The following is a 41,007-nucleotide window of genomic DNA, read 5'->3' as shown; positions in this document are numbered from 1 at the left end:
CGGGAGTTCGAGGACAGGCCCTTCGGGCCTTTCGGGCCCCTTTCGGCATCTGCGCAAGGAGACCCTGATGATCGATGTCGCCACGCTGGTCGAGCAGGCCCGGGAGGGCCGGCCGCGGGCGGTCGCCCGGCTGATCACGCTGGTCGAGAACGCCGCTCCGCAGCTGCGGGAGGCGATGGCCGCGCTCGCGCCGTACACCGGTCAGGCCTACACGGTGGGCCTGACCGGCTCGCCCGGGGTCGGCAAGTCCACCTCCACGTCGGCGCTGGTCTCCGCCTACCGGCGGCTCGGCAAGCGGGTCGGGGTGCTCGCCGTCGACCCGTCCTCGCCGTTCTCCGGCGGGGCGCTGCTGGGCGACCGGGTCCGGATGCAGGACCACGCGACCGACCCCGAGGTGTTCATCCGCTCGATGGCCACCCGCGGGCACCTCGGCGGGCTGTCCTGGGCGGCGCCCCAGGCGCTGCGGGTGCTGGACGCGGCCGGGTGCGAGGTGATCCTGGTCGAGACCGTGGGCGTGGGCCAGTCCGAGGTGGAGGTCGCCGCCCAGGCCGACACCGCCGTGGTGCTGCTGGCCCCCGGGATGGGCGACGGCATCCAGGCCGCCAAGGCGGGCATCCTGGAGATCGGCGACGTCTTCGTGGTCAACAAGGCCGACCGGGACGGCGCCGACGCCACCGCCCGGGAGCTCAACCACATGCTGGGCCTCGGCGAGGCCCGCGAGGCGGGGGACTGGCGCCCGCCGATCGTCAAGACCGTCGCGGCGCGCGGCGAGGGCGTGGACGAGGTCGTGGAGGCGCTGGAGAAGCACCGCGCCTGGCTGGAGGAGCACGGCGAACTGGCCGCGCGCCGGCGCCGCCGGGCCGCCCAGGAGATCGAGGCCATCGCCCTGGCCGAACTGCGCGCCCGGATCGGCGACCTCTCCGGCGACCGCCTCCTGGCCGGCCTCGCCGAACGCGTGGCCACCGGCACGCTCGACCCCTACGGCGCCGCCGACGAACTGGTCGCCGGCCTGACCACCGGCTGAGCAGGGCGGCTCGCGCAGGAAGCCGGCCCGCAGGAGCCGGCCCCGCCGACTTCCTGCGCGGCAGGAGCCGTAGAAGGCTAGGAGCGGCCGCGCAGGCCGCGCAGGTGCTCGGCGACCGGAGCCAGGGCCTCGTAGATGGCGTCGAGCTGTTCCGGGGTGAAGCGGTCGATGAAGTGGGCCCGGACGCTGCGGACGTGGTCGGGCGCGACCCGCTGCATGGTTTCCCAGCCCTGTTCGGTGAGGTGGGCGTAGAGGCCGCGGCGGTCGCCCGGGCACTCCTGGCGCAGGACCAGGCCGGCGTTCTCCATGCGGGTGATCTGGTGGGAGAGCCTGCTCTTCGACTGGAGGGTGGCGGTCGCCAGGTCCGTCATCCGCATCCGGTGGTCGGGCGCCTCGGAGAGCACGACCAGGATCTCGTAGTCGTTGATCGCCAGGTTGTGGGGCTGGAGTTCGCGGCTGAGCTGGTATTCGAGCAGCTTGGCGACTTCCAGATGGGCGCGCCACATCCGCTGCTCCCTGGCGGTCAGCCAGGGAGTCTCCTCCTCGGGCCGCGGCTCAGGGTCGTCCGCAGTGTCGATCGTATGCGTATCCATGGGCCCAGCATAGCGATTTAGTTCAATATTGTACAAATTTACAGGCCGAAACGCCGCCCGAGGTCGCCCAGGTTACCGAGGCCCGGCGTGTTGGGGTGGTTGCCGCCGTGGTCCGACTGGGGCGGCACCCCGCCCGCCGGGACCCCCGCCTCGGCGTCCACCCGGCCCACCGACCGCTCGGCCATCAGCTGCTCGCTCGACTGCACCAGCACCTGGCCGGCGCCGATGAACTCGAACTGGTGCTCCTCGCCGGAGGCCCCGCCGATGCCGGTCAGCCGCCGCAGGCCGCCGACCACCCCGTGCAGGTAGTCGTGGTCGTAGTGGTGGCACGGCGCCGGGCAGTCCGCCCAGCCGACCAGGGCCTGCGGGTCCACCCGGATCGGCGGCTCCACGAAGTGCACCGGCCCGTTGGAGGCGGCGACGAAGCGGCCGGTGCCGATCAGGGTGAGGAAGCCGGGGATGATCGACTGCTTGAGCCGCAGCGTCGGGTCGAAGGCGAGCAGGTTGCCGGAGCGGACGGTCAGGTTGCCGTCGTCCAGGTCGTAGGAGTTGAGGTCGTAGGCGCGGTCGGCCAGCAGCAGCTTGCCGTCGCCCTGGGCGACCACCCAGTCCGCCGCGTGCAGCGGGGAGTTGAAGTGCTGCCCGAGCATCCGGTCGACCATCCCGGCGCCGACGCCGCGGAAGGTGATGTCGCCGTAGTAGGCGACCATCTTGCCCTTCTGCAGGAAGTAGGAGCCGTTCAGGTCGACGGCGAAGGCGTACGGGTTGACGTTGTCGTTGGCCGGCAGGGTGTACGCGTCGTGCACCACCGGGCCCGCGCCGCCGTGGGTGGCCGGCAGTGGGGCCTGCGGGCCGCCGAACTGCTCCTGAGCGTAGGCCTGTTGGGGCTGCGGCCGGTGCTGGGGGCCGGGCGGCGGGGGAGGCGGCGGCGGGTAGTCGGAGGAGCGGCCGTACCCCGGCGAGGCGGGTGGCACCGGCGGCACCGTGAAGCCCGGCTGGGTGGGCTGGTCGTGCGGCGACTGGCCGTACGGGGACTGCCCGTACGGCGGCTGCGGCGGGTAGGACATCAGAGCTTCTCCTCGCTCGCCTGGACGTATACCGTGCCCTGCCCGGACAGCTCCAGCTGGAACGCCTCGCCCGAGCCGCGGCCGATCATCTCCCGCCAGCCGATCGCCGTGGACAGCTTGTTGCGCACCTCGCCGCGGTGCGCCACGTACGCCTGCGGGTCGACGTGCACCGACTGGCCGGGGGTGATCGGCAGTTCGAAGACGCCGCCGTGGGCCATCACCGCGACCGAGCCGTGGCCCTCAAGCCGGGTGGTGAACAGGCCCTGACCGCTGACCTGGCCGCGGACCATGCCCATCACCCCGCCCTGCGAGCCGAGGAAGACGGTGGACTGCCGCAGCGTGCCCTCGAAGGCGAGCAGCCGGTCCGCCTCGACGAACAGGGTGTCGCCCGTCAGGTCGACCACGTGGACGTGGTGGCCGCCGTGCCCGAACATCACCCGCCCCTGGCCCTCGACGGTCATCAGCGGGGTGTCCTCGTTGGCGACCCTCCGGCCGATCATCGACATCACCCCGCCCTGGCCGCCGGTGATGTTCGGGGTGAACCGGACGTCGCCGGTGTACCCGAGCATCGCCCCGCGCTGGCTGAACAGCCGCTGGCCGGGCACGACCTGGGCCTCGACCATCTTTCCGTTGATCCGGGTGAAGCCCATCAGACGTCACCCCCGAGGGTGACCTTCTCCGAGGGCTGGACGTACACCAGGCCCTCGCCGGTGAACTCGACCTGGACGGCCTCGCCGCCGCCCTCGCCGATCACCGTGGTCCAGCCCGCACCCGACTTCAGGCTGCGGTGCAGGCTCCCGGTGTGCGCGACGTACGCGCCCGGGTCGACCCGCAGCGGCATGTCCTTGCCGACCCGCAGGATGACGGCCGGGCCGTTGGACGTGACGGCGGCCCAGCCGTGGCCCTCCACCTTGGTGGTGAACAGGCCGTTGCCCGAGGAGACACCGTTCAGCCCGGTGAAGCTGGTGCCGGTGTGCAGGCCCGCCTCGGTGCACAGCAGGTTGTCCGCCTCGACGTAGAGCGTCTCCCCGTCGAGGCGGACCAGGTTGATCTCGGTGGCCCTGTCGGCGAAGTAGCAGGTGCCCTGCCCCTTCACCTCCATGACGGCCATCCGTTCGCCGGTGAGTCTGCGGGCGACCATGCCCCGCAGGCCGTCCCCTCCGCCGGTGAGCTTCTTGAAGGTCATCTGGCCGGTGTAGGCGACCATCGAGCCGTGCCGGGCCTTGACGGCGTCGCCGCCCAACTCGACGGCGAGCACCCGTGATCCCTGGAGTCTGAACTGTGCCACGGCCGCAATCTAGCTTCCGCCGGGGTGGCCGGGCGAGGGGGCGGGGCCCAACCGGTACGGACCCGGGACAATCGTTCGGGTCAGGAGCGTGCGTGCGTCCCGTGGCCGTGGCCGGGGGCGGGGACGGTTCCGGCCGCCTCCTCGACCTCCAGCAACGAGGCCGAGTGGCGCTCCGCCTCGAAGGCCACCACGCCGCCGCGCAGGCCGAACAGCCGCTTGGAGAGCATGATCCAGAGCACTGCCGCGATGTTCAGCAGCAGGGTGCAGATCTTCACCGCGCTGACGTGCTCGTGCAGCTCGTAGCCCTCCAGCGGGAGGAAGGCGGCGGTGGCGACCACGGTCAGGTACTCGGCCCAGCGCCGGCCCAGCCAGAGGCCGACCGCCTCGACGATCTCGATCAGGGCGTAGGCGATCATCGCGCCCGCGACGATCAGCAGGGTCTTCTTCTGGTAGCCGAAGGTCTTGCGGATCGTCTCGACGATCGGGGCGTGGTCGAGGTCCCAGTGGAAGTGGTCGGCGACCGGCTTGAAGACCGTGAGGTCCTCGTCGAAGATCCGCTGCACGGCCTCCTGGCTGTTGGAGAACTTCCAGACGCCCCAGGCCATCAGGATGATGATCACGCCGCGCAGCACCCGCTCGACGGCCAGGAAGCGCAGGATGAACAGGTCCCGCAGCGCCTTGCCGCGCGGCACCAGCGGGGCGTTCGCCGCCGGGCCGGAGCCGTGCGGGGCGCCGAGCGAGAAGTCGCCGCAGCGCAGGCAGCGCCAGGCGTCGCCGACGGCGGTGGCGGCGTGCAGCCGGGAGGCCAGCTCGGGCTCGGTCGGCGCGTAGGTGATGTGGCCGCGCTTGGCGCAGGTCCTGCGGTCCCAGTCGCGCTTGAACATGTGGTGACTACCCCCGTGTGCGGTGCCGGTGGCGCCCGGTTCGGTGGGCGCGCGGGCAGCAGGATAGGGGGTGCGGGCGACGCTCTGCCGCACTCGTCGCGGTTCTGGCGCGGGGCTGTGACATCCGGCACGGTGGCCACCCCCGGCCCGGGACTCGGACATGTGCTCGGTGATAATGGCCGGAAGGCTTGTGAGTCGCTTCACAAGCGCGCCCGCGCCTCCGACCCCCGTATTGAGGTATCCAACGTGAACAGCAGCGCCGTCCACCGCCTGCGCCTCGTCTCCGCCCCCGAGGGGATCTCCTTCGTCCTGCTGCTGATCTGCTCGGTGCTGAAGCGGACCACGTCCTTCGACGCCGTGCCGGTGATGGGCATGGTCCACGGGATCCTGTTCATCCTGTACGTGATCTTCTGGATCCAGGCCTGGCAGGCGCAGAAGTGGGACGCCAAGCGCGGTGTCCTGCTGTTCGTGCTCTCGGTGCTGCCGTTCGGCGGTTTCGTCGCCGAGCGGATGCTCGGCCGCGAGGAGCGCGGGGAGCTGCGGGCCGCCACCGCCTGACCCGTTCGCGCGGACGGTCGACAGGCTGCCGCGGCCTCCTCTCCCAAAGGGCCGCGGCAGCCTGTCGCCGTTTCTTGCCGGGAGTGGATTCGAGGTTCGGTCAGAAGCATGACAACGGTCGGCGCGGAAGAACGGGGCGCCCGGGGGGATTGGCCAGGAGTCGTCGGCCCGGACGCGGGCGGACGCCCGGGGCCTGCCCTCCGACGAGGCCCCGGGCGTCCTGTTCACCGTGCGCCGCGCGTCACTTGACGTTGACGGCGGTCCAGGTCGCGGCGACCGCTGCGTACTCGGCGCTGGTGGCGCCGTACAGATCGGCCGCGGCCTTCAGCGTGCCGGTGCGGGCCGCCGCGTAGTTGGTCGTGGAGGTGAAGTAGGTGGTCAGCGCGCGGTACCAGATCGCGGCCGCCTTGTCCCGGCCTATCCCGGCGAGGGCCGAGCCGTTGTACGTCGGGCTGTTGTAGCTCACGCCGTTGATCGTCTTGGCGCCGCTGCCCTCGGCGAGCAGGTAGAAGAAGTGGTTGGCCACGCCCGAGGAGTAGTGGACGTCCAGGCCGCCGACCGAGGAGGACCAGTAGTCGGCCGAGCGGCCGTCCTTGGACGGCTGGTCCATGTACCGCAGCGGCTTGCCGTCACCGTTGATGTTGATCTGCTCGCCGATGAGGTAGTCCGGCTTGTCGGAGGCCAGGTTGGCGTACCACTCGACCATGGTGCCGAAGATGTCCGAGGTGGCCTCGTTGAGGCCGCCGGACTCGCCGGAGTAGTTGAGGCCCGCGGTGGCGGAGGTGACGCCGTGGCTCATCTCGTGGCCGGCCACGTCCAGCGCGGTGAGCGGGTGGGTGTTGCTGGTGCCGTCGCCGTACGTCATGCAGAAGCAGCTGTCGCTCCAGAACGCGTTGACGTAGTTGGAGCCGTAGTGGACCCGGCTGACGGCGCCGACGCCGTCGTTCTTGATGCCGTTGCGGCCGAAGGTGTTCTTGTAGAAGTCCCAGGTGGCGGCGGCGCCGTACTGGGCGTCCACGGCGGCGGACTCCGGGTTGGAGACCAGGCCGTTGCCGAAGCTGTTGGTGCTGTTGGCGAACAGGGTGCCGCTGCCGGAGGTCTTGTTCTTCAGGTTGTAGGTGGCCTGGCCGCCGCGGGTGGCGTCCTTCAGCTGGTACGAGGTGCCGCTCTGGGTGGTGGTCAGGGGGACGGTGCCGACGAAGACGCCCTTGCCGCTGCCGGAGGCGGTCTGCACCTGCTCGTGGGTGGAGAGCACCTGGCCGGTGGCCGCGTCGGTGACCAGCAGCTGGCTGCTCGGGGTGCCGTCGGCGCGCAGGCCCTCGACGGTGGTGCGGTACGCCAGGCGCGGGTTGCCGTCGGCCGCCCAGACCACCAGGGCGGCGGTGCCGGTCTGCCGGACCTCGGTCAGCGGCGCCTCGTCCTCGTCGGCGGCGACGCCGACGGTGGACTGCACGGCGCCGGTCGCCTGGGCGGCGGCCTGGTCCGCGGGGATCTTCGGGTTGAGGCTGGGCAGCGCGAGCTGGGCGCCGACGGCCTTGTCCACGGCGGTGGTCGTGCCGTCCGCCTTCTGGTGCACCACCAGGTCGCCGCCCAGGACCGGGAGTCCGGCGAAGGTGCGCTCGTAGCGGAGGTGGCGGGTGCCGTCGGCGTCCACCACGACGTCCTTGGCCACCAGTTGCTCCTGGCCGCCCAGGGACAGGGCGTGCGCCACCTTGGCGGCCTGGCCGTTCGCCTGGGCGATCAGGTCGGCGTGCTGCTGGGCGCCCCGGGCGTGCGGCGCGGGGTCGGCCTGGGCGGCGGCGCCCTGGACGACGCCGGTCAGCAGGGCGGTGGCGGAGAGTACGGCGACTGCGGCGAGCTTTCGCTTCACGGACGAGTCCTTCCGGGAAACCGCGTGTGGCGCGGTCGCGCCGCGTCCCGGGGGCCGGGGTCGGCACCTGAGGGGCGGGACGGGCGCTGACGTGCGAGGACCCCGAGCGGTCGTGCGGCTGCCACCGGTTGGGTGGGGGTGGTGGCTGTCGAACGGGGTTGGCGGAAAGCATGACAATCGAGCAAATGAAATGACAGGTCTTCCTCATGAATTGGCCAAGTCCCGCCAAGACGAAGCAATGTGAACGGAAGGACAAAAGGGGACCATTCGCCCCGACTTTCAGCGGGTTCCGGTCCGAACCGAGGCCTGATGGCGGGGCGTTCGGTCGTCGGGTGGCCAACCCCCGTGCGCCGGAAGTGTGTTGCCGCCCGTTCACACCGACGCAATGTCCAGGTATGGACCTGGCCGTCCGATTGGCGGGATCCCGCCACCGTGTCCCGCTTGTCCACGATCAGGACAGCTGGTAGCACACGTCCCGTCCGCCGGTACGGTAAGGACGTGGCCAAGCCCCTCGCACTCGACTTCGACCCGATCGCCCGCGCCGACGAGCTGTGGGCCCGCCGCTGGGGCGCCGTGCCCTCGATGGCGGCGATCACCTCGATCATGCGCGCGCACCAGATCCTGCTGTCCCGGGTCGACGCGGTGCTCAAGCCGTACGGTCTGACCTTCGCCCGGTACGAGGCGCTGGTGCTGCTGACCTTCAGCCGGACCGGCGAGCTCTCGCTCTCCAAGATCGGCGAGCGGCTGATGGTCCACCCCACCAGCGTCACCAACACCGTCGACCGCCTGGAGCGGGCCGGCCTGGTCGCCCGCCGCCCCAACCCGCTGGACGGCCGCGGGGTGCTCGCCGCGATCACCGGGCGCGGCCGCGAGGTGGTGGAGGAGGCCACCCGGGAGCTGATGGCGATGGAGTTCGGGCTGGAGGAGTACGGCCCCGACCAGTGCCGCCAGGTGTTCGAACTGCTCAGGCCGCTGCGGATCGCCGCCGGGGACTTCGCGGAGCCGGACGACGGGGCCGTCGGCGAGGCCGCCGGGGGGATGGTCGAGGGGACGGCCGAGGGGGCTGCTCGGGAGCGGTCGTGAGGACGGCTACCCTCGTGGGAGCGGTGCGCGGATCCGGGCGTACCGGCCGAAACTGCCGAGCGAGGCGAGGAAGAGTATGAAGGCGACCCCCCTGCTGGGCTGGTACCGCGGCCTGGCCATTGCGACCGGTTGCGCACTGCTGGTGTTCTGCGGCTTCATGATCGCGAAGTACGGCTTCGGTGCCGCCGAGGACCTGACCACCTACGTCGCGATGCTGCACGGCTACCTGTACATCGGGTACTTCGTGGTGACCTTCCTGCTCGGGCAGAAGCTGAAGTGGCCGCTCGGCCGGCTGGTGCTGACCCTGGCGGCGGGCTGCATCCCGTTCCTGTCCTTCGTCTTCGAGCGCAAGGTGGCCCGCGAGGCCGCCGAGCAGCTCCCGGCGAGCGGCTCCCGCCAGCCGGCCGGCGTCTGAGCCGACCGTCTCCCGCGCGGCGAGCGCCCCTCCCCGGACCGGGGCAGGGGCGCTCGCCGCGTTTCCGGGCCCTCCGCACTCCTCGGCTTTCCCGGCGAGCCGCCGTCGACAACTACTAGGACGTCCGAGTAAATTAGTAGGACGTCCTAATAGCTGTGCCGCCCGGTGCCGTGGCGGCCGTACGGAGCGGAGTTCGGCCCATGGACGCCGAGGAGATCGAGCGCGGACGGCAGCGCTGGCAGCAGCGCTACGACAAGGCCCGCAAGCGGGACGCGGACTTCACCACCCTGTCCGGCGACGAGGTCGAGCCGGTCTACGGCCCCGCCCCCGGGCAGCCCGTCGAGGGCTTCGAGCGGATCGGCTGGCCGGGCGAGTACCCGTTCACCCGCGGCCTGCACCCCACCGGCTACCGCGGCCGCACGTGGACCATCCGCCAGTTCGCCGGCTTCGGCAACGCGCAGCAGACCAACGAGCGCTACCGGATGATCCTGGACGCGGGCGGCGGCGGCCTCTCGGTCGCCTTCGACATGCCCACCCTGATGGGCTACGACTCGGACGACCCCAAGTCGCTCGGCGAGGTCGGCCACTGCGGCGTCGCCATCGACTCGGCCGCCGACATGGAGGTGCTGTTCGACGGCATCCCGCTCGGCGACGTCACCACCTCGATGACGATCAGCGGCCCGGCCGTCCCGATCTTCTGCATGTACATCGTGGCCGCCGAGCGCCAGGGCGTGGACCCGGCGGTGCTCAACGGCACCCTGCAGACGGACATCTTCAAGGAGTACATCGCCCAGAAGGAGTGGCTCTTCGCCCCCGAGCCGCACCTGCGCCTGATCGGCGACCTGATGGAGCACTGCGCCAAGGGCATCCCGGCGTACAAGCCGCTGTCCGTCTCCGGCTACCACATCCGCGAGGCCGGGGCGACGGCCGCGCAGGAGCTGGCGTACACCCTGGCCGACGGCTTCGCCTACGTCGAGCTGGGCCTGTCCCGCGGCCTGGACGTGGACGTCTTCGCGCCCGGCCTGTCCTTCTTCTTCGACGCCCACCTGGACTTCTTCGAGGAGATCGCCAAGTTCCGCGCCGCCCGCCGGATCTGGGCCCGCTGGATGCGCGACCGCTTCGGCGCGAAGACCGACAAGGCGCAGTGGCTGCGCTTCCACACCCAGACCGCGGGCGTCTCGCTCACCGCACAGCAGCCGTACAACAACGTGGTGCGCACCGCCGTCGAGGCGCTCTCCGCGGTGCTCGGCGGCACCAACTCGCTGCACACCAACGCGCTGGACGAGACCCTGGCGCTGCCCTCCGAGCAGGCCGCCGAGATCGCGCTGCGCACCCAGCAGGTGCTGATGGAGGAGACCGGCGTCACCAACGTGGCCGACCCGCTGGGCGGCTCCTGGTACGTCGAGGCGCTGACCGACCGGATCGAGGAGCAGGCCGAGGCGATCTTCCAGCGGATCCTGGACAAGGGCCGCGAGGACCACGAGATCGGCCCGATCACCTCCGGCATCCTGCGCGGGATCGAGGAGGGCTGGTTCACCGGTGAGATCGCCGAGGCCGCCTTCCAGTACCAGCAGGCGGTGGAGAAGGGCGAGAAGCGCGTGGTCGGCGTCAACTGCCACCCGCGCAGCGTCACCCCCGACCTGGAGATCCTGCGGGTCAGCCACGAGGTCGAGCGCGAGCAGGTGCGGGTGCTGGGCGAGCGCAAGGCGGCCCGGGACGACGCGGCGGTGCGGGCGGGACTGGACGCCATGCTGGCGGCGGCGCGCTCGGGCGAGTCGATGATCCCGCCGATGCTGGACGCGGTGCGCGCCGAGGCGACCCTGGGCGAGATCTGCAACGCGCTGCGGGAGGAGTGGGGGACGTACCGGGAGAACGCGGCGTTCTGACCGGCTGAGCTCTGCCGGGGTCTGCCGGGCTCTCCGACCGAGCCGCCCCGTACGGAAGTCCGTACGGGGCGGCTCCGGCGTGCCCGGACGCCGTCAGCAGGTGGTGAGCGGTCCGAGCAGCAGGTCGGTGAAGCGGCGGGTCCACTCCGGGGTGATCGGCTCGCCGCTGACCAGGACGCGGTGCTCGACCGTGCCGGCGATGGTGTCGAAGATGATGTCGACCTCCTCGCAGGCCGAGCCGGCGTCGGTGTCCGCTTCGAGTTCGCCGCGCGCCTGGGCGGCCGCCCGGCCCTGCCGGACCAGGTGCTTCTGCGGGTCCACGATCGCCTCCCGGATCCGGCGGCGCAGCTGGGGGTCGCGGGTGCCCTCGGCGAACAGGGCGAGCAGCGCGGTCTGGGTCTCCGGTCGGGCCAGCAGGCCGGCGAACTGGCCGACCACGGCCTCGATGTCGGCCCGCAGGCTGCCGAGGTCGGGCATCACGAGCTCGTCGAAGAGGCTGGCGACGGCGTCCACCACGAGCTCGTTCTTGGACGGCCAGCGGCGGTAGAGCGTGGTCTTGGCGACCCCGGCCCGGCTCGCGACGTGGCCCATGGTCAGTCCGCCCCAGCCGAGTTCGGCGAGGGCCTCGCGGGTGGCGTCGAGGATCGCGAGGTCGGCGGCGGCACTGCGCGGGCGGCCCTTGGCCCGGGACGCGGTCGTCCCCTCCTGGGCTGTGCTGCCCCGGACTGTGCTGCCCGGGACGGCGCTGTCCGGGGCGGCGCTGTCCGGGCTCGCGGAGGGCTGGGCGGCCGGCACCGGGTCTCCTTGCGCTTTACTGGTAAGTAACTTGGGTGGGGCTGGTAACGGTAGCGACTGTTCGCCGGTTCGGGCAGCCGGGCGGCCCGGGAAAGTGGGGCAGCTCACGTCCCCGGACCGCCGGTGGGGCTTGCGGCCGGGCCACCGGCTCCAGTTACGCTACGACCTGTAGCGAAAGCAGTGACAACCAGGCGCCGGATCCCGTGGGACGGGGACGGCGCGGGCGCGGGTGGGGATCCGCGCCGAACGGTTCAGGCTACCGGGGGAGGGGTGCCCGGCCCGGGAATCCGCACCGCGCAGCCCGCGCGGGGGGACTTTCCGGAGGTTGGTGCCCGCCAGCAGCGCGGACGGGGGAGGATGGTGCCATGCAGCCACGGAATTCGCGTCTCAACAGCGCCGCCCTGCGCGGTGCGGTCGACCTCGCCGCAGTGAAGGCGGCCGGTGAGGCCGCCCAGAAGGCCGAGCAGGCCCGGGCCGAGCGGGCCCGCCAGGCGGCCGCCGCCGAAGCGGACGGAGTCGCCCCCCAGCCCGCCTACCAGCTCGTCATCGACGTCACCGAGGACACCTTCGAGACCGAGGTCGTCCAGCGCTCCACCGAGGTGCCGGTCGTCATCGACTTCTGGGCCGAGTGGTGCGGGCCCTGCAAGCAGCTCAGCCCGATCCTTGAGGGCCTGGCCGAGGAGTACGCCGGCGCCTTCGTGCTCGCCAAGATCGACGTGGACGCCAACCAGCTGATCGCCCAGCAGTTCGGCATCCAGGGCATCCCGGCCGTGATGGCCGTGGTGGCCGGCCAGCTGGTGCCGCTGTTCCAGGGCGCGGAGAGCGCCGCGAACGTCCGCAAGGTGCTGGACCAGCTGATCGTGGTCGCCGAGCAGCGCTTCGGCATCTCCGGCGGCGCGGTCGCCCCGGGTGAGGCCGCGGCCGCCGCCGGTCCGCAGCGGCCGGAGGACCCGGCGCTGGCCGCCGCGCACGACGCGCTGGACGCCGGCGACCTGAGCGGCGCCATCCAGGCGTACCGGAACGTGCTGGTCGACCAGCCGGGCAACACCGAGGCCAAGCTGGGCCTGGCGCAGGCCGAGCTGCTCAAGCGGGTCGAGGGCCTGGACCTGCAGGCCGTCCGGGCCGCGGCCGCCGCCGACCCGAAGGACGTCGCGGTCCAGCTGCGGGCGGCGGACCTGGACCTGGTGGGCGGTCACGTCGAGGACGCCTTCGGTCGCCTGGTGGACACCGTCGGCCGGACCTTCGGCGAGGACCGGGACACCGCCCGGCTGCGCCTGCTGGAGCTGTTCGAGGTGATCGGCCCGGAGGACCCGCGGGTCGTCGCGGCCCGCGCGGCGCTGGCCCGCGTGCTGTTCTGAGCCCACCCCCGGAGGGCTCGGGCCCGGCCCTGGCACCGAGTGCCTGGCACGTCGGATGACCTGCGGTGTCGCCTGGGGATTTGGCGACAATCCGGGCAACCGGACAGACGTTTACCAAATCTTGATTTCACCCGTGGGTGGTCACGTTCAGTGACCACCCACGGGTGTTTCGCCGCTGTTTCCGGCAGATTACGTCGCCACGATTCCTTGAAGTCGTCACGCAGGGTGCAAATCGCGCCAATTCCATGATCAACGCCATCCGGTGTTGCATTACCCGTCAGTAAGGCACCCCTTGTGCTTCGCCCGGGATTCAAGCACGATCGGCCACGCCCGGTCCCAGACTCCACACCCTCCGACAGCCGGTCGGCCATGCGGAGCGCGGGATCCCCACCGGGTGATCCGTCGGCCCCGGTCGGCGGTAGGGAGGGCAGGGGGGTATCCGCGGTCCCACGGCGGTTCCTGTCCTCGACCGGCCGCGCGGCCCTGCGCGGTCGCTGGTTGTCGCTCGGGGGTGATCGCCGATGTCGTCGGTCCGACCCGTCGTCCCGCAAGGACGGCCGGTTTCGGGACGGGAGTGCCGCAGCACGCAGGCCGCTCCCGCGTCCGACGACGCCCAAGGCGCTCTCCGCTACCGAGGACGTAGCTCTCTCCCATCCCAGGCCCCCACCGGCGCGGGACGCGCCGCCGGGGAGCCGGAGATGTACGTCCTAGAAGGAGGACTCGCATGTCCAAGACCTACGGCAAGACCCGCTGGAAGCGCTTCGCCCTGGTGATGGTGCCGAGCGTCGCGGCCACCGCGATGGTCGGCGTCTCGATCGCCAACAGCGCGCTCGCCGCCTCGTTCAGCATTTCCGGCCAGCAGTTCAAGGTCAGCACCGACCAGCTGCACGGCACCAACTTCGCCCAGTTCGGCTCGGTGGACATCGAGGCGAGCGGCAAGCCGCACCCGGTCGCGGTCTCGGCCTTCGACCACGCCACCATCAACAACCTGTGCCAGTCGGTGGTGACGGACCTGTCCGCGTTCGGCCTGGGCAAGATCACCCTGCAGCTGCACGCCGGCACCGACTCCGCCAAGCCGGTCGAGGCCTCGAACCTGCTGATCGACCTGGAGCAGCTGAAGGCGGACGCGACCTTCACCGACATCAACATCGGCCAGGACGCCTCCACCCTCTCCGGCACGGCCACCCAGGGCTGGGCCCCGCACGCGGGCGTCACCAAGGCGGGCGGCGGCGCCGGTCTGCCGACCGGTCCGACCGGCTTCGCCCAGTCCGCCAAGGTCGCCGACCTGAGCGGCGTCCAGCAGACCGCGCGGGCCACCTCGGCCGGCACGTTCAAGCTGAACGGCCTGAGCCTCGCGCTGAAGAGCGGCGACGGTGCGGGCACCGAGTGCTTCTGAGCCTCGATTGATGTTCCGGACTCCGTCCGACGGCACGCCGTTCGGCGCGCCGGGATGACGGGTCCACCTGGGGCCGGGGGCGGCGGGCGACCGCCGTTCCCGGCCACCCCCCTTTCTGTTCCAACCTCGTAGCGACATCGAGGAGTTGTTCATGTCCAGCGCAACGGTCGAGACGCGGCCCGGCCACCAGAACCCCGTCGGGTGGCTCTGGCGGCACTGGCGTGACTTCCGCCGCACCAGGCCCTACTGGGGCGGCAAGCTGGCCATGATCGCCGGCGTTCCGATCCTCTACTTCCCGTACGCCCACCTCACGTTCGGCGGGCTGACCATCGCGATGTCCACCACGGCCGGGGCCGGGTCGCTGATCATCGGGGTGCTGATGATCATCCTCGGACTGACCGCCTGGTTCCAGCCCGCCGTGCGGGTGTTCGCGGGCATCGCGACCATCCTGCTGACGCTGGTCTCGATCCCGGTCTCCAACCTCGCGGGCTTCGGCCTGGCGCTGCTGCCGGGCCTGATCGGCGGCGGGCTGATGGTCTCCTGGGCCCCGCTGCCGGAGCCGGCCACCGAGCCCGTCACGGGGCGGCGCGCGCGCCGGGCCAAGCAGGCGGACAACCCCATAGCGCAGCGCGTCGCCGCCGAGCCGGCCGGCGCCGAGCCGGCCACGGCCGAGCCCGCCAAGGCCGAGGCCGTGGAGGCGCCCACCGCCAAGCTGCCCGCCCAGGGCGCGCCCAAGGAGCCGGCCGCCGAGCCCGCCGCCGAGGCCACCGTCCCGCAGCAGCCCACGGCCGGGGAGCAGGAGGAGGCGCGGTGACCGGGCCGGCCGAGCAAGCAGAGGGCACGGCCGTCCCCGCGCAGCGCTCCGGTCGGCACGCGGCGCCGCGCACGCCGGTGCGGGTCAGACTCAGAGGGCGCGCCCTGGCGATGGCCGCGGTGCCGACCGCGCTGCTGATGGCCGCGGCCTACACGCCCAACCCGGCGGTGGCGGAGTCCGCGGCCGGCAAGCCCTGCGGCAACGCGCCGGTCACCGTCCCGGACGTGGCGCCGATCGAGACGCCCGTCCCCAAGAGCGAGCTGCCCGAGCCGCCGCCCGCGCCGTCGGGCACGCCCGGTACGTCCGGCACCCCCGGCACCTCCGGTACGGCGACGGGGTCGCCCTCGACCGGCCCCACCTCGGTGCCGACCACCACTCCGACCCAGGCGCCGACCCCGGCCCCGACCACCGCGCCGGTGAAGCCGCCGGCCACCGGCACGGCCACCACCCCGCCCGCGGTCCGCTCCGCCGCCACCGGCGGCTCGGGCGCGGTGGGCGCGGTGTACCAGGGCACCGCCGACGGCACGGCCACCGCGAGCCGGGCCGGGCTGATCGACGACCTCGTCGGCGGCATCGACCACCTGCTGAACCCGGGCGGGTCGGCCGGTCCGACGCCGAGCACGACACCCAGTGCCACCCCCCAGACCCCGGCCGCCCCGGCCCCGCGGGTCGGCACCCCGGCGCAGCCCGCCCCGCCGCAGGCTCCGGCGGCCGGCGCCCAGCAGGCCGCGCCGCCCGCCGCCCAGCCCTCGGGCGGCCGGCCCTCGCCGGGTGCCACCGCGTCCGGCGGGAAGTCGAGCACCAAGGCGGCCCCGTCCGCGACCCCGTCGGCGGACGTCCCGGCGACCCCGGCGACCCCGGCGGCCACCCCGACTCCGTCCGCCTCGCCCACGGCGAACCCCAACTGCGACGTGGACACCCGCAACCTGACCGCCGGTGCGGCCTCCTCCGGACAGGTCGTGCCGGAGCAGAACTGGACACTGCAGAGCAGCCGGCTGGGCCTGCACGGCGCGGCCTTCCACGGCGTCTACGACGTGAAGACCCCGACCGGCACCAAGCGGGTGCTGAAGTTCGTGGTCGACAGCGTGGACATCGAGAACCTCGACATGTCGACCCTGGAGGGCAACGGCGTCACCTTCCACGTCCAGGGCGCCCCGGGCTCGACCTCGACCATGCGCAACGGCCAGGTCACCATGTACGTGGAGCGGCTGTCCGGCCACCTGTCCAAGGTGCTCGGCCTGCCGATCCCGATCGACCTGGGCGAGATCACCCTCACCCCGGACACCCTGCCGCGCTGGCTCTACGACCTGATCGGCTCCATCCCGATCCCGCTGGACCTGGAGCTGACCGGCGTCACCGCCAAGCAGGCCGGCCAGTTCGGCGGCACCCTGCACATCCCGGGGATGCACCTGTTCAACGACAACGCGCCCTACAGCGACAAGTAGCGACGACGGCGCCCGGCGGACGCCACGACGCCGGTGGGGCGGCCCTCCCGTGAAGGAGGGCCGCCCCACCGGCGTTCGTGCGGTCCTACCGGGGCGTCACTCGCCGTGGCTGCCCAGGCGGTGCACCTGCACCAGGTTGGTGGTGCCGGGGACGCCGACCGGGACACCGGCGGTGACGATCACGGTGTCGCCCTCGCTCAGCTCGCCCAGCCGCAGCAGCTCGCGGTCGACCTGCGCGACCATCGCGTCGGTGGTGGCCACCTGCTCGGTGACGTACGACTCGACGCCCCAGCTCAGCGAGAGCTGGTTGCGGGTGGCCGCGTCCGGGGTGAACGCGATCACCGGGATCGGCGAGCGGTAGCGGGACAGCCGGCGCGCGGTGTCACCGGACTTGGTGAACGCGATCAGCGCCTTGCCGTTCAGGAAGTCGCCCAGCTCGCAGGCGGCGCGGGCGACCGAGCCGCCCTGGGTGCGCGGCTTGCGGCCCGGGTTGAGCGGCTGCAGGCCCTGGGAGACGAGCTCCTCCTCGGCCTTCTCGCAGATCCGGCTCATGGTGCGGACGGTCTCGACCGGGTACTTGCCGACGCTGGACTCGGCGGAGAGCATCACCGCGTCGGTGCCGTCCAGGATGGCGTTGGCGACGTCGGAGACCTCGGCGCGGGTCGGCCGCGAGGCGTGGATCATCGACTCCATCATCTGGGTGGCGACGATGACCGGCTTGGCGTTGCGGCGGGCCAGGGTGATCAGCTGCTTCTGGACCAGCGGCACCCGCTCCAGCGGGTACTCAACGGCCAGGTCGCCGCGGGCGACCATGATGGCGTCGAAGGCGAGGACGATCTCCTCCATGGCCTCGACGGCCTGCGGCTTCTCGATCTTGGCGATGACCGGCACCCGGATGCCGACCTCGTCCATGACCTCGTGGACGTCCTTGATGTCGGCCGCGTTGCGGACGAAGGACAGGGCGACCATGTCGACGCCCAGACGCAGCGCGAAGCGCAGGTCCTCCTTGTCCTTCTCGGACAGGGCGGGCACGTTCACGGCCGCGCCGGGCAGGTTGATGCCCTTGTTGTTCGAGAGCACGCCGCCCTCGACCACCACGGTCTTCACCCGCGGGCCGTCGACGCTGACGACCTCCAGGGCGATGACGCCGTCGTTGATCAGGATCGGGTCGCCGGGCTTCACGTCGCCGGGCAGGCCCTTGTAGGTGGTACCGCAGATGTGCTGGTCACCGGGGACGTCCTCGGTGGTGATGGTGAACTCGTCGCCGTTGTCGACGGTCACCGGGCCGTTGGCGAAGGTCGCCAGACGGATCTTGGGACCCTGGAGGTCGGCCAGGACGCCGATGGCCTTGCCGGTGTCCTCCGAGACCTGGCGGACCTTTCGGTACCGCTCCTCGTGGTCCGCGTGGTTGCCGTGGCTCATGTTGAGTCGGGCGACGTTCATGCCCGCCTCGACGATGGCCTTCAGCTGTTCGTAGGAGTCCGTCGCCGGACCCAGGGTGCAGACAATTTTCGCTCGGCGCATATGGATCAGTCTATCCGTTCGTGTTATAGGTGCATTCGGCACGAATCGTGGGGAATCGCCGACGAAGTATCCCGAGGAGCGAGACGACGGTGTGTCAGTCCTCGGGATCATCAACCTCCCGGTGCACCAGGGCGAAGGCCTGTCGGGCGATCTCCAGCTCCTCGTCGGTGGGCACCACCGCGACCGCCACCCGGGAGTACGCGGGCGAGATGATCCGGGCCTCGCCGGAGCGCACCGAGTTCAGCTCCGGGTCCACGGCGATGCCCAGCTCCTCCAGTCCCGCGGTGGCCGCCGCGCGCACCGGCGCCGCGTTCTCCCCGACGCCCGCGGTGAACGCGATCGCGTCCACCCGGCCGAGCACCGCGTAGTAGCCGCCGATGTACTTGCGCAGCCGGTGGACGTAAGCGTCGAAGGCGAGCCGCGCGTCCGCGTCCCCCTCGTCGGCGCGGCGCATGATCTCGCGCATGTCGTTCTCGCCGCACAGCCCGCGCAGGCCGCTGCGGCGGTTGAGCAGGTCGTCGATCTCGTCGATCGACAGGCCGCCGACCCGGTTCAGGTGGAACACCACCCCGGCGTCGATGTCACCCGAACGAGTGCCCATGACCAGGCCCTCCAGTGGGGTGAGGCCCATCGAGGTGTCCACGCAGCGGCCGCCGCTGACCGCCGAGGCGGAGGCGCCGTTGCCCAGGTGCAGCACGATCACGTTGACCTCGGCCGGGTCCCTGCCGAGCAGCCGGGCGGTGGCCCGGGAGACGTACTGGTGCGAGGTGCCGTGGAAGCCGTAGCGGCGCACCCGGTGCTCGTCGGCGACGGCCTTGTCGATCGCGTACCGGGCCGAGTACTCGGGCATCGAGGCGTGGAAGGCGGTGTCGAACACGGCCACCTGCGGCAGGTCGGGCCGCAGCGCGCGGGCCACCTCGATGCCGGTGATGTTGGCCGGGTTGTGCAGCGGCGCGACCGGGATCAGCCGCCGGATCTCCTTCAGCACCTCTTCGGTGATCACGGTCGGCTCGGTGAACCGCTTGCCGCCGTGCACCACCCGGTGGCCGATCGCGGCCAGCTCGGGGGAGTCCAGCCCGAGGCCGTCGGCGGCCAGCTCCTCGGCGACGGCCTTCAGCGCGGCGGAGTGGTCCGGGAAGACCTCCAGCAGCTCGCGCTCGTCCCCGCTGTGCGGGGTGTGCACCAGCCGTCCGGCGGACTCGCCGATCCGCTCCACCAGTCCGGAGGCCAGGCGGGCGCCGTCCAGCATGTCGATCAGCTGGTACTTGACCGACGAGGAGCCGGCGTTGAGAACGAGTACGCGCGTCCCCTCACTCATGCGCCCACCTCGCTGCGCTCGGCAGTCGCTCCGCGGAACACGCGCCTGTCGATGGTTCGTTCGCTGCGCTCACTCACGCCCTGAGCTCCTTGTCGTCCTGGGACTGGATGGCGGTGATCGCGACGGTGTTGACGATGTCCTGCACCAGCGCCCCGCGCGAGAGGTCGTTGACGGGCTTGCGCAGGCCCTGCAGCACCGGGCCGACCGCGACCGCGCCGGCCGAGCGCTGGACGGCCTTGTAGGTGTTGTTGCCGGTGTTGAGGTCGGGGAAGATCAGCACGGTCGCCCGCCCGGCCACCGCCGAGCCCGGCAGCTTGGTGGCCGCGACGTGGGCGTCCACCGCCGCGTCGTACTGGATCGGGCCCTCGACCAGGATGTCCGGCCGCAGCTCGCGGACCAGCTCGGTGGCCTTGCGGACCTTGTCGACGTCCGCGCCCGAGCCGGAGGTGCCGGTCGAGTAGGAGAGCATGGCGACCCGCGGCTCCACCCCGAACTGGGCGGCGGTGGCGGCGGACTGGATCGCGATGTCCGCCAGCTGCTGGGCGTCCGGGTCCGGGTTGACCGCGCAGTCGCCGTACACCAGCACCTTGTCGGCCAGGCACATGAAGAAGACGGAGGAGACGATCGAGGCGTCGGGCGAGGTCTTGATCACCTCGAAGGCGGGCCGGATGGTCGCCGCGGTGGAGTGCACCGCGCCGGAGACCATGCCGTCCGCGATCCCCTCCTGGACCATCAGGGTGCCGAAGTAGGAGACGTCGGTGACCACGTCCAGCGCCAGCTCGACGGTCATCCCCTTGTGGGCCCGCAGCCGGGCGTACAGCTCGGCGAACTGGCGGCGCAGCGGGCTGGTGGTCGGGTCGACGATCCGGACCTGGGCGCGGTCGGCGCCCGGCGCTCCCCCAGCCTGGCGGCCGGGAGGTGCCCCCACCGGGGGGAGGTCGATGCCCAGGCCCGAGGCCTTGCGGCGCACCGCGTCGACCTCGCCGAGCAGGGTGAGGTCGCAGATGTTGCGGCGCAGCAGGATCTCGGCCGCGCGGAGCACCCGCTCCTCGGTGCCCTCGGGCAGCACCACGTGCCGGCGGCCGGCCCGGGCGCGCTCCAGCAGCTCGTGCTCGAACATCATCGGGGTGACCCGCTCGGACCGACCGACCTCGATCCGGTTGGTCAACTCGACGGTGTCGACGTGCAGTTCGAACAGACCGAGGGCGATCTCGGCCTTCCGGGGGCTGGCCGCGGTGAGCTTGCCCTCCAGGTGGGTCAGGGTGGCGGCGGTGGGCCAGCTGCCCTCGGGGACGAACGCGACCGGGGTGCCGGGGGCGAGCCGGGCGGCCAGCGCCATGACGTTCGGGCCGGGGTGCTGGCCGAGGGTCAGCAGCACCCCGGCGATCGGCGGGGCGCCGGCCGCGTGCGCGGCCAGCGAGCCGATCACCAGGTCGGCGCGGTCCCCGGGGGTGACGACCAGGGCGCCCTCGGTCAGCGCGTCCAGGAAGGTGGGCAGCATGGCGCCGCCGAAGACGAAGCCGCGCACGTCCCGGGCCAGGCCGGTCGCGTCGCCGAGCAGCACCTCGGCGCCGGTCGCCTCGACCAGCTGGGCGACGGTCGGCGCGGCGAGGGCGGGCTCCTCCGGGATGACGTAGGCGGGGATCGGCAGTTTCTCGGTGAGCGTGCGCTGGATCCGCTGCTTGGCGCTCGGGGCGACCCGGTTGGCGATCATCGCCAGGGTCTCGCAGCCCAGGTCGGTGTACGCCCGGTGGGCGTTGCGCACCTCGGCGATCACGGCCTCCGGCTCCTTGCCCTGCCCGCCGAGCACCGGCAGCACGGCGGCGCCGAACTCGTTGGCGAGGCGGGCGTTGAAGGCCAGCTCGTCGGGGATGTTGGTGTCCGCGAAGTCGGTGCCGAGCACCAGCACCGCCTGGCAGCGCCGCTCCACCGCGCGGAAGCGGTCGACCAGGGCGGAGACCAGCTCGTCCTGCCCCTGGGCGGCCTGCAGCGCTGCGGCCTCCTCGTAGGTGAGCCCGTACAGCTCCGAACTCGGCAGGTCGATCCGGTACCGCCCGCGCAGCAGCTCGACCACGTGGTCCGACCCGGGCTCCCCGGGCGCGGCCGCGTGCACCAGTGGACGGAACACCCCGACCCGGTCCACCTTGCGGGTGAGCAGTTCCATGACCCCGAGCTCGACCGCCTGCCGGCCGTCCCCCCGGTCGATCCCGGTCACGTACACGCTGCGCGCCACGCGGATGTCTCCGTCCCGTCGCCTCGGAAGCTGGTCATATCGACCATACCTTCGCATCGCATACGTCCGTTCGCTAGCAGAACGGCCGGGCGGACGCAAGGGACCAACGGCCTGCGGGGGCGCGGCGAGCCTGCATCAGAGCAGGGGCCGCCCGAGCTGGGCTCTCAGCCGTCCCTGGCCGAAGAGTGGTGCGGAAGGCAAGGGGGCCGAATCCCCGCGCCGGGCATTCGAGATCACGGCGTAGCTGCCTCGCCGAAGTACTCGGGGCCCACCAGCTCGACCGACGCCCCCCGGGGGCTCTCGGTGATGAACACCCGGACGACCCGCTTGTCCAGCAGCCATCCGTGCGGATGCTGCAACGAGCCGGAGGGACCGGCCGTCCAGCCGGCGGCGCTGAGGCCGTCCCGCAGGCGAGCCGCCACCGCCGCCGGCGGCAGATCACTCGTGCTGCCGATGGAGACCTCCCGCGTGCAGTCGTGAGACGCGCAACCGCCGGCAGTACCGGAGTCGCGCTGGACGGCGAGCCCCGACGGCAGCGGAAGTTCGGCGAGGCTCGGGTAGTAGGCGAAACCGGAGAGGTAGAGCGGGTAGGCGGCGGCGACGACCACGCCGACGATCGCGTGGCAGACGACGGCGACCGTCGCGCCGCCGACCCGATGGCCGTCCGCCGCTTCGGGGCGACGGCCGCGCAGCCGTCGTTCGGCCAGTGCACCCACGAGGATCGCGAGGAGCGAGCCGAAGGGGTACGCCACCGTCAGCTCGGCCGCCGTGAGGAGGGACCACCACTCGTACTCCAGCCCGATCAGCACCACTGCCTGGCCGACCAGGGCGGCGCCGACGATCCCTCCGAGCAGCCGGGTGCGGGCCAGCGCGGCCCAGCAGCCCAACGGCCACAGCACGTACAGCCACCACAGGATCTGGAACAACGACGCCCCCCTGTTGACGATTCGTATCGGATGTGAACGCTAGGCGTGTCCGGGCCGGGGAACAATGCTCCGCCGCGGACACGGTTCGGATCACGCGGACTGTTGCAGGGCCCGTGGAGCAGGTCGTACGACGCGTGGTTCCGGGCGCTGACAAGTGGAAGCCCCCCGGGGCGATCGCGTTCCGGGGGGCTGTCGGTGAGGTGCTGGTCAGGCCGGGCGGAGCCAGAGGGTGGCGAGTGGTGGGAGGACCAGTTCGGCGGAGCGGGGCTGGCCGTTCCATTCGACGGGTTCGGCCTTGATCGGGCGGGAGTTGCCCACACCGCTGCCGCCGTAGGTCTCGGCGTCGGTGTTCAGCACTTCCTCCCAGAGCTGCTCGCGGCCGCTCAGGCGGGGCAGGCCGACCCGGTGGCCGTGCCGGACGACGGGCGAGAAGTTGCAGACGGCGACCAGCGGGGTGCCGTCGGCGGCGCGGCGGACGTAGGAGAGCAGGTTGTCCTCGGCGGCGCCGCCGTCGAGCCAGCGGAAGCCGTCCGGGGCGGTGTCGAGCTCCCAGAGGGCTGGGGTGTCGCGGTAGATCCGGTTGAGGTCGCGGACCAGGCGGCGCACGCCCAGGTGGTCCGCGTGGCCCGGCCACTGCTCGTCGAGCACCCACCACTGCGGGCCCTGTTCGTGGTGCCACTCCGCGCCCTGGGCGAACTCCTGCCCCATGAACAGCAGTTGCTTGCCCGGGTGGGACCACATGAAGCCCAGGTAGGCGCGGTGGTTGGCGCGCTGCTGCCACCAGTCGCCGGGCATCTTGGAGACCAGGGCCTGCTTGCCGTGGACCACCTCGTCGTGCGAGATCGGCAGGATGTAGTTCTCGGAGTAGGCGTACACCATCGAGAAGGTGATCTCGTTGTGGTGGTACTTGCGGTGCACCGGCTCCTTGGACATGTAGACCAGCGAGTCGTGCATCCAGCCCATGTTCCACTTCAGGCCGAAGCCCAGGCCGCCGGCGTCGGTGGGGCGGGTGACGCCGTCCCAGGCGGTGGACTCCTCGGCGACGGTGATCACGCCGGGGCAGCGCCGGTAGACGGTGGCGTTCATCTCCTGGAGGAAGGAGGCCGCGTCGAGGTTCTCCCTGCCGCCGTACTGGTTGGGCGTCCAGGCGCCGCCCTCGCGGGAGTAGTCGAGGTAGAGCATCGAGGCGACGGCGTCCACCCGCAGGCCGTCGATGTGGAACTCCTCGCACCAGTAGACGGCGTTGGCGACCAGGAAGTTGCGCACCTCGGTGCGGCCGTAGTCGAACTCCAGCGTGCCCCAGTCGGGGTGCTCGGCCCGCAGGGGGTCGGCCGGTTCGTACAGCGGCTCGCCGTCGAAGCGGGCGAGCGCGAAGTCGTCCTTGGGGAAGTGCGCGGGCACCCAGTCGACGATCACGCCGATGCCGTGCCGGTGCAGGGTGTCCACCAGGTACCGGAAGTCGTCCGGGGAGCCGAGCCGGGCGGTGGGGGCGTAGTAGCCGGAGACCTGGTAGCCCCAGGAACCGCCGAAGGGGTGCTCCATGACCGGCATGAACTCCACGTGGGTGAAGTTCAACTCCTTGAGGTATCCCGGCAGTTCGTCGGCGATGGCGCGGTAGGAGGCGAGGTCGGGCCGCCAGGAGGCCAGGTGCAGCTCGTACACCGACATCGGCGCCCGGTGGTGCTCGGCGCGCGCCCGGCGGGCCATCCACTCGCCGTCCTGCCACCGGTGCGCGGAGGAGGTGACCATCGAGGCGGTGCCGGGCGGGCACTGGGCGGCCCGGGCCAGCGGGTCGGCCTTGTCGAGCACCCAGCCCTGGCGGGTGTGGATCTCGTACTTGTAGGTGGTGCCCTCGGCGAGGCCGGGGACGAACAGCTCCCAGATGCCGGAGGAGCCCAGCGAGCGCATCGGGTGGCCGGTGCCGTCCCAGTGGTTGAAGTCGCCGATCAGCCGCACCCCGACGGCGTTCGGCGCCCAGACCGCGAAGGCGGTGCCGGTGACGCCGCCGACGGTGCGCACGTGCGAGCCGAGCGCCTTCCACAGCTGTTCGTGCCGGCCCTCGGAGATCAGGTGCAGGTCGAGCTCGCCGAGGGTGGGCGGGGTGCGGTAGCCGTCGTGCTGGCGCAGCGGTTCGCCGCCGGGGTAGGTCACCAGCAGGGTGTAGTCGGGGAGTTCGTCGCCCACCAGCAGGCCGGTGAACAACCCGCCCTGCTGGTGGGTGAGTTCGGCCGGACCCCGGTCGGTCTCCACCACCACCCGCTCGGCGAACGGGCGCAGCACCCGGATCGCCGTGCCGCCGTGCACCGGGTGCGCGCCGAGCAGCGAGTGGGGGTCGTGGTGCTGCCCGCTCACCAGTCGGTCCACCTCGGCCGGCGGCAGCGGTGCCTCGGGCAGGCGCAGGGCGCCGAGGGGGGTGTCCGCCGGGACACCCGAAGGGGCGCCGGATCCGGGTGAGCCGGCCTTCCGGGGCTCGTCGGCCTCCCGGGCATCGGCCCGTTCGGAGGGCCCGGCCGAGGGGGTGGCCGGAACGGGGCGGGTGGGGCGGCCGGTCGGGTCGAGCGGCGTCACGGCGTGGTCCTCCAGCGGCGGGATCGGGCGAACTCGTGGCGGGACAGCGGGGGCGGGCGGTCAGACGGACAGGGCGAGCCGGTTGATCGCGGCCAGCGGGATGGGAAGCCAGCTGGGCCGGTGCCGGGCCTCGTACACCACCTCGTACACCGCCTTGTCGATCTCCAGCGCCCGCATCAGCTCCGGTGAGGCCGCCGGGTCGGCACCGCCCCCGGCGGTGTAGCCGGCGCAGAAGGCGGTGCGGTTGCGCTGGGCCCAGGCGGCGGCGAGGTGGGCGAGCTCCGGGTCGACCGGGCCGCCGGCCAGCAGGTGGGCGGCGGCGTAGTCGAAGGAGCGCAGCATCGCGGCGACGTCGCGCAGGGCGGGCTGTGGCTCGCGGCGCTCGTTGACGGACTTGGCGGGCTCGCCCTCGAAGTCCAGCAGCACCCAGCCGTGCGGGGTGCGCATGGCCTGCCCGAGGTGGAGGTCGCCGTGGATGCGCTGGACCGGCAGGCCGTCCGGGTGGGCGTCGGCGAGCTGCTGGAAGGCGGTGCGCAGGGCTGCCCGGAAGCGCAGCAGCCCGGGGACGGCGGCGACCGCGCTGTCCAGCCGGTCGGCCATCGCGGTGGCGAGCCGGCCGGTCTGGGTGCGGTCGAGCCGCGCGACCGGCATCGAGCGGGCGAGCACCCGGTGCACCTCGGCGGTGGCCCGGCCGAGCCGGTGCGCCTCGATGGCGAAGTTGCCGGGGGAGCGGTCGCCCTTGAGCCGGCCGACCTGGTCGAGGGCGAGCTCCCAGCCGTCCTCGGCGTCCGGCAGGTAGCGCTGGAGCAGCCCGAGGGTGGCGGGCTCGGCGCGCTCCATCCGGCTCTCGAACCAGGCGGCGACCCGGGGGATGCGGGTGGAGCCGGCCCGGGAGAGGGCGAGGGAGAGTTCGAGGTCGGGATTGGTGCCGGGGTGGATGCGCCGGAAGAGCTTGAGGATGTACGAGGTGCCGTAGATGACCGAGCTGTTGGACTGCTCGGCGGTGGAGGCGCGGCCGGGGAGGTTGGTGGGCAGCCCGGAGCCCGGGGTGCGGCGGAAGGAGAGCGAGCCGAACCGGTCGCCGGTGGCGAGGTGTTCCAGCAGCCGCCCGGTGAGCTCGGGGTCGTGGACCGCGTCGTAGAGGGCGGCGCCGTCGTACGGACCCTGGCTGAGCCGGCCGAGCACGGCGCCGGGCTCGATGCCCGCGGGGCCCTGGGAACGGATGCCGAGCAGGAGTTGGTAGGTGTCGCCGTGCGGCAGTCCGGCCGTGGTGGCGTGCTCGACCCGCAGCAGCAGGTGCAGCAGGGCGGGGTCGCCGACCTGCAGGGGGGTTCCGACCAGCGGGACGAGCCCGGTGATGGGCCGTCCCTTCCCGGCGTACCACCGCTGGGTGGGGAGCCACTCGGCGATCAGCGGCAGGGCCGCCTGGACGAGCTCGCTGACCCCCAGGGCGGTTCTCCGGGGCCCGGTGCCCCGCGCTCCCGGGTGCGCGGCGGAGCCGGCCGGGGCGTCGTGCTGCACATGGGCTTGAGAACGGGAGGTTTCGGACATGACTCCCTTTCCCCGGAAGCACGCGGACTGCCCGACGGGTCGTGGCCGGGGTCCGTCAGTCTTCCGGATTTCAGCGGCGCGGCGGTCGCGGCACGCGAGCACGGCTCGGGTGTCACGCCTTCGTGTGGGTAGCCGTTGGGCTGTTCTCCGTACGCGGTGGTGCAGAGAACTCCGGGGGCGCGGGGGTTCAACTCGCGCCCCCGGAGGGTCTGGTGCTGCTGTGCGGGCCGCGGTGGCAGGTGCGGCGGATCGTTACTTCGACCGCCTGGTCCCGCTCAGGCGCGGGGGCTGCCGGAGCTGGAACCAGTAGAAGCCGTGCCCGGCCAGCGTGAGCAGGTAGGGCCACTCGCCGATCGACGGGAAGCGCACCCCGCCGATCAGCTCGACCGGGTACCGCCCGCCGTACTGCCGCAGGTCCAGCTCGGTCGGCTGCGCGAACCGCGAGAAGTTGTTCACGCACATGACCAGGTCCCCCTCGTACTCGCGCACGAAGGCCAGCACGGCGGGGTTGCTGGACGGCAGTTCGGTGTAGGTGCCCAGGCCGAACGCCGGGTTGAGCTTGCGGATCTCGATCATGCGACGCGTCCAGTGCAGCAGCGAACTCGAACTGCTCTGCTGCGCCTCGACGTTGGTCACCTGGAAGCCGTACACCGGGTCCATGATGGGCGGCAGACTGAGCCTGCCCGGGTCGGCGGAGGAGAAACCCGCGTTGCGGTCCGGGGTCCACTGCATCGGCGTGCGCACACCGTCCCGGTCGCCCAGCCAGATGTTGTCGCCCATGCCGATCTCGTCCCCGTAGTAGAGCACCGGCGAGCCGGGCAGGGAGAGCAGCAGGGCGGTGAACAGCTCGATCTGGTTGCGGTCGTTCTCCAGCAGCGGGGCGAGCCGGCGGCGGATGCCCACGTTGGCGCGCATCCGCGGGTCCTTGGCGTACTCCGCGTACATGTAGTCGCGCTCCTCGTCGGTGACCATCTCCAGGGTCAGCTCGTCGTGGTTGCGCAGGAAGATGCCCCACTGGCAGCCGCCCGGGATCTGCGGGGTCTTGGCGAGGATCTCCGACACCGGGTACCGGGACTCCCGGCGCACGGCCATGAAGATCCGCGGCATCACCGGGAAGTGGAACGCCATGTGGCACTCGTCGCCGCCCGCGGTGAAGTCGCCGAAGTAGTCGACCACGTCCTCCGGCCACTGGTTGGCCTCGGCGAGGAGCACGGTGTCCGGGTAGTCGGCGTCGATCTCCTTGCGGACCCGCTTGAGGAACTCGTGGGTCTCCGGCAGGTTCTCGCAGTTGGTGCCCTCCCGGGCGAACAGGTAGGGCACCGCGTCCAGCCGGAAGCCGTCGATGCCGAGGTCGAGCCAGAACCGGAGGCCGGCGATCATCTCGTCCTGGACCCGCGGGTTGTCGTAGTTGAGGTCCGGCTGGTGCGAGAAGAACCGGTGCCAGTAGTACTGCTTGCGGACCGGGTCGTAGGTCCAGTTGGAGGTCTCGGTGTCGACGAAGATGATCCGGGCGTCCGGGTACTGCTTGTCGTCGTCGGCCCACATGTAGAAGTCGCCGTACGGCCCGTCCGGGTCCGCCCGCGAGGCCTGGAACCACGGATGCTGGTCGCTGGTGTGGTTCATGACGAAGTCGATGATCACGCGCATGCCGCGGGCGTGCGCGGCGTCCACGAACTCCATGAAGTCGGCGATGTCGCCGAACTCCGGCAGCACCGACTTGTAGTCGGCGACGTCGTACCCTCCGTCGCGCAGCGGCGAGGCGAAGAACGGCGGGAGCCAGAGGCAGTCGACGCCGAGCCACTGGAGGTAGTCGAGTTTGGCCGTGAGCCCCTTGAGGTCCCCGACCCCGTCGCCGTTGCTGTCCTGGAAGGACCGCACCAGCACCTCGTAGAAGACCGCACGTTTGAACCACTCGGGGTCCAGGTTCTTCTTCGAGGTCTCGGGGAAGGTGTCGGGGACGGGCTCGTTCACTGTCACGCTGGGTTCCTCCGAACCGTGAGGAGGTGAGCCGGCTCGGCTGAGGGATCGAGCCGGACGTAGTTGTGCCGGCCCCAGGTGTAGGCGGCGCCGGTGAGCTCGTCGCGCACCGCGTGGGGCCCGTCGCCGTCGAGCGTCACGGTGGCCTCCTGGACGTGGTGCGGGTCGAGGTTGACCACGGTGATGACCTGGTCGGTGAGGCCGTCGGGGGTGGTCGCGGTCTTGGAGTAGGCGAGCACCTGCTCGTTGTCGGTGGGGTGGAAGCGCAGGTCGCGCAGCTGCTGGAGGGCCGGGTGGCGCCGGCGCAGCCGGTTCAGCACGGTGAGCAGCGGGGCGAGGGTGTCGGTGCGGTTCCAGTCGCGCGGGCGCAGCTCGTACTTCTCCGAGTGCAGGTACTCCTCGGAGCCCGGGTGGGCCGGCTCGTTCTCGCACAGCTCGAACCCGGCGTAGACGCCGTAGCTGGGGGAGAGGGTGGCAGCGAGCACCGCGCGGATCGCGAAGGCGGCGCGGCCGCCGTGCTGCAGGAAGGCGTGCAGGATGTCCGGGGTGTTGGCGAAGAAGTTGGGGCGCATGTAGGCGGCCGCGTCGCCGGTGAGTTCGGTGAGGTACTCGGTGAGTTCGTTCTTGGTGTTGCGCCAGGTGAAGTACGTGTACGACTGATGGAAGCCGATCTTCGCGAGGGTGTGCATCATCGCGGGGCGGGTGAAGGCCTCCGCCAGGAACACGACATCGGGGTCGGTGCGGGCGATGTCGGAGAGCACCTTCTCCCAGAACACCACCGGCTTGGTGTGGGGGTTGTCGACCCGGAAGATCCTGACGCCGTGGGACATCCAGAACCGGAGGATCCGGACGGTTTCCTTGACGATTCCGTCCATGTCCTGGTCGAAGTTGATCGGATAGATGTCCTGGTACTTCTTCGGCGGGTTCTCGGCGTACGCGATGGTCCCGTCGGCACGGTGGTTGAACCATTCCGGATGCTTGTTCACCCACGGGTGGTCAGGGGAGCACTGGAGGGCGAAGTCCAGCGCCACCTCCAGGTGCAGCGCCCTGGCCTCGGCGACGAAGTGGTCGAAGTCCTCGATGGTGCCGAGGTCCGGGTGGACCGCGTCGTGGCCGCCCTCGGGCGAGCCGATCGCCCACGGCGAGCCGACGTCGTGCGGACCGGCCGTCAGGCTGTTGTCCGGACCCTTGCGGAACGCTCGTCCGATCGGGTGGACGGGCGGCAGGTAGACCACGTCGAAGTCCATCGCGGCGATCGCCGGCAGCCGCTCGGCGGCGGTGCGCAGGGTGCCCGACCGCGGCGGCTCGACCCCGTTCGGGTCGACCACCGCACCCTCCGAACGGGGGAAGAACTCGTACCAGGAGCCGAACAGCGCGCGCTCGCGGTCCACCTGGAGCGGCAGCGGACGGGAGGCGCTGAGCAGCTCGCGCAGCGGGTAGCGGGCCAGCAGGTCCAGCACCTCGGGAGCGAGCGCGGCGGCCAGCCGGGACAGCGGCGGCAGCCCAGGGTCGCGCAGCGCGTCCACGGCGGCCAGCACGTGCGCGCGGCCCTCCTTCTTCGGCACCCCGGCGGCGGCCTGCTCCAGCAGGCGGGCGCCCTCCTCCAGGACCAGCGCGGTGTCGATCCCGGCCGGGAGCTTCACCGCGGCCGTCCGGCGCCAGGTGGCGACCGGGTCGCTCCACGCCTCCACCAGGTACGACCAGCGGCCGGGCGCGGTCGGGGTGATGTGCGCGCCCCAGCGGTCGGTGCCCTCGGCCAGCTCGCGCATCGGCGTCCACGGGCCGCTGCGGCCGCGCGGGTCGCGCAGCACCACGTTGGCGTTGACGGCGTCGTGGCCCTCGCGGAAGACCGTCGCGGTGACCAGGAAGGTCTCGCCGACGACGGCCTTGGCCGGGCGGCGACCGGCGTCGATCTGGGGGCTGACGTCCAGGACGGGGATGCGGCCGATCACGGTGTCGCTCTCTGTCGTCTTGCGGGCGGAGGGCTTGGTGGCGGTCTTGGCAGTGGCGGGCTTGCTGGTGCTCTTGCTCGCGGCGCGCTTGCGGGCGGGCGGCTCGGCGTCGGCCGCGGCCGCCCCGGGGTCGGCGGCCCGGCGGGTGGGGGCCGTCGCGGTGGTGCGGCGCGTCGTGGTGGTGCGCCGGCGTGGTGCCGCCGTCCGGCCCTCCTCGGCCCCGGGTTGTCGGGCCGCTGCGTCGGGCTGAGCTGTGGCGGGCGGTGCTGCGGGGGCCTGTGCGGTGGAGGCCTGGGCTTCGGAGGATTCGGTACGGACCGCCGCGGACGCCCGGGGCGAAGGCATCGCCGGGTCTGTCCGAGTGTCAGAATCCATCCGTCCGGCGGATTCCGCGACCGCTGCGTCGACGGTGTCGGCCACCGGTGTGGACTGGTCCCGCGTGTCGCCGTGCATGCCAAACTCCTGCCCGAGATCAGCGGCAGCTCCCTCGGGCCGGGGTGTCGGGCCAGGGAGTACCGGGAGGACTGCTGGGTGGGGTGGACGTGCGACCGGAAGCCTGCCCGCGCCGCCGTCCCCGGCAACCTGCCCGGCGCCCGCCGAACCGGTGGCGGGACGCCCCGGAACCCGTGCGCGTCCCGGCGCACGCCTCCGGGGGCACGCCCCTGGGCGGCCCGGTCGACCCGTGAACGAGCCGGCCGTGCGCAAAGACACGCGTCCGTGCGCGGTGAGCGCCGAACGGGTTAAGGAAGAAGGGGAACGGTCAACGCGAAAAGGATTCGGACGTGCTGCTTCACGGGGGACGCCACCCGTCGTCGTTGTCCCCGCAGCATCAACGACCTTCGGTCATCCTCGCATCGGCAACACGTTTTTCGCAGCGGTACGACAGTAGTTTCGGGCTTTGTCCGGACCGAGCGGGCGGCCGGAAATCGATCTGTTCCGTGGAGTTCACGCATTGGTAGCGCGGCACCCCCGAATGTGCGCCTCGCGCGCCCCCCGCGCAGACCAATGCGCCGAATGCGATCTCATCAATAGGCCGAACGGATGCCCAATGACCCGCTTGACCCGTTGTCAGGACGATCGTCGAGGCTACGCTTCACGCCTGTGAAGGCAATCCGCAGATTCACCGTCCGCACTGTCCTGCCCGAACAACTCCAGCCGTTGCACGAGCTGGCCCTCAACCTGCGCTGGTCCTGGCACCCCGAGACCAGGGACCTCTTCCGGTCCGTGGACCCGGAGGTCTGGGCCGCGACCGGCGAGGACCCGGTGCGGCTGCTCGGGGAGGTCCCGGCCGCCCGGCTCACCGCACTCGCCGCCGACCGGCGGTTCCTGCGCAGACTCGGCGACCTCGCCGACGACCTGCGCGAGTACCTCACCGGCCCGCGCTGGTACCAGGCCCAGCAGGAGGGCGGTGCCACCCCGCCGCCCGCCGCCATCGCCTACTTCTCGCCCGAGTACGGCATCGCCGCCGCACTGCCCCAGTACTCCGGCGGTCTCGGCATCCTGGCCGGCGACCACCTCAAGGCCGCCAGCGACCTCGGCGTCCCGATCATCGGCGTGGGGCTGTTCTACCGGCACGGCTACTTCCGGCAGTCCCTCGACCGGACCGGCTGGCAGCAGGAGCGCTACCCCCTGCTGGACCCGGACGAACTGGCCGTCAGCCTGGTGCGGGAGGCCGACGGCACCCCGAGCCGGGTCGACCTCGCCCTGCCCGGCGGCCGCACCCTGGGCGCGCACATCTGGAAGGCCCAGGTCGGGCGGGTCCCGCTGCTGCTGCTCGACTCCGACATCGAGGCCAACTCACCCGCCGAACGCGACGTCACCGACCGGCTCTACGGAGGCGGCAGCGAGCACCGGCTGCTCCAGGAGATGCTGCTCGGCATCGGCGGGGTCCGGGCCGTGCGCGCCTACGGCCGGCTCACCGGGCACCCCGCCCCGGAGGTCTTCCACACCAACGAGGGGCACGCCGGCTTCCTCGGTGTCGAGCGGATCCGCGAACTGGTCGCCGACCAGACGGCCGGGCTGGACTTCGCCGCCGCCCTGGAGTCCGTCCGGGCCGGCACCCTGTTCACCACCCACACGCCCGTCCCGGCCGGCATCGACCGTTTCGACCGCGAGCTGGTCGCCCGCCACTTCGGCGGCGACGCCGCACTGCCCGGCGTCCCGGTCGAGTCGGTGCTCGCGCTCGGCGCCGAGACCTGGCGTGGCGGGGACCCCAAGCTCTTCAACATGGCCGCGATGGGCCTGCGGCTGGCCCAGCGCGCCAACGGGGTGTCCACCCTGCACGGCGAGGTCAGCCGCTCGATGTTCAACGGCCTCTGGCCCGGCTTCGACCCCGCCGAGGTGCCGATCACCTCGGTCACCAACGGCGTGCACGCCCCCACCTGGATCGACCCGGCCGTGGTGCGCCTGGGCGCCGCCGAACTCGGTGCCGGACGCGCCGAGGAGGCGATGACCACCGGCGAGACCAAGCGCTGGACCGGCCTGGAGCGGATCGGCAACGCCGAGATCTGGGACCTGCGCCGCAGCCTGCGCGCCCAGCTGGTGGACGAGGCCCGCCGCCGGCTGCGCGACTCCTGGCGCCAGCGCGGGGCCGGCGAGGCCGAGCTCGGCTGGGTCTCCTCGGTGCTCGACCCGGACGTGCTCACCATCGGCTTCGCCCGCCGGGTGCCCTCGTACAAGCGGCTCACCCTGATGCTGCGCGACCCGGACCGGCTGCGCGGCCTGCTGCTGCACCCCACCCGGCCGGTGCAGATCGTGGTCGCCGGCAAGGCCCACCCGGCCGACGACGGCGGCAAGCGGCTGATCCAGCAGATGGTCGCCTTCGCCGACGACCCGGCGGTGCGCCACCGGATCGTCTTCCTGCCGGACTACGACATGGCGATGGCCCAGCACCTCTACCCGGGCTGCGACGTCTGGCTGAACAACCCGCTGCGCCCGCTGGAGGCCTGCGGCACCTCCGGGATGAAGGCCGCGCTCAACGGCTGCCTGAACCTGTCCGTCCTGGACGGCTGGTGGGACGAGTGGTACGACGGCCAGAACGGCTGGGCGATCCCCACCGCCGACGAGGGCGACGGCGTGCTCGACCCGGAGAGCAGCGAGGCCGAGCGGCGCGACGACATCGAGGCCGCCGCGCTGTACGACCTGATCGAGGAGCAGGTCGCCGGCCGGTTCTACGACCGGGGCAGCGACGGGCTGCCGCACCGCTGGATCGCCATGGTCCGGCACACCCTGGTCACCCTGGGGCCCAAGGTGCTGGCCGGGCGGATGGTCCGCGAGTACGTCGAGCGGCTGTACACCCCCGCGGCGTTGGCCCAGCGGGAGCTCGCGATCGAGGTCGCGCCCCGAGCCGAAGGGCGAGCCGGTGCCGAAGGCGACGAGCGACGGACGACCGACGAAGGAGGGAGCGCCGGAGCGGGGAACGTCGGTGCCGGGTCCGAGCGCCCGGGGGCGAGCAGGCGGGTGACCGCCGCCCGGGAGCTGGCGGAGTGGAAGGCCAGGGTCCGGGAGGGCTGGCCGGGCGTGCGGGTCGAGCACGTCGAGGCGGACTGCCCGGCCGAGGCCCAGGAGCTGGGCAGCTCGCTGGCGCTGCGGGTGCAGGTCGCGCTGGGCGCGCTGGAGCCGGGGGACGTCGAGGTGCAGGTGGTCTCCGGCCGGGTGGACGAGACGGACGGCATCTCGGACGCCGCGGTCCTCGCGCTCAAGCCGGTCGGCGGCCCGGACCTGGACGGCCGCACCCGCTACGAGGGCTCGTTGGAACTCGGCCGCACCGGGCCGTTCGGCTACACCGTCCGGGTCCTGCCCGCGCATCCCCGGTTGGCCTCACCGGCCGAACTGGGGCTGGTCGCACTCCCGGCCGAGTCGGCGGGGATGGACGCGGGGCTGCTGCGCTGAGCCGAGTTCCTGGAGCGGATGACCGCCGTCCGGATTGCCACGGACGGCGGTCATCCGTTTGCCCCGCACCGTGGGCGGGTGAGCGTGGCGGAGTTCCCGGCCCCGGGAAAGGGGATGCCCGCCCGGGTGCGTGACGGCGCACCCGGACGGGCACAACTGTGGGGCTTCCTGGACGGGCCCACTGAGGGGTTGTTCTACACCAGGCTGTCCCGCCAGGCGCGATGCAGGGTGGCGAAACGCCCGGAGCCGTCGATCAGCCGCCGCGGCGGGCCGTCCTCGACGATCCGGCCCTGGTCCATCACCAGGACCCGGTCGGCGATCTCCACGGTGGAGAGCCGGTGGGCGATGATCACTGCCGTGCGGCCGGCCAGCACCGTGCGCATCGCCCGCTGCACGGCCTGCTCGCCGGGCACGTCCAGCGAACTGGTCGCCTCGTCCAGGATCAGCACGGCCGGGTCGGCGAGCAGGGCCCGGGCGAAGGCGACCAGCTGGCGCTGCCCGGCGGAGATCCGGCCGCCGCGCTTGCGCACGTCGGTGTCGAAGCCGTCCGGGAGCGCCGCGATGAACTCGTACGCGCCGATGTCGCGGGCGGCCTGCTCGACCTCGGCGCGGGAGGCGCCGGGGCGGCCGATCGCGATGTTCTCGGCGACGGTGCCGGAGAACAGGAAGGACTCCTGGGTCACCATCACCACCCCGCGCCGCAGCTCCGGGGTGGCGAGGTCGCGCAGGTCCACGCCGTCCAGCCGGATCCGGCCGTCGGTCGGGTCGTAGAAGCGGGCCAGCAGCTTGGCGAGCGTCGACTTGCCCGCGCCGGTCGCCCCGACCACCGCGACCGTCTGACCGGCCGGGATCAGCAGGTCGAAGGGCGGCAGTACCTCCTTGCCGGTGCGGTAGGCGAAGCGGGTGCCCTCGAAGGAGACCTCGCGGCCCTTGCTGACGGCCCGGGGCAGCTCGACCGGTTCGGCCGGCTCGGCGACGGTCGGCTCGTGGGCGAGCAGCCCGGCGATCTTCTCCAGTGCCGCGGCGGCGGCCTGGTAGCTGTTCAGGAACATCGCCAGCTGGTCGATCGGGTCGAACAGGCGTCGCAGGTAGAGCACGAAGGCGGTGAGGACGCCCAGCTCCAGGGAGTCCTCGGTGACCAGGTAGGCGCCCAGCAGCACGATGCCGGTGGTCCAGACGTTGGCGGTGGCGCGGGACAGGCCGACGTACCGGGCGAGTTCCAGGAAGCCCTCCGCGTTGGCCGTGGAGGACTTCCGGTTGACCACGGCGAAGGCGGCGTCGTTGGCCTTCTCGCGGCGGAAGGCCTGCACCGGCCGGATGCCGTTCATGGTCTCGGTGAAGCGCACGATCATCGAGGCGGCGGCCGTCCGCGAGCGGCGGTAGACCCGGCGGGAGCGGGTCCGGAAGGAGTGGGCGACCAGCGCCAGCGGCAGGAAGCACACCAGCGAGGCCAGGCCCAGCCGCCAGTCCAGCACTACCAGCAGCACCGAGATGTAGCAGACCGACAGGAAGACGGTCAGCAACTCCTGCAGGCCCTCGGAGAGCAGTTCGCGCAGCGCGTCGATGTCGCTGGTGGCCCGGGAGATGATCCGGCCCGAGGTGTAGCGCTCGTGGAAGTCCAGGCTGAGCCGCTGGGCGTGCCGGAAGATCCGGCCGCGCAGCTCCAGCAGGACGTCCTGGTTCACCCGGGCGCTGATCTTGATGAACGCCCACTGCAGCAGAGGGCTGAGCAGGGCGCAGAACAGGTACCCGGCGACCACCGCGATCAGCGGGCCGGAGTCGTGCGCGCGCAGTGCCGGGATGCCGCGGTCCATCGCCACCGCGACCAGCAGCGGGCCGGACTGCAGGGCGGCCTGCTGGACCAGGATCACCACCATCGCGACGGCGATCCGGGCCCGGTGCGGGCCGAGCAGCGAGCGCAGCAGCGCCCGGGGCGCGCCGGGCGGGACGGGGATGTCCTCGTCGTCGGCCGGCGGCGAGGGCAGCTCCTCCTCGACGGTTCCGGTCCCGGTGGGCTCGACGGTGGTGGTCATCGGGCGACCCCCTCCTCGGGGACGAAGGGGCCCTCGGGGACGAGGGCGGCCTCGCCCGACATCAGTTCGCGGTAGTGCGGGCAGTCCCGCAGCAGCTCCTGGTGGGTGCCGACGGCCTCGATCCGGCCGTTCGCGAGCACCGCGACCCGGTCGGCGAGCAGCACGGTGCTGGGGCGGTGGGCGACCACCAGGGCGGTGGTGGAGCCCAGCACCTCGCGCAGCGCCCGTTCGACCAGTGCCTCGGTGTGCACGTCCAGGGCGGAGAGCGGATCGTCCAGCACCAGGAAGGGCGGGTCGCCGACCACCGCACGGGCCAGGGCGAGGCGCTGGCGCTGGCCGCCGGACAGGCTCAGGCCCTGCTCGCCGACCTCGGTCTCCACCCCGGCCGGGAGCTTCTCGACGAAGCCGGCCTGGGCGGTGGCCAGGGCGGTGGCCAGCTGCCGGTCGTCCGCGTCGGGGGCGCCCATCAGGACGTTCTCCCGGACGGTGGCGGAGAACAGGGTGGGCTCCTCGAAGGCGACCGAGACGAGTTCGCGCAGCCTCTCCCGGGGCAGCTCGGCGATGTCCCGGCCGTCCAGGGTGATCCGGCCGCCGGTGGCCTCGTACAGCCGGGGGAGCAGCGCGGTGAGCGTGGTCTTGCCGCTGCCGGTGGCGCCGACCAGGGCCATCGTCTCGCCGCTGCGCACGTGCAGGTCGATGCCGGCCAGGATGTCGGGGGTGCCGTCGGGGGCGTCGGGGTAGCGGAAGCGGACGCCGCTGAAGCGGATGCCGTCCGGGGCGCCGAGCGCGTCGGCGCTGCCCGGGTCCTCGGGCTCGGGCTCGTCCATGACCTCGAAGAAGCGGTCGGTGGCGGTGGCGGCCTCGTTGGCGTAGGCGAGCAGCCAGCCGAGCGACTCGACCGGCCAGCGCAGGGCGAGGGCGGTGGAGAGGAAGGCGACCAGGGTGCCGGCGCTCAGCTCGTCGTGGGCGACCAGGTAGGCACCGACGGCCAGGGCGCAGCCGAGGGCGATCTCGGGCAGGCCGACGATGACCGCCCACAGGTTGGCGAGCTGGTGGGCCTTGCGCAGTTCGGTGCGGCGCAGCCGGTGGGACTGCTCGCGGAAGTGCTCGGCCATGGTGCGGTGCCGGCCGAAGGCCTTGAGGATGCGGATCCCGAGGACGGACTCCTCGACCGTGGTGGCGAGGTCGCCGTTCTGGTCCTGGGCGCGCCGGGCGGTGAGCGAGTAGGAGGACTCGAAGCGCCGGGTGAGCACCATCAGCGGCAGGCAGGGCAGCAGGACGATCAGCGCGAGCCGCCACTCCTGGGTGAACATCAGCACGACGCCGGCCAGGAACGTCACCGAGTTGACGACCAGGAACACCAGCGGGAAGGCCAGGAAGAGCCGCATGGCGTTCAGGTCCGTGGTGGCCCGGGAGAGCATCTGGCCGGAACCCCAGCGGTCGTGGAAGGAGACCGGCAGCCGCTGGAGCTTGGCGTAGAGGTCGGCGCGCATGGCCGCCTCCAGCCGCCCCAGCGGGCGGGAGAGGACCACCCGGCGGGTGTAGAACAGTGCGGACTCGACCAGCCCGAGGAGCAGCAGCAGGCCGACCGGCGGCCAGAGGGCGTCGAGGTCGTGCCGGGCGAGCGGGCCGTCGACGATCCGGCCGAGGACGACCGGGACGGCGAGGGTGCTCAGCATGGCGAGCGAGGCGGCCGTCACCGAGACGGCGAGCCGGCCGCGCACCGCCCGGGCGTAGGGCCACAGGCGCAGCAGCGAGCGGACCGTGGAGCGGTGGCGCCCGGTGGGTTGGTCAGCGTCTTGTCTGTTCTCGGCCATCGCGGTGAGGGTAGGCAGAGAGCACGTCACTTCTCATCCGGTTTTTCGCCCCTGTCGGCGGCGCCCGACGAGAACCGGCCAGCCGTTCGGGTGGGGCGTGAGGGGAGCGAGCGGCGCGTACTGCCCTTCGTGCCGGGAGGAGTGCGCCGTGCGCCTCTTGCGAGCGCCTGCCGAACGGCCGATTACATCTCCTGACGGATGCTCATTGATACGCGAGTGAGTGACCGGAGTGCGGCCATGGCGGTCGACACCGGGCCCACGCGCGGCCCCGGCTCCGCAGCCGTGCAGGCGACCGGGCCGGCCGTCGCCTGATCACGCCGACCGGGCGGGCACGCGCAGCAGTTGGAGCGAGCGCCCGCCCAGCACCACCGCGCCCCGCGGGTACGGCTCGCCCGTGCCCGCGGCCGCCGTGTCCAGCACCGTCCCGTAGGCGGCCTCCGGCTCCGCCCAGGGCTCGCCGGGCAGGGTGAACACCGTCGGCTCGTGGCCCGCGTTCAGCAGCAGCAGGAAGCTGTCGTCCTCCAACGGCCGCCCGGAGCCGTCCCGTTCGGACATCGCGGTGCCGGACAGCAGCATGCCCAGGCAGGCCGTGGGGCCGAACCAGTCCGCCTCGGTCATCTCCTTGCCGAGCGGGGTGAACCAGGCGAGGTCCGGCTGGCCGCCTGGGGTAACGGCCCGGCCGGAGAAGAACGCCCTGCGGCGCAGCACCGGGTGGGCACGGCGCAGCCGCACCAGCCGGGAGGTCAGCTCGCACAGGTCCCGCCAGCCGGGCTGCTCCAGCAGCGACCAGTCCAGCCAGCTGAGTTCGCCGTCCTGGCAGTAGGCGTTGTTGTTGCCGCCCTGGGTGCGGCCCAGCTCGTCCCCGGCGGTGATCATCGGTACGCCCGCGGAGAGCAGCAGGGTGGCCATCAGGTTGCGCAGTTGGCGCAGTCGCAGGGCGTTGACCTCCGGGTCGGTGGTCTCGCCCTCGACGCCGTGGTTCCACGAGCGGTTGTCGTCTGTGCCGTCCCGGTTGGCCTCGCCGTTGGCCTCGTTGTGCTTGCGGTCGTAGGAGACCAGGTCGCGCAGGGTGAAACCGTCGTGCGCGGTCACGTAGTTGATCGAGGCGTACGGGCGGCGGCCGCCGCGCTGGTAGAGGTCGGAGGAGCCGGACAGCCGGTAGCCCAGCTCGCGCACGTCCGGGCGGGCACCGCGCCAGAAGTCCCGTACGGTGTCGCGGTACCTGTCGTTCCACTCGGCCCACAGCGGGGGGAAGCCGCCGACCTGGTAGCCGCCCGGGCCGACGTCCCAGGGCTCGGCGATCAGCTTCACCCGGCTGAGCAGCGGGTCCTGGGAGACGGCGGCGAGGAAGGGGTGGTCCATGTCGACGCCGTCCGTGCCGTCGAACCCGCCGCGGGCCAGGGCGGCCGCCAGGTCGAAGCGGAAGCCGTCCACGCCCATCTCGGTCACCCAGTAGCGCAGCGAGTCGGTGATCAGCCGGACCACCTGCGGGCGGCGGGTGTCCAGGGTGTTGCCGCAGCCCGTGTAGTCGGCGTAGCCGCGGGGGCGGTGCGGGGCCAGTCGGTAGTAGGCGGCGTTGTCGATGCCGCGCAGTGACAGCGCCGGGCCGAGCTCGGCGCCCTCGGCGGTGTGGTTGAACACCACGTCGAGGATCACCTCGATCCCGGCGGCGTGCAGGGCGCGGACCATCCGCTTGAACTCGCCGACCTGGCCGCCGCGGGAGCCCGAGGCGGAGTAGCCGGCGTGCGGGGCGAAGTAGCCGACCGTGTTGTACCCCCAGTAGTTGACCAGGCCGCGGGCCTGGAGGTGGTCCTCGTCGGCGAACTGGTGCACCGGCAGCAGCTCGACGGCGGTCACCCCCAGGCGGGTGAGGTGGTCGATCGCGGCGGGGTGGGCCAGGCCGGCGTAGGTGCCGCGCAGGTGGGGCGGGACGTCCGGGTGGCGCATGGTGAAGCCGCGCACGTGGAGCTCGTAGAGCACCGTCTCGGACCAGGGGGTCTTGGGGCGGCGGTCGTCGTACCAGTCGTCGTCGTCGTGGACGACCACGGATCTGGGGACGTAGGGGGCGGAGTCGCGGTTGTCCCGGACGGTGTCGGCGACGTCGGCCTCCGGCCAGTTGCGGACGGCCGAACACGCGGCGTCGTGGGAGGTGTAACAGCCGTCGACGGCGCGGGCGTACGGGTCGAGCAGCAGCTTCGCGGGGTTCCAGCGGGCGCCCGTCCACGGGTCCCAGCGGCCGTGCACCCGGAAGCCGTAGCGGGTGCCGGGGCGGACTCCGGGGAGGAAGCCGTGCCAGATCTGGAAGTCCTGTTCGGTGAGGCGGTGGCGGCTCTCCCGGCCGTCATCGTCGAACAGGCACAGGTCGACGGCCTCGGCGCCGGCTGCCCAGAGGGCGAAGTTGGTGCCGGGGACGCCGAGGTGGTCCTTCCGGAAGCGGGCGCCGAGCGGCTGCCAGCTGCCCGGCCGTACCCCGGCTTCCGGCTCTTGCCCTGACGCCATGGTCGTTGCCTCCCTGAACGGGGGTGTCTCGGGACCCGTTCACCTTTTCTTTCCCGGAATGTGGGGGGAGGAAGCGGCTGAACGGGGGGTTGGTGGTGGGGGTGGGGGCTCTCGGGAGGGTGGGGGCCGGGGCGGGGGGGGGGGGGGGGCCCGCCCCCGCGGGGGGGCGGGCGGGGGGGGTGAGAGGGGAAGGCGAAATGTTATGAGAATATAAATAAAAAAAAAAAAAAAAAAAAAAAAAA

General features: G+C 72.2%; 28 protein-coding genes. 10 read left to right on the top strand and 18 right to left on the bottom strand.

Annotated features, from left to right (window positions below):
- Nucleotides 1-67: 67 nt before the first annotated feature.
- Nucleotides 68-1,024: a methylmalonyl Co-A mutase-associated GTPase MeaB gene (gene meaB / locus ACFV1W_RS09825; protein ID WP_033350307.1), complete on the top strand. Its 957-nt coding sequence runs from the start codon at nucleotides 68-70 to the stop codon at nucleotides 1,022-1,024.
- Between the two features lie 77 nt (nucleotides 1,025-1,101).
- On the opposite strand, the gene ACFV1W_RS09820 is transcribed toward meaB, so the two are convergent.
- The 5 genes from ACFV1W_RS09820 to ACFV1W_RS09800 form a co-directional block, all read right to left on the bottom strand.
- A complete protein-coding gene (locus ACFV1W_RS09820; protein WP_380414777.1) occupies nucleotides 1,102-1,617 on the bottom strand; it encodes a MarR family winged helix-turn-helix transcriptional regulator in 516 nt (171 codons plus the stop codon).
- A 38-nt stretch (nucleotides 1,618-1,655) separates the two neighbouring features.
- Nucleotides 1,656-2,456, bottom strand: coding sequence for an AIM24 family protein (locus ACFV1W_RS09815; RefSeq protein WP_380414898.1), 801 nt, complete (start codon nucleotides 2,454-2,456; stop codon nucleotides 1,656-1,658).
- 227 nt (nucleotides 2,457-2,683) lie between these two features.
- Nucleotides 2,684-3,334 carry an AIM24 family protein gene (locus ACFV1W_RS09810; protein ID WP_380414775.1) on the bottom strand — a complete coding sequence of 217 codons (651 nt, stop codon included), beginning with the start codon at nucleotides 3,332-3,334 and terminating at the stop codon, nucleotides 2,684-2,686.
- Nucleotides 3,334-3,972, bottom strand: coding sequence for an AIM24 family protein (locus ACFV1W_RS09805; RefSeq protein WP_380414774.1), 639 nt, complete (start codon nucleotides 3,970-3,972; stop codon nucleotides 3,334-3,336). The genes ACFV1W_RS09810 and ACFV1W_RS09805 overlap by 1 nt, the downstream gene beginning before the upstream one ends.
- Before the next feature lie 80 nt (nucleotides 3,973-4,052).
- Nucleotides 4,053-4,856 carry a DUF2127 domain-containing protein gene (locus tag ACFV1W_RS09800; protein ID WP_380414772.1) on the bottom strand — a complete coding sequence of 268 codons (804 nt, stop codon included), beginning with the start codon at nucleotides 4,854-4,856 and terminating at the stop codon, nucleotides 4,053-4,055.
- A gap of 246 nt (nucleotides 4,857-5,102) precedes the next feature.
- Here ACFV1W_RS09800 and ACFV1W_RS09795 point away from each other — a divergent pair, with 246 nt between their 5' ends.
- On the top strand, nucleotides 5,103-5,414 hold the full coding sequence (locus ACFV1W_RS09795) for a DUF3817 domain-containing protein (RefSeq protein WP_380414770.1): 312 nt from the start codon (nucleotides 5,103-5,105) through the stop codon (nucleotides 5,412-5,414).
- 241 nt (nucleotides 5,415-5,655) lie between these two features.
- Here ACFV1W_RS09795 and ACFV1W_RS09790 read toward each other — a convergent pair whose 3' ends face one another.
- Nucleotides 5,656-7,284 (bottom strand): M4 family metallopeptidase, encoded by a 1,629-nt coding sequence (locus ACFV1W_RS09790; protein WP_380414768.1) that lies wholly within the window; start codon nucleotides 7,282-7,284, stop codon nucleotides 5,656-5,658.
- 498 nt (nucleotides 7,285-7,782) lie between these two features.
- Here ACFV1W_RS09790 and ACFV1W_RS09785 point away from each other — a divergent pair, with 498 nt between their 5' ends.
- From ACFV1W_RS09785 to ACFV1W_RS09775, 3 genes are all read left to right on the top strand, one after another.
- The gene (locus ACFV1W_RS09785; protein WP_380414766.1) at nucleotides 7,783-8,367 is read left to right on the top strand and encodes a MarR family winged helix-turn-helix transcriptional regulator; all 585 of its coding nucleotides are present in this window, start codon (nucleotides 7,783-7,785) and stop codon (nucleotides 8,365-8,367) included.
- Nucleotides 8,368-8,443: 76 nt separating this feature from the next.
- Nucleotides 8,444-8,782, top strand: coding sequence for a DUF3817 domain-containing protein (locus tag ACFV1W_RS09780; RefSeq protein WP_380414764.1), 339 nt, complete (start codon nucleotides 8,444-8,446; stop codon nucleotides 8,780-8,782).
- 200 nt (nucleotides 8,783-8,982) lie between these two features.
- Nucleotides 8,983-10,668 (top strand): methylmalonyl-CoA mutase, encoded by a 1,686-nt coding sequence (locus ACFV1W_RS09775; protein WP_380414762.1) that lies wholly within the window; start codon nucleotides 8,983-8,985, stop codon nucleotides 10,666-10,668.
- 93 nt (nucleotides 10,669-10,761) lie between these two features.
- Here the strand turns inward: ACFV1W_RS09775 and ACFV1W_RS09770 are convergent, their stop codons facing one another.
- Complete coding sequence (locus ACFV1W_RS09770) at nucleotides 10,762-11,313, bottom strand: TetR/AcrR family transcriptional regulator (protein ID WP_380414896.1); 552 nt, start codon at nucleotides 11,311-11,313, stop codon at nucleotides 10,762-10,764.
- A gap of 515 nt (nucleotides 11,314-11,828) precedes the next feature.
- On the opposite strand from ACFV1W_RS09770, the gene ACFV1W_RS09765 reads away from it, so the two are divergent.
- The 4 genes from ACFV1W_RS09765 to ACFV1W_RS09750 all read left to right on the top strand — a co-directional run bounded on the left by ACFV1W_RS09765 (nucleotide 11,829) and on the right by ACFV1W_RS09750 (nucleotide 16,476).
- Nucleotides 11,829-12,821: a tetratricopeptide repeat protein gene (locus ACFV1W_RS09765; protein ID WP_380414760.1), complete on the top strand. Its 993-nt coding sequence runs from the start codon at nucleotides 11,829-11,831 to the stop codon at nucleotides 12,819-12,821.
- A gap of 724 nt (nucleotides 12,822-13,545) precedes the next feature.
- Nucleotides 13,546-14,217 carry a DUF6230 family protein gene (locus tag ACFV1W_RS09760; RefSeq protein ID WP_380414758.1) on the top strand — a complete coding sequence of 224 codons (672 nt, stop codon included), beginning with the start codon at nucleotides 13,546-13,548 and terminating at the stop codon, nucleotides 14,215-14,217.
- Nucleotides 14,218-14,368: 151 nt separating this feature from the next.
- On the top strand, nucleotides 14,369-15,031 hold the full coding sequence (locus ACFV1W_RS09755) for a DUF6114 domain-containing protein (protein WP_380414756.1): 663 nt from the start codon (nucleotides 14,369-14,371) through the stop codon (nucleotides 15,029-15,031).
- Nucleotides 15,028-16,476, top strand: a complete 1,449-nt coding sequence (locus ACFV1W_RS09750; protein WP_380414754.1) for a hypothetical protein — start codon at nucleotides 15,028-15,030, stop codon at nucleotides 16,474-16,476. Before ACFV1W_RS09755 ends, ACFV1W_RS09750 begins: the two co-directional genes overlap by 4 nt.
- Before the next feature lie 96 nt (nucleotides 16,477-16,572).
- Here the strand turns inward: ACFV1W_RS09750 and pyk are convergent, their stop codons facing one another.
- The 8 genes from pyk to ACFV1W_RS09710 form a co-directional block, all read right to left on the bottom strand.
- Entirely contained in the window at nucleotides 16,573-18,000 is a 1,428-nt protein-coding gene (gene pyk / locus ACFV1W_RS09745) for a pyruvate kinase (RefSeq protein ID WP_380414752.1), read from the bottom strand.
- Between the two features lie 94 nt (nucleotides 18,001-18,094).
- Nucleotides 18,095-19,318, bottom strand: a complete 1,224-nt coding sequence (locus ACFV1W_RS09740) for an acetate kinase (RefSeq protein ID WP_380414750.1) — start codon at nucleotides 19,316-19,318, stop codon at nucleotides 18,095-18,097.
- A 73-nt stretch (nucleotides 19,319-19,391) separates the two neighbouring features.
- Nucleotides 19,392-21,551: a phosphate acetyltransferase gene (pta, locus tag ACFV1W_RS09735; protein ID WP_380414748.1), complete on the bottom strand. Its 2,160-nt coding sequence runs from the start codon at nucleotides 21,549-21,551 to the stop codon at nucleotides 19,392-19,394.
- A 233-nt stretch (nucleotides 21,552-21,784) separates the two neighbouring features.
- A complete protein-coding gene (locus ACFV1W_RS09730; protein ID WP_380414747.1) occupies nucleotides 21,785-22,477 on the bottom strand; it encodes a hypothetical protein in 693 nt (230 codons plus the stop codon).
- Nucleotides 22,478-22,684: 207 nt separating this feature from the next.
- Entirely contained in the window at nucleotides 22,685-25,045 is a 2,361-nt protein-coding gene (gene glgB, locus ACFV1W_RS09725) for a 1,4-alpha-glucan branching enzyme (protein ID WP_380414745.1), read from the bottom strand.
- 60 nt (nucleotides 25,046-25,105) lie between these two features.
- Nucleotides 25,106-26,596 (bottom strand): maltokinase, encoded by a 1,491-nt coding sequence (locus tag ACFV1W_RS09720; protein WP_380414744.1) that lies wholly within the window; start codon nucleotides 26,594-26,596, stop codon nucleotides 25,106-25,108.
- Nucleotides 26,597-26,848: 252 nt separating this feature from the next.
- Complete coding sequence (gene treS / locus ACFV1W_RS09715) at nucleotides 26,849-28,573, bottom strand: maltose alpha-D-glucosyltransferase (RefSeq protein ID WP_380414742.1); 1,725 nt, start codon at nucleotides 28,571-28,573, stop codon at nucleotides 26,849-26,851.
- Entirely contained in the window at nucleotides 28,570-30,525 is a 1,956-nt protein-coding gene (locus ACFV1W_RS09710) for an alpha-1,4-glucan--maltose-1-phosphate maltosyltransferase (RefSeq protein ID WP_380414894.1), read from the bottom strand. The genes treS and ACFV1W_RS09710 overlap by 4 nt, the downstream gene beginning before the upstream one ends.
- A 1,101-nt stretch (nucleotides 30,526-31,626) precedes the next feature.
- Between ACFV1W_RS09710 and glgP the strand changes: the two genes are divergently transcribed.
- Complete coding sequence (glgP, locus tag ACFV1W_RS09705) at nucleotides 31,627-34,416, top strand: alpha-glucan family phosphorylase (protein ID WP_380414740.1); 2,790 nt, start codon at nucleotides 31,627-31,629, stop codon at nucleotides 34,414-34,416.
- 194 nt (nucleotides 34,417-34,610) lie between these two features.
- Here the strand turns inward: glgP and ACFV1W_RS09700 are convergent, their stop codons facing one another.
- The 3 genes from ACFV1W_RS09700 to glgX form a co-directional block, all read right to left on the bottom strand.
- Complete coding sequence (locus ACFV1W_RS09700) at nucleotides 34,611-36,449, bottom strand: ABC transporter ATP-binding protein (RefSeq protein ID WP_380414738.1); 1,839 nt, start codon at nucleotides 36,447-36,449, stop codon at nucleotides 34,611-34,613.
- Nucleotides 36,446-38,266, bottom strand: a complete 1,821-nt coding sequence (locus ACFV1W_RS09695; RefSeq protein ID WP_380414736.1) for an ABC transporter ATP-binding protein — start codon at nucleotides 38,264-38,266, stop codon at nucleotides 36,446-36,448. Before ACFV1W_RS09695 ends, ACFV1W_RS09700 begins: the two co-directional genes overlap by 4 nt.
- A gap of 312 nt (nucleotides 38,267-38,578) precedes the next feature.
- Nucleotides 38,579-40,765 (bottom strand): glycogen debranching protein GlgX, encoded by a 2,187-nt coding sequence (gene glgX, locus ACFV1W_RS09690; RefSeq protein WP_380414735.1) that lies wholly within the window; start codon nucleotides 40,763-40,765, stop codon nucleotides 38,579-38,581.
- Between the last annotated feature and the right edge of the window lie 242 nt (nucleotides 40,766-41,007).

Source organism: Kitasatospora sp. NPDC059648, from assembly GCF_042734825.1.
Lineage (GTDB): Bacteria > Actinomycetota > Actinomycetes > Streptomycetales > Streptomycetaceae > Kitasatospora.
Note: the sequence above shows the minus strand (reverse complement) of the source record. Positions and strands in the feature narration are given on the sequence as shown.

Coding starts and splice junctions, on each gene's coding strand:
- ACFV1W_RS09765 (WP_380414760.1), top strand. CDS start 11,829: ATGCAGCCACGGAATTCGCGTCTCAACAGCGCCGCCCTGCGCGGTGCG.
- ACFV1W_RS09695 (WP_380414736.1), bottom strand. CDS start 38,266: ATGGCCGAGAACAGACAAGACGCTGACCAACCCACCGGGCGCCACCGC.
- ACFV1W_RS09740 (WP_380414750.1), bottom strand. CDS start 19,318: ATGAGTGAGGGGACGCGCGTACTCGTTCTCAACGCCGGCTCCTCGTCG.
- ACFV1W_RS09820 (WP_380414777.1), bottom strand. CDS start 1,617: ATGGATACGCATACGATCGACACTGCGGACGACCCTGAGCCGCGGCCC.
- ACFV1W_RS09780 (WP_380414764.1), top strand. CDS start 8,444: ATGAAGGCGACCCCCCTGCTGGGCTGGTACCGCGGCCTGGCCATTGCG.
- pyk (WP_380414752.1), bottom strand. CDS start 18,000: ATGCGCCGAGCGAAAATTGTCTGCACCCTGGGTCCGGCGACGGACTCC.
- glgX (WP_380414735.1), bottom strand. CDS start 40,765: ATGGCGTCAGGGCAAGAGCCGGAAGCCGGGGTACGGCCGGGCAGCTGG.
- ACFV1W_RS09760 (WP_380414758.1), top strand. CDS start 13,546: ATGTCCAAGACCTACGGCAAGACCCGCTGGAAGCGCTTCGCCCTGGTG.
- ACFV1W_RS09755 (WP_380414756.1), top strand. CDS start 14,369: ATGTCCAGCGCAACGGTCGAGACGCGGCCCGGCCACCAGAACCCCGTC.
- ACFV1W_RS09800 (WP_380414772.1), bottom strand. CDS start 4,856: ATGTTCAAGCGCGACTGGGACCGCAGGACCTGCGCCAAGCGCGGCCAC.
- ACFV1W_RS09700 (WP_380414738.1), bottom strand. CDS start 36,449: ATGACCACCACCGTCGAGCCCACCGGGACCGGAACCGTCGAGGAGGAG.
- ACFV1W_RS09775 (WP_380414762.1), top strand. CDS start 8,983: ATGGACGCCGAGGAGATCGAGCGCGGACGGCAGCGCTGGCAGCAGCGC.
- ACFV1W_RS09810 (WP_380414775.1), bottom strand. CDS start 3,334: ATGGGCTTCACCCGGATCAACGGAAAGATGGTCGAGGCCCAGGTCGTG.
- meaB (WP_033350307.1), top strand. CDS start 68: ATGATCGATGTCGCCACGCTGGTCGAGCAGGCCCGGGAGGGCCGGCCG.
- ACFV1W_RS09720 (WP_380414744.1), bottom strand. CDS start 26,596: ATGTCCGAAACCTCCCGTTCTCAAGCCCATGTGCAGCACGACGCCCCG.